The 57,671-nt window shown below is 52.5% G+C and carries 34 protein-coding genes (1 of these 34 running past the window's edge); 11 read left to right on the forward strand and 23 right to left on the reverse strand.

The window, feature by feature from the left end; all coding sequences use genetic code 11:
* Nucleotides 1-186: 186 nt before the first annotated feature.
* Both scpA and mutA read right to left on the reverse strand, forming a co-directional pair.
* Nucleotides 187-2,340 carry a methylmalonyl-CoA mutase gene (gene scpA, locus HQ37_RS08265; RefSeq protein ID WP_036878601.1) on the reverse strand — a complete coding sequence of 718 codons (2,154 nt, stop codon included), beginning with the start codon at nucleotides 2,338-2,340 and terminating at the stop codon, nucleotides 187-189.
* A gap of 15 nt (nucleotides 2,341-2,355) precedes the next feature.
* Nucleotides 2,356-4,215: a methylmalonyl-CoA mutase small subunit gene (gene mutA / locus HQ37_RS08270; RefSeq protein WP_036878604.1), complete on the reverse strand. Its 1,860-nt coding sequence runs from the start codon at nucleotides 4,213-4,215 to the stop codon at nucleotides 2,356-2,358.
* Between the two features lie 1,064 nt (nucleotides 4,216-5,279).
* Between mutA and HQ37_RS00170 the strand changes: the two genes are divergently transcribed.
* From HQ37_RS00170 to HQ37_RS08485, 5 genes are all read left to right on the forward strand, one after another.
* Complete coding sequence (locus tag HQ37_RS00170; protein ID WP_036878610.1) at nucleotides 5,280-7,775, forward strand: hypothetical protein; 2,496 nt, start codon at nucleotides 5,280-5,282, stop codon at nucleotides 7,773-7,775.
* A gap of 363 nt (nucleotides 7,776-8,138) precedes the next feature.
* Nucleotides 8,139-9,080 (forward strand): IS30 family transposase, encoded by a 942-nt coding sequence (locus tag HQ37_RS00175; RefSeq protein ID WP_036878613.1) that lies wholly within the window; start codon nucleotides 8,139-8,141, stop codon nucleotides 9,078-9,080.
* A gap of 214 nt (nucleotides 9,081-9,294) precedes the next feature.
* On the forward strand, nucleotides 9,295-10,611 hold the full coding sequence (locus tag HQ37_RS00180) for a cobyrinate a,c-diamide synthase (RefSeq protein ID WP_036878616.1): 1,317 nt from the start codon (nucleotides 9,295-9,297) through the stop codon (nucleotides 10,609-10,611).
* A 99-nt stretch (nucleotides 10,612-10,710) separates the two neighbouring features.
* A complete protein-coding gene (gene feoB / locus HQ37_RS00185; protein ID WP_036878619.1) occupies nucleotides 10,711-13,266 on the forward strand; it encodes a ferrous iron transport protein B in 2,556 nt (851 codons plus the stop codon).
* 23 nt (nucleotides 13,267-13,289) lie between these two features.
* Entirely contained in the window at nucleotides 13,290-13,460 is a 171-nt protein-coding gene (locus HQ37_RS08485) for a FeoB-associated Cys-rich membrane protein (RefSeq protein WP_152566735.1), read from the forward strand.
* 36 nt (nucleotides 13,461-13,496) lie between these two features.
* Here HQ37_RS08485 and HQ37_RS00190 read toward each other — a convergent pair whose 3' ends face one another.
* From HQ37_RS00190 to HQ37_RS00200, 3 genes are read right to left on the reverse strand one after another with little or no spacing between them, the layout of a single operon-like run.
* Nucleotides 13,497-16,865: an exodeoxyribonuclease V subunit beta gene (locus HQ37_RS00190; RefSeq protein WP_036878621.1), complete on the reverse strand. Its 3,369-nt coding sequence runs from the start codon at nucleotides 16,863-16,865 to the stop codon at nucleotides 13,497-13,499.
* Complete coding sequence (pdxA, locus tag HQ37_RS00195; protein WP_036878624.1) at nucleotides 16,855-17,955, reverse strand: 4-hydroxythreonine-4-phosphate dehydrogenase PdxA; 1,101 nt, start codon at nucleotides 17,953-17,955, stop codon at nucleotides 16,855-16,857. Before pdxA ends, HQ37_RS00190 begins: the two co-directional genes overlap by 11 nt.
* Before the next feature lie 29 nt (nucleotides 17,956-17,984).
* Entirely contained in the window at nucleotides 17,985-19,052 is a 1,068-nt protein-coding gene (locus tag HQ37_RS00200; protein WP_052080637.1) for a DUF4837 family protein, read from the reverse strand.
* 104 nt (nucleotides 19,053-19,156) lie between these two features.
* Between HQ37_RS00200 and HQ37_RS00205 the strand changes: the two genes are divergently transcribed.
* The gene (locus tag HQ37_RS00205; RefSeq protein WP_052080657.1) at nucleotides 19,157-19,945 is read left to right on the forward strand and encodes a shikimate dehydrogenase; all 789 of its coding nucleotides are present in this window, start codon (nucleotides 19,157-19,159) and stop codon (nucleotides 19,943-19,945) included.
* Between the two features lie 126 nt (nucleotides 19,946-20,071).
* Here the strand turns inward: HQ37_RS00205 and gcvT are convergent, their stop codons facing one another.
* From gcvT to HQ37_RS00260, 11 genes are all read right to left on the reverse strand, one after another.
* Nucleotides 20,072-21,163 carry a glycine cleavage system aminomethyltransferase GcvT gene (gene gcvT / locus HQ37_RS00210; RefSeq protein WP_036878626.1) on the reverse strand — a complete coding sequence of 364 codons (1,092 nt, stop codon included), beginning with the start codon at nucleotides 21,161-21,163 and terminating at the stop codon, nucleotides 20,072-20,074.
* A gap of 417 nt (nucleotides 21,164-21,580) precedes the next feature.
* Entirely contained in the window at nucleotides 21,581-23,599 is a 2,019-nt protein-coding gene (locus tag HQ37_RS00215; protein ID WP_081951688.1) for an LTA synthase family protein, read from the reverse strand.
* A 126-nt stretch (nucleotides 23,600-23,725) separates the two neighbouring features.
* Nucleotides 23,726-25,054 (reverse strand): RIP metalloprotease RseP, encoded by a 1,329-nt coding sequence (gene rseP / locus HQ37_RS00220; RefSeq protein WP_036878628.1) that lies wholly within the window; start codon nucleotides 25,052-25,054, stop codon nucleotides 23,726-23,728.
* Nucleotides 25,055-25,065: 11 nt separating this feature from the next.
* Nucleotides 25,066-26,223 carry a 1-deoxy-D-xylulose-5-phosphate reductoisomerase gene (locus HQ37_RS00225; RefSeq protein ID WP_036878631.1) on the reverse strand — a complete coding sequence of 386 codons (1,158 nt, stop codon included), beginning with the start codon at nucleotides 26,221-26,223 and terminating at the stop codon, nucleotides 25,066-25,068.
* A 13-nt stretch (nucleotides 26,224-26,236) separates the two neighbouring features.
* The gene (locus HQ37_RS00230) at nucleotides 26,237-26,782 is read right to left on the reverse strand and encodes a ribosome maturation factor RimM (RefSeq protein WP_036878634.1); all 546 of its coding nucleotides are present in this window, start codon (nucleotides 26,780-26,782) and stop codon (nucleotides 26,237-26,239) included.
* A gap of 80 nt (nucleotides 26,783-26,862) precedes the next feature.
* Nucleotides 26,863-28,170, reverse strand: a complete 1,308-nt coding sequence (gene murA / locus HQ37_RS00235; RefSeq protein WP_036878637.1) for a UDP-N-acetylglucosamine 1-carboxyvinyltransferase — start codon at nucleotides 28,168-28,170, stop codon at nucleotides 26,863-26,865.
* 48 nt (nucleotides 28,171-28,218) lie between these two features.
* Nucleotides 28,219-28,821, reverse strand: coding sequence for a DUF4290 domain-containing protein (locus HQ37_RS00240; protein ID WP_036878640.1), 603 nt, complete (start codon nucleotides 28,819-28,821; stop codon nucleotides 28,219-28,221).
* Nucleotides 28,822-28,838: 17 nt separating this feature from the next.
* The gene (locus HQ37_RS00245) at nucleotides 28,839-30,194 is read right to left on the reverse strand and encodes a glucose-6-phosphate isomerase (RefSeq protein ID WP_036878642.1); all 1,356 of its coding nucleotides are present in this window, start codon (nucleotides 30,192-30,194) and stop codon (nucleotides 28,839-28,841) included.
* A 21-nt stretch (nucleotides 30,195-30,215) separates the two neighbouring features.
* Entirely contained in the window at nucleotides 30,216-31,220 is a 1,005-nt protein-coding gene (locus HQ37_RS00250; protein WP_036878644.1) for an NAD(P)H-dependent glycerol-3-phosphate dehydrogenase, read from the reverse strand.
* Between the two features lie 89 nt (nucleotides 31,221-31,309).
* Nucleotides 31,310-33,031, reverse strand: coding sequence for a lysine--tRNA ligase (gene lysS / locus HQ37_RS00255; protein WP_200879441.1), 1,722 nt, complete (start codon nucleotides 33,029-33,031; stop codon nucleotides 31,310-31,312).
* A 537-nt stretch (nucleotides 33,032-33,568) separates the two neighbouring features.
* A complete protein-coding gene (locus HQ37_RS00260) occupies nucleotides 33,569-35,716 on the reverse strand; it encodes a S46 family peptidase (protein ID WP_081951699.1) in 2,148 nt (715 codons plus the stop codon).
* A gap of 133 nt (nucleotides 35,717-35,849) precedes the next feature.
* Between HQ37_RS00260 and HQ37_RS00265 the strand changes: the two genes are divergently transcribed.
* Nucleotides 35,850-38,537, forward strand: a complete 2,688-nt coding sequence (locus HQ37_RS00265) for a DUF5686 and carboxypeptidase regulatory-like domain-containing protein (protein ID WP_036878647.1) — start codon at nucleotides 35,850-35,852, stop codon at nucleotides 38,535-38,537.
* A gap of 81 nt (nucleotides 38,538-38,618) precedes the next feature.
* Here HQ37_RS00265 and trxA read toward each other — a convergent pair whose 3' ends face one another.
* Both trxA and dnaE read right to left on the reverse strand, forming a co-directional pair.
* A complete protein-coding gene (gene trxA, locus HQ37_RS00270) occupies nucleotides 38,619-38,933 on the reverse strand; it encodes a thioredoxin (protein WP_036878648.1) in 315 nt (104 codons plus the stop codon).
* Nucleotides 38,934-38,975: 42 nt separating this feature from the next.
* A complete protein-coding gene (gene dnaE / locus HQ37_RS00275) occupies nucleotides 38,976-42,665 on the reverse strand; it encodes a DNA polymerase III subunit alpha (RefSeq protein ID WP_036878649.1) in 3,690 nt (1,229 codons plus the stop codon).
* A gap of 313 nt (nucleotides 42,666-42,978) precedes the next feature.
* Here dnaE and HQ37_RS00280 point away from each other — a divergent pair, with 313 nt between their 5' ends.
* The 3 genes from HQ37_RS00280 (at nucleotide 42,979) to HQ37_RS00290 (ending at nucleotide 47,576) form a co-directional block, all read left to right on the forward strand.
* Nucleotides 42,979-43,350, forward strand: a complete 372-nt coding sequence (locus HQ37_RS00280) for a hypothetical protein (protein WP_152566736.1) — start codon at nucleotides 42,979-42,981, stop codon at nucleotides 43,348-43,350.
* Between the two features lie 109 nt (nucleotides 43,351-43,459).
* Nucleotides 43,460-45,784: a TonB-dependent receptor gene (locus HQ37_RS00285; RefSeq protein WP_036878654.1), complete on the forward strand. Its 2,325-nt coding sequence runs from the start codon at nucleotides 43,460-43,462 to the stop codon at nucleotides 45,782-45,784.
* A gap of 49 nt (nucleotides 45,785-45,833) precedes the next feature.
* Nucleotides 45,834-47,576 carry a hypothetical protein gene (locus tag HQ37_RS00290; RefSeq protein WP_036878657.1) on the forward strand — a complete coding sequence of 581 codons (1,743 nt, stop codon included), beginning with the start codon at nucleotides 45,834-45,836 and terminating at the stop codon, nucleotides 47,574-47,576.
* A gap of 173 nt (nucleotides 47,577-47,749) precedes the next feature.
* Here HQ37_RS00290 and priA read toward each other — a convergent pair whose 3' ends face one another.
* From priA to HQ37_RS00315, 5 genes are read right to left on the reverse strand one after another with little or no spacing between them, the layout of a single operon-like run.
* Nucleotides 47,750-50,266, reverse strand: a complete 2,517-nt coding sequence (gene priA, locus HQ37_RS00295) for a primosomal protein N' (RefSeq protein WP_036878916.1) — start codon at nucleotides 50,264-50,266, stop codon at nucleotides 47,750-47,752.
* A 16-nt stretch (nucleotides 50,267-50,282) separates the two neighbouring features.
* Nucleotides 50,283-51,752, reverse strand: a complete 1,470-nt coding sequence (locus HQ37_RS00300) for an FAD-dependent oxidoreductase (RefSeq protein WP_036878659.1) — start codon at nucleotides 51,750-51,752, stop codon at nucleotides 50,283-50,285.
* Nucleotides 51,753-51,811: 59 nt separating this feature from the next.
* Nucleotides 51,812-52,447: a hypothetical protein gene (locus HQ37_RS00305; protein WP_052080640.1), complete on the reverse strand. Its 636-nt coding sequence runs from the start codon at nucleotides 52,445-52,447 to the stop codon at nucleotides 51,812-51,814.
* A 30-nt stretch (nucleotides 52,448-52,477) separates the two neighbouring features.
* Nucleotides 52,478-54,979 carry a DNA translocase FtsK gene (locus tag HQ37_RS00310; protein ID WP_081951689.1) on the reverse strand — a complete coding sequence of 834 codons (2,502 nt, stop codon included), beginning with the start codon at nucleotides 54,977-54,979 and terminating at the stop codon, nucleotides 52,478-52,480.
* A gap of 40 nt (nucleotides 54,980-55,019) precedes the next feature.
* Nucleotides 55,020-56,975 (reverse strand): DNA topoisomerase IV subunit B, encoded by a 1,956-nt coding sequence (locus HQ37_RS00315; protein WP_036878660.1) that lies wholly within the window; start codon nucleotides 56,973-56,975, stop codon nucleotides 55,020-55,022.
* 516 nt (nucleotides 56,976-57,491) lie between these two features.
* Here HQ37_RS00315 and HQ37_RS00320 point away from each other — a divergent pair.
* A protein-coding gene (locus tag HQ37_RS00320) for a hypothetical protein (protein ID WP_036878662.1) crosses the window boundary here: on the forward strand, nucleotides 57,492-57,671 show its start. It continues 294 nt past the right edge of the window; the window shows 180 of its 474 coding nt (coding positions 1-180); the start codon lies at nucleotides 57,492-57,494; its stop codon lies off the right edge, out of view.

Consider the following 57,671-nt stretch of genomic DNA (forward strand, 5'->3'; position numbering starts at 1 on the left):
AGGTTTCCCCCTGCAACCCCCTCTAGGTGTTTAGGGGGTTAAAGCCTGTATCCCACTGCCAAAATTTGCACTTCTAAGTTGAATATAGCGTGTAGGGAGGGGTATTGTGAGCAGGGGGCTAAATAGCAAGGGTGTCGCAACTCTCCTGGTTGCGACACCCTCTCATTCATCTCTCTAGAGGAGCGGTTAAGCCTCTTCGTCGAGAAGGATCTCTAGTACCTTAGCTGCTGAGTAAGCAACAGGGGTTCCAGGACCGAAGATAGCGGCTACGCCTGCATTGTAGAGGAATTCGTAGTCCTGAGCAGGGATTACCCCCCCAGCAGTTACTAGGATGTCGGGTCGACCGAGTTTCTTGAGCTCGGCAATTACCTGTGGGATGAGTGTCTTGTGCCCTGCGGCTAGAGACGAAACTCCCATGACATGTACGTCGTTCTCTACAGCCTGACGAGCAGACTCCTCAGGGGTTTGGAAGAGTGGCCCCATATCCACGTCGAAGCCACAGTCTGCATAACCAGTCGCTACCACCTTGGCCCCACGGTCATGACCATCCTGCCCCATCTTGGCGATCATGATACGAGGCTGACGACCTTCCTTGGCTGCGAACTTCTCAGCCAACTGCTTGGCTCGTGCGAAGTCTTTGTCTTCGCCTGACTCTGATGAATACACGCCCGAAATAGTTCTAATGATTGCTTTGTAACGTCCAACGATTGTCTCGCAGGCATCGGAGATCTCACCGAGTGAGGCGCGCACGGCAGCGGCCTTGACCGCTAGGTCTAGCAGGTTACCCTCCTTCGTCTCTACGCAGTGGGTAATAGCCTTGAGAGCCTTCTGCACCTCCTCTTCGTTGCGCTCTCCACGCAGTTGCGTGAGGCGGTCGATCTGCTGTAGGCGTACAGCCGTATTGTCGATCTCGAGGATGTCGATGGGGTCTTCTTTTTCTAGGCGATACTTGTTGATCCCCACGATCACCTGCTGGCGAGAGTCGATGCGAGCCTGCGTGCGTGCAGCAGCCTCTTCGATACGCATCTTGGGCAGACCAGTCTCGATAGCCTTGGCCATGCCGCCCATCTGCTCTACCTCTTGGATGTGAGACCAGGCTTTGTGCATGAGCTCGTTAGTGAGGCTCTCTACGTAGTAAGAGCCAGCCCAAGGGTCGATCTCCTTACATACCATGGTTTCCTCCTGGATGTAGATCTGTGTATTACGAGCGATACGTGCCGAGAAGTCCGTAGGCAGGGCAATAGCCTCGTCCAGTGCATTGGTATGCAGCGACTGGGTGTGTCCTAGGGCCGCCCCCATGGCCTCGATACAGGTACGACCAACATTGTTGAAGGGGTCTTGCTCCGTGAGCGACCAGCCAGAGGTTTGGCTGTGTGTGCGCAGGGCAAGGGATTTATCGCTTTCAGGGTTGAATTGCTTCACGATCTTGGCCCAAAGACAGCGGGCAGCACGCATCTTGGCGATCTCCATGAAGTGGTTCATCCCGATAGCCCAGAAGAAGGACAGACGAGGGGCGAATTTGTCCACTGGGATACCCGCAGCGATACCGGCCTTGAGGTATTCGAGACCGTCGGCCAAAGTATAAGCCATCTCGATGTCAGCCGTAGCCCCAGCCTCTTGCATGTGGTAGCCAGAGATCGAGATTGAGTTGAACTTGGGCATATTCTGCGACGTGTACTCGAAGATGTCAGCGATGATACGCATTGAGAACTCAGGTGGGTAGATATAGGTATTACGCACCATGAACTCCTTAAGGATATCATTTTGGATAGTACCAGCCATCTCCTCGAGCTTGGCTCCTTGTTCTAGACCAGCGTTGATGTAGAAGGCCATGACTGGGAGCACAGCTCCATTCATCGTCATGGATACGGACATCTTGTTCAGGGGGATACCATCGAAGAGTACCTTCATATCCTCGAGCGAGCAGATAGATACCCCAGCCTTACCAACGTCTCCGACTACACGGTCGTGGTCGGCATCGTAGCCTCGGTGTGTCGCCAAGTCGAAGGCCACGGAGAGCCCCTTCTGACCAGCTGCTAGGTTGCGACGATAGAAGGCATTAGACTCCTCAGCCGTAGAGAAACCGGCGTACTGGCGAATAGTCCAAGGGCGCATGGCATACATCCCGCTATAAGGGCCACGCAAGAAGGGGGGTAGACCTGAGGCATAGTCAAGGTGCTCCATACCCTCCAGGTCAGCAGCCGTATAGACAGGCTTGACGAGGATCTGCTCGGCTGTACGCCAAACAGAGGTGTTGTCTTGCTTGCTTGCCCATGCAGCAGCATCAGTAGCGGCGAAGCCTGCAGACTTAATATCAATATTCTTGAATTGTGGTTTCATTGCTGTTGCTTCCTATTAGTTAATCCCTAGTACCTGGTTAAATCCTCTTAGCGTCTCCAGTACGTTGCTCTTGACGTTGATGAAGTTATTGATGCCGATGGCCTTGAGGTCATCCATACAAGCAGGAGCACCAGCCACGACGAACTGTGTGCGTCCATCGAGGTACTTGAAGGCCTCAGGGGCAAACTCTGCATACTCATCATCGCTAGAGCAGAGGACAATGATGTCTGCATGAGCATCTAGGGCTGCATCGACACCCTCCTGTACTGTCTTGAAGCCAAGGTTGTCAATGACTTTGTACCCTGCGCAGGCAAAGAAGTTACTGGAGAACTGTGAGCGGGCCAGACGCATAGCCAGGTTGCCAATTGTAAGCATGAATACCTTGATCTCCTTACCGCTACGCTCGGTAGACAGGCGCAGAGCTTCGAAGTCTGAAGCCCCACGAGAGAAGTTGAGCTTCTCGATCGTTGCCTCGCCACAGCCACAGGTGTGAGGGCCTTCGTCCTCGACCTTGATCTTCCCTGCAGCGACCTCGGTGAAGTTAGGGAACTGGTTCGTCCCCAGGAATATTTCTTTACGAGCAGCCACTGCAGCATGACGCTTGCTATTGCTCGCATTGATCGCCTGCTGTACCGAGCCAGCCTCTACGGCAGAGGCGAAGCCACCCTCCTCGTCTACAGCGAGGAAGAGCTTCCAGGCTTCAGCGGCAATGGAGTTGGTCAGGTACTCTACGTAGTACGAGCCTGCAGCGGGGTCGATGACCTTGTCGAAGTGACACTCCTCCTTGAGCAGAAGCTGCTGGTTGCGAGCAATGCGCTCTGAGAAGTCATCCGACTCCTGGTAGGTTATGTCAAAGGGTTGTACGGTCAGTGAATCTACGCCCGCAAGAGATGCAGACATCGCTTCGGTCTGTGTCCGAAGCAGGTTTACGTGTGCGTCGAAGATGGTCTTGTTCCAGGTGGAGGTAACGGCCTGCTGGTGGATCTTAGCCACCTGGCCACGATACTGCTCGCCATAAGCCCCTACGATCTCTGCCCACAGCCAGCGGGCAGCACGGAACTTCGCCATCTCCATGAAGTAGTTGGAGCCGATGCCGAAGACGAACTTGATCCGAGAGGTAACCTCCTCAATCGAATAGCCCTCGCCGGTCAACTTGTCAAGCAGCTCTGCTCCCCACGCCAAGGCATAGCCGAGTTCTTGATAGATGTACGCCCCTGCATTACTGAGGTTAAGGGCATTGACTGTGAGGACGCGGAAACCTGGTAGCCCCTTGGAGGCATCAAGTAGAGCCTTGCAGTGAGTTACCCACTGAGGATTGGAGATGCCACGCACGAGTTGTTTTTTGAAAGGGTCGAAGGCAATAGAGCCCTTGCACTGAGCTACGTCTGCTCCCTGCTGAGCGAAGTACTCGGTGAGCACCCCTGCGAGCTTCGCTGCGACAGAGATACAGCAGACGAAGTTCAGCTCGATCGCCTCGGGGAAGATGTCCTTGAGTAGAACAGAGAGAGACTCTACATTGATCTGATCCTTCTTGAGCTTGAAGCCTAGCGAAGTGATCCCCTTGCCAAGAATGTCGAGAGCCTTGGCATTTGCAGCCGATAGATCTACGACGTTGATGTCTTGGCGGATGAGCCAGTCGTTGTCCATGCGGGTAGAGCGGACATACGGATACTCTGCAGGCATCACATGGGGGGTGGTGAGCCCCTCGAGATCCTCGCGGCGATAGAATGGGTTCACGTTAAATCCCTCATTCGTGCGCCATACGAGCTTCTTGGTGAAGTCTGCGCCTTTCAAATCGGCTGTGATTTTGTCCATCCACTCCTGTGTCGAGATGGGTGCGAACTCGGTCAGCAGCCGTTCTTTTTGGTTTGCCATGTTGATATAATTTAGTGTAATTATAAATCCTCCGTTATTTTATCCAACGCCGCAAAGGTACTAAATCCTACTCGTACACCGCAGCTATTGAGACGTCCAATTCGCCTCGTTTGAGCTGCAATATAGGTCTAAAGCCTTGAGGAAGCCATGCGAGATGTGGTTAAATCTTTCAAAATAGTTGTTCAGGAGTCTTAACTCTGTCTTATATATCAGTCTTGTAGGGATTCTAGTTCTTTGTTTGTTTCCTCCCTCTGTGGTGCTCCGAGAGCTCCCCTTTGTATCACAGATGAGTGCCTACTTAGATCTCGATGGAGCTCCTATTTGAGTCTCACTTGTGGTCCTACTTAGACCTCAATTGTAGTTCTACCTGAGTCTCAACAGGGCTCTGATCTACACTTTGGCTTAGACGTCGAGTTTCTTTCCGAAAGGCTTCGCTAGCAGCTCAGAGAGGGGCGAAGTAGGGGGGGGACTTTGGCAGAAATTATCCCGTGGATGGTATTCCTGTGGATAGTTATGATATGGTGCTTTGTTTTTAAGATCTGTCAGGATTCAAATCTCCAGCATAAAGTACTCTTCGCTGCAACCAAAGTAAATTTGCTCCTGATACTTGTACCTGCGGAGAGTGAAATCTTACGACAGCTTCAGTCTTATTTTTTAGGGTTGCACCTTGCTTGTTTTGGGAAAATTATTAAGTTAAAGAGAGATGCTTTGTGTTATGGTTTGGAAATCTGTTCGAAATTTTTCATCAAGTGTTGTGCATTTCTAGTTAATTCTCTACTTTCGTAATAAGCTATCGTGTAACTTCGGGTTAGTGGTGTTTGTAAGATAGGTCTCTCCCTCCCCTATGTATGCAGTAATAGCTCAATATTTTTACGATTTAAATAGCACAAAGAGAAACGTGGTATGCAAAGAGAGTATCATAAACCCTGCATTGAGGTTTTTACATTATCCTCTCCGCAGGATTTGCTTAATTATTTGTCCACTGAGGGTATTGTTGTCTCCGACTGGGAGCAGATGGATGCCATCGATTTGGAGGATGTAGATTAAACCAGGGAGGAAATGTGATGAGGAAAACAATCTACGTACAGTGGGCATGCTACGCTCTAATCGTAATCGCACTTGTCGGTTGTAGAAAAGATCGACCCGATGGTCTGCCTGATTCTGATATCCCCAGTGATGGTAGGGGTGAAGTAGTTACGCTTGATATACAGGGAGGACTAGATCTAGAGATGAAAGATGTTAATGGTACTAGATATACGCTGATTGGTCGGAGTGGGAAAAATAAGGGTCCTCAGATCTCTCTCCTTAAGGAAAAGGATTCTCCCAAGCCCCTAATACTCTTTTTGGCCAGAGAGGATGCTCCTATGGATAGCTATACAATTGTAAAGATTGACCCCAGTAGGGTTAAAATTAACAGGAAGGAAATAGGGGGAGAGAATAAGTACACCATCAGCTACAAAGGAGAGGTGAGGCTCAACACTGGCTACAGCTTCTCCTCTGGTAAATGGTATGTTTCTGGGGTTTATGGACACGATGCAACAAAGGATGGTAAGAAATGGGAGCTTGCCCCCTTTGCGCTGGGGGAATATTCCAAAGATGTAGATCTTCCCCTTCAATTACCTTGGACGAGACTCTCTACAAAGAATGAGCCTCTATCTGGAGAGAATATGCAGGGGGAGGATCCTAAGCTTGCCCGTAATCGTAGTCTATCGTTCAAGCCTGCAGGAGTATTTCTTAGGGTGCGTGTACTCAATAATTTAGTTGAACCCGCTGTCTTTCGTGCTCTGCATATGGTAACTGCTGAGTTTGAGCCCATTGCTACCCATGGCTATTCGCGCATATCTCGCCGATTAACTGTGCAAGAACTAAAGAACGAGGGGTTGCCTATTACCGGAGAGCGAAACACAGCTGCTCTGAATAACTCTCGCTATCTTATTCTTCCTGGTGAGAGTACTACTAGTAGCCGCTTCCTTGGTTCTGGAGTCCCCTACGGCAAAAGTGCAGAGGGGGCCAAAGATATCTATTTTTGGGTGCTCCCCACTCGTGGGGTAGGTATGCCTGAGAAACGAACGAAGTTTTTTCTCTCGTTCGAGGGATATCCCACTCCTCCTACTCCAGCAAGTCATAACCAAAATTATGGTGTCGATACCCAACTTGCATGGAATCTAGAGACTAGACCCTCTATGGTTGTTAATTCGGGAGCTATTGCGCTTGATACGCACAGACCATTTACTAATTCAGACATAAAGAACGAAGGGAGGAGAGAATCTCCAGGCCCTAGGCCCGTCGTCCAAATTACGCTGTCTCGTGATGAAAACTTCCAGGCTATGCCTAAGCGGTCTAGTGGATATTATAAGCAAGGAGTCGTTTATCCTACGAATGTCTTGCTTACCTCCGATCTGATGATTACAGAAGTCTATATTGATAGAGGGGGGGTAGAGCGCATTTCACCTACGCCCTCAGGCAATATCACCCCATGCTACGGTCTCGTGGAGATCTATAATCCCACACTCAGTGATATCCCTCTTGATGAGTATGGTATCACTCGTTTGTACCACCATGACTACACTGTGGGAACCAGTTCAATGTCCACGATAACATCTCGTTTCTGCCCTGTTGGAACGCACACTACGCCCACTTCTGCGGACAACGAGTTGCTGGTCAAAGCTCATGGTCATGCCCTAGTCCTTCCTCTCGGAGGAGGCTGTGGTACATGGCAGACTGCAAATAAGAAGTTTTTTGGATTTAGAACAGCAAATGAGGCTCCAGAAGGTTCTAATAAGATGTATATCGGTCTTGCCGATGGAGTCCCGAGCCTCGATAATTATCCCGAGCACCCTACCCAAAGGCAGTGTTATGATCTCTCCGGAGCTCTTGGATGTGAACCTTACCACGAGAATTTGAGTTCTGGGGCATCTAGACCTATTCTTAAAGCGGGCAAAACTATGATTATCCTTTCGAGCAGTTATCTTCATGCACTTCGTCAGGGAACACTCACTCATAGCCAGGTAGGTAACGAGTTAGATCGTATGTCTGAAGAGATCCCTCTAATCTTTTCTAAGATCAGAGATGCAGTTCGTAAAGGATATTGCCAGTATGTCATTGCTATGAACAACGATATGGATGGCCTTACCTCTGCCGGAAGTAATCCAGGAGGTAATCGTGCAGGAGTGATGACTATGGGGGTAGCGGACAACTTTGCTCTAGTTAGGAAGAGGGCAGCCTCTCCGCACAATCGGATCCTGGTCGATGCTTTTTGGACTTATGATATGTGGCGAAGTCCATCCATCGATGATATCCCTTTTACCAATTCGCTTAGTAGTACAATTTTTTCTAATCATCGAGGGTTTGTGCGTAAGCGTAGAGGGCCTCTAGTTGCAAATACTGGTTTCCTGGTGCACCGAGATATGCTCAATCGAGTCCCCTACACTCCAGGTATGCAAAACCTTGGCTCTAACTTTGGAGTCGTGATCGATGCTGAGTATTCGGGTGGATGGGGTAGTTATTTTGAGAGAGTTGAGCATGGTATCGATGTAAAGAAAAAGTTCCTGCTCAAGTAGCTTCTTTTTCTTCATACTAGATCTCCGATAGGGGTGGAGTGGAGCGATAGTCTCCCTCCACCCTAATTGTATGACATCGTATTCATGCTTCAGTCCTGTGTGATACATAGATCTTTTCGTGAGTCCCAATCATGATACAAAAGGATGGTCTAAGCGAGAAGTCCTGCTATATTCAACTTAGAAGTGCAAATTTTGGCAGTGGGATACAGGCTTTAGCCCCCTAAACACCTAGAGGGGGTTGCAGGGGGAAATCTCCCCCTGCTTGATGTAGGTTCACTCCCCCTGCTTGATGTAGGTTCAAGATAAAAGAAAAGGAGAGACCTTTGAGAGTCTCTCCAATAGTTCAATTATCTTTGAGTTGTCATGTACAAGCAACTGAACCGAGAGCAAAGGTACGCAATATGTGCGTACTTGCGTGCAGGATATAAGCCTGCACAGATCGCACGCGAATTGGGCGTGTCAGCTAGCACCATTACCCGAGAGATTAAGCGTAACAGCACAGTGTCTCGCAAAGTCTATAATCCAAGCTTTGCCCAAGAGCTGGCCAGTGAGCGCAAAGACCGAGTGCGTCGCAATAGACGTATCCCGGAGTATCTGAAGAGGAGAGCCCTCACTCTTCTCAGAGAGAAGCAATGGTCTCCTATGCAAATCTCAGGCTTCTTCAAACTACAGGGTAAAAGGGTCTCTCATGAAACGATATACAAGTGGATTCGTGCAGATAAGGAGAGCAAGGGCAACCTCTATAAGCATTGTCGTCATAAGCTTAAACATCGTTCTCGTCCTGTTAGAGCATCTAACATTCCAGGAAGAGTTAGTATTCACGATAAGCCTGAAGAGGCTAATGGCGAGCGTATTGGAGACCTAGAAATGGATTTGATCGTAGGAGCCCAGGGCAAAGGGGCTATTCTAACGGTTACCGATAGAATGACCAATATGATCTGGGCCTCCAAGCTCCCTAATAGAAGCTCTCAAGAGGTCAATAAGGCTATCTGGAGATTGCTTCTTGGATATAAAAAGAATCTCAAGACAATTGTTACAGATAATGGACGTGAGTTTTCTGGACATGAGGAGATTACAGAAAAACTAGGTGTGCCGGTATTCTTTGCTGACCCTTATGCTGCATGGCAGAAGGGGGCGATTGAGCATGCCAATAAATTACTCAGGCAATATATTCCCAAGAAGACTGACTTCAGGAACATAACGCAAGAGCAAATCGATGGGTATTGTACTTTAATCAACGAGAGGCCTAGAGAAAAGTTGGGTTTCAAATCCCCAGCAAAAGTATTCTTCGCTGCTATAAAGTAAATTTGCACTTGATACTTGAACCTGCANGAGGCCTAGAGAAAAGTTGGGTTTCAAATCCCCAGCAAAAGTATTCTTCGCTGCTATAAAGTAAATTTGCACTTGATACTTGAACCTGCAGCCCCCAATGCTTGTTCCTTAATGAGGGCTGCAAGGCTCTCATTAGCTACCTTTGCCCACGAAAATATTCTTTGACTACCCATTACTTACAATACAAATGACGAAAGCCCAAATGCTGATCGCTGCGACTTCATCTGGCTGCGGCAAAACGACCTTCACTTTGGGACTGCTGCGTGCCCTACGAAATAGAGGCCTCTGTGCCTCTAGCTTCAAATGCGGCCCAGACTACATAGATCCCAAGTATCACAGCCTCGCCTCGGGGCAGAGCTCCATCAACCTAGACCCTTATATGATGTCTCGTGAGCATATCCGTGAGGTCTACCAGCGGTACAGTTCCGAGGCTCAGGCTGTCGTCGTCGAGGGGGTAATGGGCCTCTTCGACGGATACGACCGAATGCAAGGCAGTAGTGCCTCCATAGCCTCGGAGCTACAGATCCCAGTCATCTTGCTTGTCAATGCAGCTTCGTCAGCTTACTCCGTTGGGGCTACGATCTACGGCTTCTCTCACTTTCGACCCGAGGTCAAGATCGCAGGAGTCGTCTTCAACCGAGTAGCCTCCGAGAACCACTACCATTACCTATGCGATGCTGCCGAGGATGCTGGCGTGCCCGTGCTGGGCTATATTCCAAAGTCTTCCTTACTGGAAGTCCCTTCACGCCATCTAGGCCTCTCACTTGAGGAATTGGATGCGCTAGATGCCTTCCCCGCCCAGGTGGCCGAACTCATCGAGGCTCATGTAGACCTAGACCGCTTGCTCGAGCTCTGCCAATGCCCTATCCCCTCCTTCGCCACAGAACTTACTCCGAGACTACAGCCCGAGCAAGGCATGCGCATTGCAGTAGCCCAGGACGAAGCCTTCAACTTCACCTACCCCGAGAACCTTAGACGGCTGGCACAGCTGGGCGAAGTCATTCCCTTCAGCCCTATGCGCTCACTACATCTGCCCCCAGAGACTACGATGATCTATTTGCCTGGGGGCTACCCCGAGTTTTACCTCGAGGCTCTCGAGCGAAACCAAGGCCTTAGGCAGGAGATTGCAGCCTTCGCCAAGGATGGAGGCCGCATCCTGGCCGAATGTGGTGGGATGATGTACCTCTGCCGAGAGATCAAGGACCAAACAGGCAAAGCTTATCAGATGTGCGGCGTGCTCGAAGCCACAGCCACCATGCAGGAGATGAAGCTCGCCCTCGGGTATAGGCACTTCGAGCTCGGGGGCAAGGACTGGCGAGGGCATGAGTTTCACTACTCTCACCTCGAGGGGGAGCAAGGGCTCAAGAGTAGCGTCGTACAGTATAATCTCAGAGGGGCGGCCGTGCCCACGGGCCTATACCGCAACCACAATGTCGTGGCTGGCTACACACACCTATACTGGGCAGAGGCCAATCCATTAGACCTATTCACGCCCTCTTGTTAATCCATTCGCATCCCCATATCTAGGTATTTTCTAACCTCTGAGAGCCAACAAACCTCGATGAGGCAGGTCAGGCCAAGAGTAAAGAGTTATTTTTGCGTCATGAAACTATCAGAGCTTAAAGCTGGTCAAAAGGCCGTTATCCAACGTGTCGATGGTACGGGTCAATTTCGCAAGCGCATCCTCGAGATGGGGTTTGTGCAAGGCAAGGAAGTAACCGTCGTGCAGGGTGCACCACTCAAAGACCCAATCTACTATAGGATATTAGACTACAATGTCTCACTTCGCCTTGAGGATGGAGCGAAGATCGAGGTGCGCTTACTCCCCGAGGAAGGCCTCCAGGCCGCCTCGGCAGATACCTCCGAGGAGTCCATTCTCCAACCTCGAGAGCCTGAGCAAGAGCTGGGCAATATGCTCCCACTACGCTCTCGTCAACATGGCAAGGGCAACAACAAGCATCTACGCATCGCACTCGTCGGCAATCCGAACTGTGGCAAAACATCCCTCTTCAACCAAGCCAGTGGTGCTCACGAGCATGTAGGCAACTACAGCGGTGTAACCATCGAGGCCAAGACGGGGTACATCTATTACCGAGACTACCGCATCGAGATCATCGACCTGCCAGGGGCTTATTCGCTCTCGGCCTATAGCCCCGAGGAGCTGTACATACGAGACTTTTTGCTCGGCGAGAAGCGTCCAGACCTTGTCCTCAATGTACTAGATACCTGCAACCTCGAGCGCAATCTCTACCTGACCCTACAGGTCAAGGAGCTGGGCTTGCCTATAGTAGCAGCCTTGAATATGTTCGATGAGTTTGCTACTCGAGGCGAGAGGCTCAATTATCCCAAGCTCGCCCGCCTGCTCGGTGTACCCATGATCCCGACAGTGTGCCGCACGGGCCTCGGGCTACAGGCCCTCTTCGATGAGATCATAGAGGTCTGGGAGGGGATGCTAGAGGGCAGAGAGGAGGTCATAAGCCCTGAAATCGGGAAGATACGCCCCATACAGGTAAACTATGGTAGCCTCCTAGAACCCGTCATCGAAGAGCTATCGACCAAGATCGATCAGCACCTTCCCTTTGAGGCCGATCGCCCTCCTACCAGGTACATTGCCTCTCGTCTTGTCGAGGGAGACAAGCCCCTAGAAGATCAGCTCATGAATCGCTATCCCAAGGCAGCATTCATCATCTCAGCGAGGGATTATGCCCTCCGAACCATCAAGGACGAGCTCACCTCGCACGACGCTGAGGAGCTCATGACGGATGCTCGCTACGGCTTCATCTCCGGGGCTCTAAGAGAGACTTACCAGGCCAATAGGCAGCATCGAGAGAGCCTCACGGACAAGATAGACCATATCGTAGCGCACAGGCTGTGGGGCTTCCCGATCTTCCTGCTGCTGATGTATGTGATGTTTCAGGCGACCTTTAGCCTCGGGCAGTACCCTATGGACTGGATCGAGGCGGGTGTAGGCATGCTCGGAGACTTTATCGCCTCAAGTATGCAAGAGGGCCCACTACGAGATCTCCTCGTCGATGGGATCATCGCTGGGGTCGGGGGCGTCATTGTCTTCCTGCCCAACATCCTTATCCTCTACTTCTTCATTTCGATCTTTGAGGATACGGGCTATATGGCTCGCTCGGCCTTCATCATGGACAAGATCATGCACCGCATGGGGCTACATGGCAAGTCCTTCATCCCTCTAATCATGGGCTTCGGGTGCAATGTACCTGCTATCATGAGTACCCGAACCATCGAGAGCCGTAAGAGTCGTATGATCACAATGCTCGTCGTCCCCTTCATGAGCTGCTCGGCACGTCTACCTGTTTACCTCCTGCTCGCCGGGGCACTATTCCCCGATCGAGCAGCACTCGTACTATTCGTACTGTATCTCTCGGGGATACTCATTGCTGTGCTCAGCGCTAGGCTACTCAAGAGTACGTACTTCAAGGGGGAGGATGTCCCCTTCGTTATGGAGCTCCCACCCTATCGCCTACCGACGGCCCAATCCGTTGTTCGCCACATGTGGGCTAGAGCTAAGCAGTACCTGCACAAGATGGGGACTGTCATCCTCGTAGCCTCCATCGTCATTTGGTTCTTGGGCTACTTCCCTAGACAAAGCGAGCAGGAGCAGCAACTGGCAGATCAAATTGAGCGTCTAGAGCAAAACCCCAATCTGAACGAGGAAGAACGCAATAGCCAACGCATAGAGCTTGAGCATGCCTTCGCCCAGTACCATCAGGAGAACTCCTGGATCGGACGCATTGGCCACGCCTCAGAGCCTTTAATACGCCCCTTGGGCTTCGACTGGAAGATGGGGGTAAGCCTCATCTCGGGCCTTGCAGCCAAGGAGGTTGTAGTCAGCACCCTCGGAGTGATCTATACGGGTGACCCTGACGATAGTGAGGAGGCTCAGCATCAGCTCAGTGAGCGTATACGCCAAGAGAAGCGTCCCGATGGGTCTCCATCCTTTACCCCTCTCGTTGCGATGGGCTTCATGCTCTTCGTCTTGATCTACTTCCCCTGTGTGGCCACGATCATCGCCATAGCTCGGGAATCTGGCTCGTGGCGTTGGGGGGCATTCTCGGTCATCTATTCGTGTGCTTTGGCCTGGTTCGTAGCCTTTGCCGTACATCAAATAGGCCACCTACTCGTAGTATAAACTAACTGAAAGCGAAATCGGACATGTTGCAGTACCTAATCGTTTGGCTCATTGGTCTAGTAACCTTAGGCGTAGTGTTGTATCAGATTTATAGGCTATTTGTACCCAAGCACAAGGAGGGTGGTGCCTGTGGAGGCTGCACCGCCTGCCCCAGGGGCAGGGAGAGTGGCCGTTCTCACTCTCCTCAGAGATAGAGTTTAAGAGCTTGATTATGTGGATGGGCGATCTTCTTAGACTGAGAGGATCGCCCCTTCGTTTACATACCACAGATAGCCTCTGACTGCTCTGTAGCCCATCTGCTCGAGGAGAGCTACATAGCCCTCTACCTGTCGATGGTGTGCTCTGCGCCTAACCCCGAATTTGTAGTCAATCACCTCCACCGTATTATCAGCGTAGATGACAATGCGATCTGGCCTCCGGCTGCCCTCTATCTCGACAGCAATAATAGGGAGCTCACGCAGTATCTTCTGCTCAGAGGAGAACCAGCGGGCAGTATCCTCTCGATTGACCAATGCTCGGAGCTCCTCATGCATAGGAGGTAGCATCCTCTCACTAATCCACCCCTTGTAGAGGGCGTCTTCGAGGGCAGAGGCAATGTCTTCCTCAGTCTCTATCTCGGAGAGAACTGAGTGCATCACACGACCATGACGACGAGGGCTATCCTCTCGAAAGTAGTCGAGTCCCTCTCGCAGAATAGAGATCCGCCCCTGTACGTCGAAGGAGGAGATCGATCTGAGCTCAAGGAGATGCTCTTGCTCTCGCTCAGGGGCATGACCACATCGAGGAGCTTGATCGTGCTGTATCGGGGAGCTAAGGGGAAGTAAATGATAGCTGTCGGGGATCTGCTCGAGGGCTTCGTTGAGGTAGGACTGGATCGTCTTGCCCGTTCCCCGAGCTCTCCCTCCCTCAGGGCTCACCTCCTCATACCCATGTAGCCTCTGAAGCAGGCGGTTCTTGACCCTAGGGCTTGAGTGCTCCATGTCAATAGCCCAAAGGTGTAGCTCTCGTTTGGCCCTAGTAGTGGCAACGTAGAGCAGATTGAGAGCATCAAGGGCTTGATCTACAGACTCCTCCAAATAATAAGAGGCAAAGTAGGTATTCAACAGCTCCGAATTGTAGGTCATCGGTATCGCCTCTACTCGATTGAAAGGCTCAAGATCAACACTCGTCCAGAGCATCGGCGGATAAGCTCCGAGCAAAGACCAATCGACAAAGGGCAGGAGAACGACCTCGAAACCCAGCCCCTTAGACTTATGGATCGTCATGAGCTGCAGGGCATCTTCATTGGGAGGTAAGACAACCAGTGCCTTGTGCCCCTCTTCTTGCCACATCTCCAGGAAATCTTGCACGTCTGCCACTCGATCTCTCTGCATCTGCTGAGCCATATCGAGCATCTTGATTTGGTAGGGCAATTCGCTCTCGGGCAAGACATCGGAGAAGTAAGCATACAAGCCACTGATCACCTCATAGAGGCTCTGTCGGCCAATATAGAGGATCTCTATAAAGTCCTCTCGCTCCAGCCTCCTCGGTTGCAGGCCAGCCATCTGAGCCATTTGTACATACAGCTCGAGCAAGATGCGCTTCGATCGAGCGGAGAGACTATCTGTAATGTACTCCATAGCCGCGAGGATTAGGCGCACAGAATGGGCATTCTCCAAGCGCAGGGCTTCCGCCGAGACAAATAGGAGTCCCTCCTCAAGCAGCTTCTGTCCGACGAGGTTAGCCTCCCTATGGCCTCGGACGAGGATAGCAATATCCGAGGCTCTATAGCCTCTCTCCTTGAGGTCTACGATGACCCCTGGCAATTGGTCTAGGACTGTAGGCAATGGAGCTATGAGCTCTGCGTCCTCGAGGTTGTCGTCCCATTCTGCGCTCGCCTCCTGCTCCGAGAGGGGGGCATCCTCGTCATCTAGGGGCTCTCCAAGATCTAGGCAACGATGGAGGACAACCTGCCCCTCCTGCTCCCGAGAGGGAGGAATAGACTGTACAACATCAGCATAGTTACGCTCAAACGACTTAGAAAACTCTAGCAGCCGCTCCACAAGCTGCTCTGCACCACTGGACAAGGCTGTACGCATGATGGAGGTATTGCGGGTAATGGCCTCGAAGATTTGGGAGAAACGCCTAGAGAGCAGGGGATAGAGGGCATTGTTGAAGGCTACGATCTGTCTCGCACTTCGCCAATTATCCCCCAAGGTAATGCGGCGAACATAGCTCTCAAAATCCTGATCAATACGATGAGAGAGCAGGCTGCTGTCGGAGTTTCGCCAGCGGTAAATACTCTGCTTGACATCCCCGACCACAAGGCTGCTGTGCCCCGAGGCAAGGCTCTCCTCGAGCAGAGGCTTGAAGTTCTCATACTGCAAGCTACTCGTATCTTGAAACTCATCGATCATGATATGCTCGAGCTTGACACCCAGCTTCTCATAGATGAAGGGGGCATCGCTCCACTGCAAAATGCGATAGATGAACGAGGCCGTATCTGCCAAGAGGATAGCATGCTCGTTGAGGTGGAGCTCTTTGATCTTAGCATCAATATCACTGATGAGGCCATAGGCTCCGAGATGCTTGCGGGCTACCTGAAGGCTTCGGAGCATCGTGCCATAGTCTAGATAATGATCGGCATACTCCTGCATAGCTCCTCGTAGGCTATGGTGATAGAGAGAGAGTACCTCCCCGGCCCGACCAGCCTTCTTACCAGCACCCGAGACGACCTTCGACTCATCCTCAAGCATAGCTCTAAAATAGCTATTGGGCTCGGTAAGCTCTCGGGTCTGTACCCACTTGATGAAGGGGGAGAGCCCCCCTCGTGGCCCCTGGTAGAAGTGTGCAATCTCGAGCCCTGCCTGCTCTACAAGCTCAAGAGTACCCTTACAGAGCAGGTCGATGTGTTCCTCGATCGTCCTCGACCTCTCCTGGAGCTCTTGGTCAAGGTTCTTGAGCTCCTCTCTACTGGGTAGAAGAGACTGACTGCTCAGCCGCTGTACTCCCTCTCGGTGCAACTCCCGACCAAGGGAGAGGATCTTGCGCCTCAGATCGACACTACGGCCCTGCTCAGAGAGCTCACTGGCCAATCGCTTGAGCCACTGCCCTACCTCAGAAGAGCCGACCCCTAGGTCTTGGTCTACCAAGAGAGCCGTAACAGCTTCTGAAAGAGCTTGATCGGCCTCGATATTGAGACGATAAGAGGAGGAGAAGCCCAGCTCACGAGCAAAGCCTCGGAGTACCTCTTGGAAGAAAGCATCTATCGTCCGAACCCTAAAGCTCTTATAGTCGAGAAGGATCGAGCGCAATGTTCGTCGAGCTCTACGGCCCAAGTCCTGTATAGAGAGCTGGGGATAATAATCTAGGAGCATATCGGCAAAGCTGGAGCTCTCAGGGCTATGGGCCAGGAGGGCAAGCTCTCGGATGATACGCTCCTTCATCTCGGTGGTCGCCTTATTGGTAAAGGTAACCGCCTGAATATTCCTAAACTTGAAATTTGCCTCTAGGGCTAGGCGAAGGTATTCGCCCGTCAGGGTATGTGTCTTACCTGCCCCTGCAGAGGCAACGTAGACGCTTAGGTCATTGATGAGGGTTGGCTCGGGTTTAGTACTCATCCTCGGCTCTGAGGTCTATCTTCTCGTCCTCGTGCCCCTTGTTGTGGTAAATACGTCTCAGGGGGTTGCGTGTGGCCTCATCGTACCTGCGGCGAGCCCTATAGCAATCGATCGCTAAATAGATAGCCTCACGCAGAGAGTCTTCTCGGGCAAGCCCCTGCCCTGCGATGTCATAGCCAGTGCCATGATCTGGAGAGGTACGGACAAACTCTAGCCCTAGGGTAATATTGACACCCTCATTCATGTAGAGAGCCTTAAAGGGGGCTAGCCCCTGGTCATGATACATGGCCACCACAGCATCGAAGCTATCCATACGATCGCTGCCCCAAAAGCCATCTGCGGCATAAGGCCCGAAGACGATAAAACCCTTGTCCTGTAGCTCTGCGATGGCAGGGTTAATGATCTCCTCCTCCTCTCGGCCAATAAGCCCTCTGTCGCCTGCATGAGGATTGAGGGCTAGGACGGCAATGCGAGGCTTATTGATCCCGAAGTCTCTCTTGAGAGTAGCCTCCAGGAGGCGCACCTTATCGCAGATCAACTCTATAGATAGACGAGCGGGGACCTCGGACACAGGGATATGCTCGGTAACTAGACCCACACGGCACTCGCGAGCACAGAGCAGCATGATCGAGCGGCCCTCCTCTCGGGCCGCTTTGGCCTGAAGGTACTGCGTATGGCCACTATAGGGGAACTTGTCGGCAGGCATTACAGACTTGTTAATCGGAGCGGTAACGAGTACCTGGCAGAGCCCTGCCTGCACATCGGCGACAGCTCGCTCGAGAGCCATGAAGGCCGCCAGGCCAGCAGCCTCAGTAGCCTCTCCCGGCTCTACCTTGAGATCCTCATGAGTACAGTTGATCAGATTGATCATGCCATCGACTGCATCTCGTGCACTTTGGATCTGATGCCAGGACACGCTCTCGAGCTCGAGCTTGGTACGCCAATAGGCTGCTACCCTACCCGAGCCGTAGATGACTGGAGTGAAGAGCTCTAGGATCTGTTCGTTGGCCAAAGCCTTGAGAATGACCTCATAGCTAATGCCGTTGATGTCGCCGTGGCTGATAGCCACACGAATGCGTTTGGGTTCCATCTATTCTTGTGAGATAGTGTTGAATAGTTCTAAAAAAACTTGGTGTAGGAGGCTGTCAAGATGTCCTGAGGGTCAAATGCCCCCCTCGTCCGAGGTCGGAAGCTATAGAGACTGGCCTCGATCATGCGTACCATAGGGAGCTTCTCCTCATTCGGATGATAGACGAAGCCCTCGATGACGTAGACCTTACGAGCCTCTTTGTCCACGTATGCTTGGCAGACGAAAGGGCCTCCCATCATGCTGCCCCCCTCCATCTTCCATAGACCTCGGAGCTCTCCTCTGAGCCCTCCGGCCTTGGTAGATACCTTGCGATGCAGCAGGCCATAGAATTTCTCTGTAGCTGGATAGCTCCCCTCAAATTCGCCCACGATATTCTCCCTGAGGACGGAGTCTCGACGGGCGACCATCTCATCTAGACCGATGCTCTCCGAGGAGATATAGGGATAGCTGTAGACGAGGATGTCGTGTCGGCGGCGTATGGCGTTGTTCGAGAGCCAAACGAAGTCTTTGCCGACCTTGGAGCTACGAATGTCTCGAGGTACATTGAGCTGATAGGCGAAGGTGCTATCGACCAACTCGAGGGCACGCTGGCTATAGTCCTTGCGAAGGACTTGAGCCAGGCGAAAGAACTCATGTCGGGCAATCATATTGGTCATAGCCTCGCTATTAGCCTTGACATAGGCATTCACCGAGTCGAGCGAGGGGCTCTGTAGGCGCATCACGAGCTGCCCCGAGGCCCACTCATCATAGCCGTACTTGAGGGAATTGATGCTGAAGCGTTCGGCATCAACATCGACGATGAAAATATTGCGGAAGTAACGGACAAAGTCTGTGAATGCCCCAGGGGTTACGTGAGAAACGGAGTACGAGGGCTCGTTCTGAGGCAAAGAGGGGGCAGGAGCCTCAAGCATATTGAGCAGCAGGCTACCCGTGTAGGTGTCGTAGTGCTTATTTTCTATGACAAGCATTACCTCACCTGGTCTACCAGAGGCCTTTACGAAGCCCGATCCTCCTCCCGATGAGCAGGAGCTATATGCTGTGGCGAATGCCAGTGCACCCAGCACAAGAGCAACGCCTCGATACCATTTCTTCTTCATAACCTGTACGCTAGCTTGGAGTAAATGTATTCTATGACTGCGAAGATACAACTTTATCTGCCCACGATCACTACATTTGCAAGGACAACATGATCCCTGCCCCGATGATAGCTAGCACATACCACGTCCCTAAGGACTACGATCTCTATGCCTTAATTGGTTACCCCCTGGGGCATTCCTTCTCGGCGACTTATTTCTCACAATTCTTTGCCGAGCATGGCATTCGAGCACGTTACCAAGCCTTTGAGCTACGAGAAGCCTCCCTCATGCTGGAGCTGATCCAGGCTCACCCGAGACTACGAGGGATCAACGTTACCTCGCCACACAAGCAGGCAGTCCTGCCCCTGCTAGACGAGCTCACCCCACTGGGCCAAAGGGTCGGGGCTGTGAATGCCATACGGGTCGAGCGACGGGTGGGTGGCGAGGCTCGCCTCGTCGGACACAATACCGATGTCGAGGGCTTCGTAGACTCTCTAAAATCTCGACTCTCCACCCTAGCCCCCGAAGCTGAGGCTCTCATCCTCGGCACAGGTGGGGCTGCAAGGGCTGTGGCTCTAGGCCTCGAGATGCTGGGCATACGCTATCGGTATGTCAGTCGAGAGCCGCAGACAGAGGAGGTACTTGCCTACACAGATCTCAAGGGCGAGGATCTTGCCGATCGCTACCACCTCATCATCAACGCCACCCCCGTGGGTATGCCTCCTCGGCAAGAGGAGCTCCCTCCGCTAAGCCTAGAGGGTATCGGTGAGCAACATCTCTGCTATGACCTGATCTATAACCCTAGCCCTACCCGCTGGCTGAGTGCAGTCTCTGAGAGAGGGGCGAGGGCGATGGATGGGCTCGAGATGCTCTACCTACAGGCCGAGGCTGCCTGGCACTTCTGGCAGGGCTAATAGCCGAGGGACAAGGACAAAATAACGAGGGCGGACTACCACAGGTCTCTGAGATCAGTCAGAGCTCTGCGGTGGTCCGCCCTTGCACTATACCCATTGCTCTAATGGGGCAAATATATCGTTAGCCTAGAGGGCTCGCATAGGGGGCTTCACGATCTCGGCCTCGAGCTTGCGTCCTCTGACAACGATGTAGATGGGCGTCCCGATAGCACTATGTGCCTTGGTCACATAACCCATACCGATGCCCTGCTTGAGCGTGGGCGACATAGTCCCAGAGGTAACTACCCCGATCACATTGCCTGCCTCATCTGCGATCTCATAATGGCTACGAGGAATGCCCTTGTCTTTGAGCTTGAAGGCTACGAGCTTGCGCTCGATGCCAGCAGCTTTCTGAGCTTCGAGGGCGGCACGACTGGGGAAGTCCTTCCCGTCTACGAACTTAGTGATCCAGCCAAGACCAGCCTCTAGGGGAGAGGTCTCATCTGTAATATCATTGCCATAGAGGCAGAAGCCCATCTCTAGGCGAAGCGTGTCTCGAGCCCCGAGACCGACAGGCTTGATCCCCTCTGGTGCACCAGCTTCGAAGATAGCATTCCAAATCTTCTCCCCGTCCTCTGGGTAGAAGTAGATCTCGAAGCCACCAGCCCCAGTATAACCAGTATTGGAGATGATCACATGGTCGCAGCCAGCGAAGCGGCCCACCTTGAAGGTGTAGTAAGGGATCTCCGAGAGATTAACATCTGTCAGACGCTGCAGCACCTCGATCGCCTTGGGCCCTTGAACGGCAAGCTGACCGATGTTGTCCGAGCTATTCTCGAGCTCAGCCCCAACTCGATTGTTTTTGTTGCACCACTCCCAGTCCTTGTCGATATTCGCGGCATTGACCACGAGCATATACTTCTCAGGTTCGTAGTGGTAAACCAGCAGGTCATCCACTATCCCTCCCTTGTCATTGGGGAAGTAGGTGTACTGAATATCGCCTACCTTGAGCTTGGAGGCATCGTTGGAGGTAATGTCTTGGATGAATTGCAGGGCGTTAGGGCCTTTGACCCAAAACTCACCCATGTGCGATACATCAAACACCCCTACCCCCTGGACGACAGTCATATGCTCGTCGATAATCCCTGTGCTGTACTCGATAGGCATGTTGTAGCCTGCGAACTCGTGCATCTTGGCTCCGAGAGCCTGATGGATCGCTGTAAACGGAGTTGTCTTCATGATGGAGAATACCTTGTTGTTGTAGCGTTAGAAATGTGAATTGATTTGCGGATAAAGGTAGCAAGTTCCTCCGAATATCAATAGCCCTTGAGTAAGTTTTTATTCTTCGAGGAGATCCTACCCCTACAGCCCACCCCTCTAAGGGTAGATCTGCGAGAGACTCGAGAGCGTAACTGCGACGACGGAGGGAGGTCGGTCGAGGTCTCGAGAGAGGCTCTACAGAGATCCAAATAGGAGCTCGATCGAGATCTAAGTAGGAGCTCAATCGAACTCCTACTTATGTCGCCACTGCGATCCTACTTGGATCATTTCACCCCCCTAATGAGGGCGGAGGTACACTCCTCGAAGAGACAAAAAATAGTCCCAACCCCGCCGACTGGCAGAGTTGGGACAAGAGAGGTATCGAGCCAGGGAGGGCTAATGCTCGGAGCTGACCAATAGCTTATTGTGGATCATGCGACCATGAAACTCCTGGATGTAAGCCTGTAGCTTGGGCAGAAGCTCTGCCACGAGAGCTGGCGAACTGTCCTTGAGGTTGTGCTGCATCCGCACGTCCGTGCTCAGATCATAGAGACCCTTAACCTCTGAACCATCGTACTGGAGGACATGATTGCCTAGCACCATTTGGTAGGTATCATTGAGGCCGAAAACTGCAAAGTGGGCACTAGTAGGGTCGAAGATATTATGGCCAAACGAGATGATCGGACGCTCAAGACCCATCAAGGCCATCAAAGTGGGGAAGAGATCTGCCTGCTGCACGATGGTCTCAGTATCTAAGTGCGCCAATTGCCCCGACGGATCATGCAGGATAATGGGAATGCGAAAGACCCCAACAGAATTCTTGTAATGATCCAGGTCTCCCGAGATCGAATGGTCGGCCACGATGACGAAGAGTGTATTGTCGTACCAGCTCTGTGTCTTAGCCTTTTCGAAGAAGCGGCGCAGGGCTAGATCCGTGTAGGCCATCGAGCGATGCTGAGGGATCTTACCCTGGGGGAGGATCTTGTCGTATCGCTGAGGGGTCTTCCAGGGGGAGTGCGACGAGGTGGTAAATTCGGTTACGAAAAAAGGCTCTTTGAACCCTCCGATCTTATTGACCATGAACTGGAGAAACTCTTCATCCCAAATCCCCCAAGTACCATCCCAATGAGCGTCATTGGCATACTCATCACGCCCCCAATAAGAGTCGAAGCCAAGCTGCTTAGCCATGGCATCGAAGGACATAGATCCGTTCGTCCCATTGTGGAAGAAGGCACTGCTATACCCCTCTCGCTCGAGCTCTAAGACTATCGAATTGATCGCATTGCTGGCATAGGGCGAGGTGGTGAAGGAGACCATGGGCTTAGGCACAGAAGCTAGAATCGCAGGCATTGCATCGATCGACTTTGTCCCTCCAGAGAAGGACTTGAGTGAGCAATAAGAATGGGCTATGAGCGAATCTAGAAAGGGCGTATAACCCTGATAACCGTCGACATCTGGATTGAGACTACCAACCCACTCTCGGCTGAGTCCCTCCCAGATGATAACAACGACATTCTTCCCCTTAAACGAACCGAAATGGGGGGCTTCGGGATTAGCCTTCCGTACAGCACTGAAGAGGCTCTGAGCTTTCTGCTCATCGAAATAAACATGTTCGACGAGACCAGGCTTACCGAGGGTACGAATGATCGTGTAGGGAGTGTTGTGCACCATGGCTGCCTGCTGAGGCTGAGAGATGTAGACATTCGCACGATTGATATTCATCGCCCGATCGACCAATCGGAAGCCTCTAATCCCATAGACCACAAAGGTCATAAAGACGAGCAAGAGAGTCGAGTGCCCGAGGTAGTACCTCCACGAGGTCATACGCTCCTCCGAACGACGTACTCCGTAGCCACTCTTCTTGGGCTCTCTTAGTCCTACCAGCCGATAGAGCAAGATCCACAAGGCGATGAACCCAAGTGTCGAGAGGGTAATAGGCCAATAGTCTACGAGGAAATAAAGGAAGGCAAAGGGGTCTTCATTGGCAAACTCGTCCAATACACTGAGAGTCGTCCTCCTGAGCGTAAAGCGATAGTAGGCCACATCGGCCATATTGACCACGAGCCCCATCAGGTTAAAGGCAAAATAGAACACCGTGATCAGCCTCTGATAGCCCTTGCGCTCCCTCATACGTACAGGCCATAGGCTCAGCAAGATGACCAATAGATTGACATACATCAACCCCGCTACATCGTAGCGCAGCCCACCCCAAAAGAGCCGCCCCAGTGTGCTGGCACTATCAACAGCTAGAAGGTCGTGGTTATAAAGATAGAAGACGGCTCGGCAAAGCGTATAGATGAATAGAGCAATGAAGATCCGCCAAATCAATAGCCCGAAATGGCTAGCGAAGAACTTGGGCATCGAATAGGGGGATCGATGCCCCTTGAAAGCATAGCTAGAGTGAGATGACATCATACTTGTCTATGTCTATGAGGAGAATTAAGCATGAGTAGCACCGAGGTGCATCATTCGAGGACAAAGTTAAATACTTTTAGGAAGTCGAGCATCCAACCTCTACTCACACACATATCTCATCGCTTACTACTTGAGCAGATAGCGATAAATGTCATTAGCATTGGCATAGATCATGAGCAAGAGCATGATCACCAGGCCAACAGTCTGAATGCGCATCATCGTACGATCGCTGAGCTTCTTGCCCCCACGAAGGATCTCGATGAAGATAAATAGGATATGCCCTCCATCAAGAGCGGGAATAGGCAACAAATTCATCACAGCCAGGATGATCGAGAGGAATGCTGTTATGCTCCAAAAGTTAGCCCAATCAAACTGCTGAGGGAAAAGCTTACCCATCGTCCCGAGACCACCGACCTGCTTCACACCCTCTCGAGTGAAGAGCAGCTTGAGGCTGGATACATAATTAGATACCGTAGAGGTAGCTCGAGAGAGCCCCGCGGGGATCGAGCCCAGTAGACTATAGCGTATATCCTGGATTTGGTCTGCATAAACCTCCTGTAGCGGACGGAAACTAATACCCAATAGGCCAGTCGAATCGACAGGGATCTGCATCAGCTTCATCTCTTGAGCCTCCGCATCATAGAGGCCTACTTCGGCCATTCCCCCTCGGCTGTGCTTGAGTTGCTGGTACATATCTTCCAAACGCCCAACGACTACCCCATTGATTTGCTCAATGCGTTGCCCAGACCTTAAACCTGCCTGCAAGGAAGACTTCTTCACCACAGAATCGATGACAAAGGGGAAGCGCAGCGAGAGCAAAGATTCCTCAGAGGCCACAATACGCTCGAGCATATCGCTGGGTAGCTCAATTGTATAGATCTGACCATCTTGACGCAGGACTCGTACCTCACGAGCCATATAAATGTCCTGCACGAAGCGATTACTTAGGGCATTAAGCTCCTCTTTACTGTCAGTAGAGAGGATAATATCTCCATCCTTGAAGCCGACCTGATGCCCTACCTGGCTGAAGCTATACCCCCTCTTCAAAGCGGAAGAGCTCAGATATTTATCCCCCCAAGTGAAGGCAATCGCACTATAAATGAGCCAAGCCAAGAGGAGATTGAAGATCACTCCGCCCGCCATGATCAGCAAACGTTCGTAGGCCTTTTTGCTGCGAAACTCATCAGGTTTAGGGGTACTCTGTAGGCCTTTGGCATCGAGAGTCTCATCGATCATCCCTGCGATCGTACAGTAGCCACCTAGGGGAAGCCACCCCAGACCGTAGACTGTACCTGAACGCTTCGAACGGTACTTGAAAATGGAGAACCAGGGGTGGAAGAACAAGTAAAATCGCTCTACCCTAGCCCCAAACAATCGAGCGAAAGCAAAGTGCCCAAGCTCGTGAATGAAGACGAGTAGAGACAGTGATGCGAGTAGTTGCAGTACAGTATTCATAGAACAAAAATTTAGCGTGAATAATGAGGCAATAGAGCCCTAGCCTCAAGACGGATGCGCCTATCGGTCTCCTCAAGAGCCTCCAGGCTTAGGTCGGCCGTTGGGCGGTAGCTCTCAAGGCATCGACGAATGATCTTACTGATGGCTGGAAAGCTAATCCCTCCCGAGAGAAAGGCTGCGACAGCGATCTCGTTAGCGGCATTGAGTGCACAGGGGGCATTTCCCCCCAGTTGTAGGACCTCATAGGCCATCGTGAGGTTGGGGAAACGATCTACATCTGGCTTCTCGAAAGTAAAGCTGTGGGCAAAGAAGTCTAGACGCTCATAATCATTGGCAATACGCTCTCCTAGCCCAAGGGCATAGCCTATAGGCAAACGCATATCTGGCATTCCAAGCTGAGCCTTGATCGACCCATCCCTCATCTGTACCATCGAGTGGATAATGCTCTGAGGGTGAACTAAGACCTCGATACGCTCGGCAGGGAGGTCAAAGAGCCATCGAGCCTCAATCATCTCGAAGCCCTTATTCATCAGCGAGGCGGAGTCAATAGTAACCTTAGCTCCCATCTCCCAGTTCGGGTGCTTGAGGGCTTGGGCAGGGGTAACGAGCTCGAGTTCACTGGCAGAGAGCTTTCGGAATGGGCCACCTGAGGCCGTCAAGAGGATCTTCTCGGGCTGAGTAGTCTCCCCTACGAGGCATTGGTAGATAGCCGAATGCTCGCTATCAACAGGGATGATCCTCACCCCATGCTTTTGTGCCAGGGGCATAATCAGTTCGCCTGCTACGACGAGGGTCTCTTTATTTGCCAGGGCTATAGTCTTCCCTGCAGCAATAGCCGAGAGCGTGGGGCGAAGGCCAGCATAACCGACCATAGCTGTAAGCACGATCTCGATCTCCTCGTCTTGCATCACCTGCTCGATGGCAGCATTCCCCCCCAAGACCTCTGTAGGCAAGCCCGAGAGGGCCGAGCGCACCTCGGATAGATGTGTCTCATCGGCGATAACAACTCGCTCGGGAGAGAACTCTAGTGCTTGCTCGATGAGCAGACGATAATTCCTCCCTGCCGTGAGGGTATGGGCCCTCAGGCTATCCCTATTGCTGCGGATAATATCCAATGCCTGCGTGCCAATGGAGCCCGTGGCCCCTAGAATGGCAATATTGCGTGTCATAGTGTCTCTATTCTTATTCGAGTAACCCTGAGGGGATGTGCAGATGTAGGAGCTTCTGGTCTGGGGCTATACACTCAATCAGCTCTCGGGCGATGGGGAGGATGAGTTCCCCCCCTTCACCGTCTCTCTCAACAGAGAGCAAAGTATTGAGCGTAGTGTTGTCCACGTCAATAATCGTGCCAATGAAAGTATTTGTCTCGGCATCGATCACCCCATAGCCCACATAGTGGACGAAGTCCAGGAGGTCGACGGCAGCACTGCCATCCTCTAACTCAAAGCACTGTTTCGAGAGCCAAAGAGGTCGCCCGACATAGGCCTCAGCAGCCTCAGGGTTATCAATACCCCAAAACTTAATCAGGTCAATATCGCCTGCCTTGGTACGCCAGCTCTCCAAGCGCATCGGGATCAGCAACCCTTGCTCCTCCATCATGAGGAAGAGGGGTTCATCTCCCTCGACGAGTGGCTCTAGATCGACTGTCAGCTTGGCAGAGAGCTCCCCCTGCAGGCCATGAGCACGGCCAATAGAGCCAATGTATTCGTAGTCTTCCTTTTTGATCATTGGGTCGAGACGTAACGAGGGAGAGGGAAGGCGCACGATAGCAGCACAACCTCTCCTCTCCCTAATGGATCTACAAATTCCTATGCCAAGCGGCTAATCCTAGCACCCAAGGCATTGAGACGAACATCGATATGCTGGTAACCTCGGTCGATCTGCTCTATATTGTGGATCGTACTCGTCCCCTCGGCACTCATGGCCGCTATGAGGAGGGCAATCCCTGCACGAATATCCGGAGAGACCATCGTCGAGGCTCGGAGGCGATGCGCCTGACCCAAGCCAATTACCGTCGCACGATGAGGGTCACAAAGCATGATTTGAGCTCCCATATCAATCAACTTATCGACGAAGAACAGACGGCTCTCGAACATCTTCTGATGGATCAGTACGCACCCCTTAGCTTGAGTAGCCGTTACGAGGAATACGCTCAAAAGGTCTGGCGTAAGCCCTGGCCATGGAGCATCGGCGATCGTGAGAATCGATCCGTCCATAAAGGTTTCGATCTCATAGCTCTCGTGACGAGGGATATAGAGGTCATCACCCTGCTCCTCGATAGTGATCCCAAGACGTCGAAAGGCCTGTGGGATGATCCCCAGGTTGGGGATGCTTACATCCTTGATCCTCAAATCGCTCTGAGTCATGGCTGCCATACCGATGAAGCTACCAATCTCGATCATATCGGGGAGGATGCGATGCTCAGCCCCATGAAGAGCCTTAACTCCCTCGATCACCAAGCGATTAGAGCCAACCCCTTCGATTCGTGCACCCATCGAGATGAGGAGCTTACTGAGCTGCTGCAGATAGGGTTCGCAGGCAGCATTGTAGATCGTGGTTGTCCCCTCGCTGAGCGTCGCAGCCATGAGGATATTCGCCGTACCAGTTACCGAGGCCTCGTCGAGGAGCATGTACTTGCCCTTGAGCTGACGACCCTCCAGGATATAAGCCTGCTTGCCTGCGTCGTAGTCGCAGCTAGCCCCAAGCTCCATGAAACCAATGAGGTGGGTGTCTAGACGACGACGGCCAATCTTGTCGCCACCAGGCTTAGGAAAGATCGCATAGCCACAACGACCTAGGAGAGCCCCGACGGTCAAGATAGAGCCTCGTAGGGCTCGGCTCTTCTGAAGGAACTGCTCGCTGTGCAGATAGTCCATGTCCAGCTCATCAGCCTGGAAGCTATAGCTCCCCTCGGCCAACTTGCTCACCTTGACACCGAGATGCCTGAGCAGGTCGATCAGATTATTTACGTCCAATATATTGGGGATATTGTGGATCGTAACCACCTCGGGGGTGAGTAGGACTGCTGAGATGATCTGCAGAGCTTCGTTTTTGGCTCCCTGGGGAGTGATCTCTCCCTGAAGGCTGTAGCCTCCCTCGATAACGTATGATGCCATAGTGGCGGGTAATGATAGAGTTAGTACAGATTGTTGTTATTCTTTTGCTTAGCGGAGCTTGAGCATCTTCTTGGGGATCTTCTGCTTGCCTCCTCGGTCGATGCTGTTGGGGTTGATGACCAACTTGCAGTTCTCTGGAGTAAGCATAATAGCTCCATCAGAGAGGACGAAGAGATCCTTAAAGATGGTCAGATCCTCGACGGTGTCTCTATTCCAAGTCATATAGGATCGCTTCATCTGCAGGGCGATAAAATACTCCAGCATAGCACGCTGCTTGCCGGGCTCCATCTTACAGACTCGCTCGATCATGCCCTCGATGATATGGCCATAGTAGCGGAAGCGAGCCTTATGAGAGGTATAAGGCAAGCGGTCAATCTTGGCCCTAGCCTTCTCCTCGGTAATAGTCCCCTCTGGGTAATCAATATCTAGCTTAAAGTCAGAGATAATAGCTAGATGATCCCAGTAGATATTCTCCGCGCCCTCGGCCTCTAGATGGCTGGGCGAGAGTGCTCGCATGGCATGGATGATACGCTGAGCAGCACGATTGCGCTGATCACGATCCTCAATAGTCATGCAGTGTCGTACCATATTCTGCACATTGCGCCCGTACTCTGGCAGCGCAATGGGCTCTAACTTACTGTTATATTCCATAAAATAATTGGGTCGAATTAGTCCTGTAGCCTCTTCTTGATCGCCTCGGTAGCGGCTTCATAGCCGGGCTTTTCTAGGAGGGCAAACATATTCCCCTTGTAGGCCTCTACACCTGGCTGATTGAAGGGGTTTACCTCGAGCATATAGCCACTCAGAGCCACAGCCTTCTCGAAGAAATAGAAGAGCTGGCCGATGTTGTAGGCGTCTAGTCGAGGTAGAGAAATACGGATGTTGGGTACACCACCATCAACATGCGCCATACGAGTACCGAGCTCGGCCATCTTGTTCACCTCATCAACCCGCTTGCCAGCCAGGAAGTTCAATCCATCGAGATTGGCCTCATCATGGGGGATGCGCAGCTCATACTCAGACTGCTGTATCGAGATGATGGTCTCGAAGATCGAACGCTCACCCTCTTGAATCCACTGTCCCATAGAGTGTAGGTCGGCAGTCAGATCGACCGAGGCATTGAAGATTCCCTTGTGCTCCTTACCCTCGCTCTCGCCATAGAGTTGCTTCCACCACTCGGCGATATAGTGCATCTTGGGGTGATAGTTGCCCAAGATCTCGATCTTCTTACCCTCTGCATAGAGTGCATTGCGAGCGATAGCATACTGAGCTGCAGGATTGTCCTCTACGGACACAGAGCGATCCACTCGGGCCATCATGTCCCGAGCTCCCTGGACGAGGGCTCGAACATTGACCCCAGCCACAGCTAGAGGGAGTAGGCCCACAGGAGTGAGCACGGAGAAACGTCCACCCACATCGTCTGGGATAATAAAAGTCTTGTACCCCTCTTGATCGGCTAGAGAGCGCAAGGCCCCACGGGAGCGGTCTGTGATGGCAACAATGCGCTCACGAGCAGCCTCGCAGCCGACCTGCTCCTCGAGCAGAGCCTTGATGATGCGGAAGGCAATGGCAGGCTCAGTGGTCGTTCCACTCTTGGAGATATTGATGATCCCGAAACGCTTGCCCTTGAGGAAGCTCAAGAGCTCGCTCAGATAGTCCTCGCCAATGTTGTGGCCAGCGAAGAGAATCTGTGGGTGCTCATGCTTGTCCTTGAGCCACTCGAAGCTATCGCTCAAGGCCTCCTGTACAGCACGTACACCCAGGTAGCTACCACCGATACCGATGCTGACAACATAGTCGCAGAGCCCTCGCATGCGCTGGGCTGTCTGCTCTATATCTTGTAGATGCTCTTCGCTAATCTCAGCAGGCAAATTGAGCCAACCGAGGAAGTCGTGTCCAAGACCCGTACCCTCGTGTAGCTGAGCACTGTAGAGGTCGTACTTGCGAGCAAACTGCTCTAATGAGGAGGGGGAGACACTGGCCTTGATGCCACTAAGGTCTAGGCCTAACTGAGGTTGTATCATAGTGTAATTATTTTCTTTGATTTACTTAAACTGTTTGGAGAGTTGTGCTATGGCCTCATCGGGACGCTTGCCCTCATAGAGAATCTCATAGACCGTCTGACAGATGGGCATAATAGCCCCATAGTGTCGGTTGATCTCGTGGATACATTTAGCTCCAAAGTAGCCTTCTGCGACCATATTCATCTCCATCTGAGCCGCTTTGACGCTGTAGCCCCTACCGATCATATTGCCGAAGGTACGGTTGCGACTGTAGGAGGAGTAGGCTGTTACGAGCAGGTCTCCGAGATACACGCTCTCTGTAGCATCTCTCTGAACCAAATGAACCATATTGACGAAGTTGGTCATCTCCGCCACAGCATTGGAGATCAGCACCGACTGGAAGTTATCCCCATAGTTGAGCCCATTACAGATCCCAGCTGCTGTAGCATAGATATTCTTGAGGACAGCCGCATACTCGATCCCCACGACATCTCGGCTGATAGCACAGTGTACGTAGTCGTTGGTTAGAGCCTGGCTCATCCCCTTGGCCCGAGCAATGTCGAAGCAGCCAACCGTTAGGTAGGAGAGTCGATCCTTGGCGATCTCCTCAGCATGGCAGGGGCCCGAGACGACACCGATATGCTCCTTGGGCAACTCCTTGACTTGATGCAGGTACTCTGAGACGAGCATCACCTCGTCGGGGATCATCCCCTTGATGGCATTGATGACGGTCTTGGGCTTCAAGACTGAGTTGCGGATGCGCTTGAGATAGCCCTTGGCATAGGGCGAGGGCACGGCTATGATGATCGTGTCGCAAGAGCGAGCAAAATCATTGACATCGGACTCGGTGAAGAAGGTGATCCGATTGGTATCGAAGGGCACCGAGGTCAGATAACCAGGGTTATGCCCCAGGCGAATAAAATCCTTGACATGCTTGCTGGTGCGCATACACCAATGCAACCGAGGTTGGGTAGACAAGACAATCTTGGCAAGAGCCGTAGCCCAGCTACCACCTCCGATAATGCCTATCTGTCCAGGAAAACTCATAACTTCAAAAGGTTGTGTCCCCCCCTCTCTGACCCTCGCACGAGAGACACCCCTCGGGCTAGAGAAAGGAGGAGACCAAGTTTGCAAACCTAGGCCAACCAGCCTGCAACCTCGTCAAGGCTTAAGGCGGACAGCTCTAGCTTGTATTTCTTCTTAATGTCCTGTAGGGCCTGTAGCATACGCCCGGGCTTCTCCTCAGCACGCATGGCCTCGACAGTCAGATAGCCTGCCTTGTGCAGGACGGGGACCCACTCGGCAGGCACTCCGTGAGCAGCAAATGCCTCTGCCTTGTCTCGAGGGGCTACCTTCTCGGGACGCATCTGAGGGAAGAGGAGCACCTCCTGGATGCTCTCCTGACCTGTTAGGAGCATCACCAAGCGATCCATGCCGATGCCCATACCACTGGTCGGGGGCATACCATACTCGAGGGCTCGGAGGAAGTCGTAATCGATGTACATGGCCTCATCGTCGCCCTTCTCTGAGAGACGCAGTTGGTCCTCGAAACGCTCGCGCTGATCGATGGGGTCATTGAGTTCGGAGTAGGCATTGGCAATCTCCTTACCATTGACCATCAGCTCAAAACGCTCGGTTAGGCGAGGATTGCTGCGGTGCTCCTTGGTCAAGGGGGACATTTCCTTGGGATAATCAGTGATGAAAGTGGGCTGGATGTAGTGCCCCTCACACTTCTCCCCGAAGATCTCATCAATGATCTTGCCGACACCCATGGTCTCGTCCACCTCGACACCTAGTTGCTTGCAGGTCTTACGTAGCTCCTGCTCATCCATTTGGCTAATATCAACACCCGTGTGCTCGAGGATAGCATCGAACATGCTGATACGCTTGTAGGGAGCCTTGAGGTCGATCTCCCGATCCCCTACACGCACTCGAGTCGTACCCAGCACCTCGAGGCAGATATGCTCGATGAGCTGCTCGGTGAAGTTCATCATCCAGTTGTAGTCCTTGTAGGCTACATAGATCTCCATGGCGGTGAACTCAGGGTTGTGCGTACGATCCATTCCTTCGTTGCGGAAGTTGCGGCTGAACTCGTACACCCCCTCGAAGCCTCCGACGATGAGACGCTTGAGGTAGAGCTCATTGGCAATGCGCAGATAGAGAGGGATGTCCAGGGCATTGTGGTGGGTAACGAAGGGGCGAGCAGCAGCACCTCCGGGGATAGGCTGTAGGACGGGAGTATCGACCTCGATATAGCCTCGATCGTTGAAGAAAGAGCGCATCGAGTTGAATACCTTCGTACGCTTGAGGAAGATCTCCTTGACATGGCTATTGACTGCTAGGTCTACATAGCGCATTCGGTAGCGGGCCTCTGGATCGGTGAAGCCATCGAAGGTAACACCGTCCTTCTCCTTGACTGTAGGTAGCGGACGCAAGCTCTTGGCCAGGAAGGTCAAGCTCTCTGCATGAATCGAGATCTCGCCCATCTGCGTACGGAAGACATAACCCTCGACACCGATGAAGTCCCCTAGATCCATCAGCTTACGCACAAGACTGGTGTATAGGGTCTTGTCCTCGCCAGGGCAGAGGTCGTCTCGGGTAATATAAATCTGGATACGGCCCGTAACATCCTGGAGCTCCAAGAAAGAAGCCTTGCCCATGATACGACGGCTCATCACACGCCCAGCCACACGAACCTGTCTGCGGGGGGCATCGTCAGCGAAAGAAGACAGGATCTCGTCGCTATAGGCCGTAACGGGATATTCATCAGCTGGATAGGGATTGATCCCCAACTGCTTAATTTCCTCAAGGCTTTGTCTACGATAGATTTCCTGTTCGCTTAGTTCTAGTATATTTATATTCTTCATTGTCATTTGCTTGCTCCGATTAGCTAACGAGATCAATCTATATCATGAAACCTCGCAGACAAATCGCTAGCGCAAAGATAATCTTTTATCCCCAAATCCCGCTCTTAAAAAGGCGGTCTGTCTACGCCGCAACGAGATCTTATAGACCTACCTTTTGCCCAAGACATGTCCCCAAGAGAGAGAATGAGGCCCTTGAACGAGGCACCATCGAGAGCCCACATATCCCATGATCTAACCCTAGCTAGAGGCCCTACTAGAGTCGAGATGATATTCCTATCTAGGCCTCGATCGAGACATAAGTAGGAGCTCGAGTGAGAACCTATCTAGCGGCTTAGTCGAGCTGCTATCGAGATCTCAGCCACACAGGGCACAGCACATCAAGCTCTAAGAGCAATGCCCACCAAGAGGCATCAGATACACGACCTCCCCACCCTATCTCTTATCTCGGACGCAGAGGGCTAAATGAGCCAAGGGGGTAGCGAATGTATTCGCTACCCCCTTGGACTCCTAGTCAATATGAAACGAAGCCTATTTCAGCTCCAACTCCTCGATCAGACGAGGACACTTGCCCCAACGCTCGATCACGAAGAGGACATAGCGAATGTCCACCGAGATAGTACGCTGCAGAGCAGGCTCGAACTCAATATCTCCACTCATGGCTTCCCAGTTTCCGTCGAAGGCAAGACCGATCACACGACCATCACGGTCGAAGACTGGACTACCAGAATTCCCCCCCGTAATATCATTGTTCGAGAGGAAGGCAACTTGCAACTTCTTGGTCTGCTTGTCTACCCAACGACCCCAGTCTCCCTTCTTGAGCAACTCAACGAACTCAGGCTTGAGGTCAAACTCTACAGAGCCTGGCTTGTACTTTTCAAGAATGCCTCGAGGCGAAGTGAAGTAGCTGTATCGAACAGCATCCGAGGGGCTATAGCCTTTGATACTACCGTAGCTGAGACGCATGGTGAAGTTAGCATCGCTAGGCATCTGACGCTCGGGATTCATCTGCTGGCGACCAGCGAAGTAGAGGCGATCACCCCAACTAAGATCCTCATCATACTTCCTCAAACGGCTGCGCACCTCGTGAGAGAGATCGGAGGCAGAGGCTGAGAGCTTCATAGCAGGGTCTGAGTTCAGCTGCTCGATTGTAAGTGAACCGCTCTTGAGCCCCTCTATAACCTTATTTTCGTAGGGGACGATACTATTCTTGAAGACATACTCGGCATAGGCCTCAGTATTGCCAGCAAATTCGCTATCAATCTGAGCGAAGATCACCTTAGCTTCCTCAGCAGTCAGATACTTGCGCAGGACGTCGAGCATCGCAGGCAGCACCTTCCTATCCAGTGAGGGGAGGTAGTCCTTATAGGTCTTTTGTAGAGCTTCTATGGCCGAGGATAGCTGCTCACCCTTCAAGCCAATAGCATACCTCACTCGGGCAGCTAGAGGGGCTACCTCTGTGCCACCACGCATCAGAGTCTCGTTGAGAGCCATCAGCTTGCGTCTGTCAGCACCACGGCCCTTGTAGGCCTGCTCTAGACGGGGGAGCACCTCAGCATAGGCACTGCCAGCGGCTGTCTTCGTCCAGGCAGCGAATTCGGCCTCCTCGGCACGCTTGCGGTCGAGGACACGCAGCCTCTCGAGGCCACGGTTCATCCCGATGGAGTTCTTCCAGTAGTTGGAGCTGCGGGCATACTTGTCCGAGTACTTGATGCGGGTTGCCTGATCTGCATCCATGGCCTTACGCCAAATGGCCTGCTTAACGCCTCGGGCATCGATCATCACAGCATTCTCATTCTCCATACGGTTCTCGATACCCCATGAGGGGATGTATCGCTCTGTAGATCCTGGGAAGCCAATAGTCATGGCATAGTCGCCTGCATGGTATCCCTCGGCCGAGACAGTTGCACTATAGAGAGGACGGTAGGGGACGTTGTCCTTGTGGTAGAGCGAGGGCTTATTGTCCTTGCTAGCGTAGACACGGAAGACTGAGAAGTCGCCCGTATGACGAGGCCACATCCAATTGTCCGTATCACCGCCGAACTTACCAATGGAGCTGGGAGGGGCAAAGACCATGCGAACATCCTTAAACACATCGTAGGTAATCATGTAATATTTGTTCCCCGCATAGTAGGGCACAATAATTACCTCCTTATGTTCGTTCTTAAGACGCTTGTTCTCCTTCTTGATCATCTGATCCATGATCTTGGAGATTTGGCTCAGACGCTCCATTTCACTCTTAGGCTTGCGGAGCTTGGCCTCGATAGCAGCCGTTACGTCCTGCGTAGCACTGAGGTACTTGACTGTAAGCCCTTCGATAGGGAGCTCCTCACGAAACGAGTGGGAGACAAAGCCGTCCCGGAGGTAGTCATGATCGACAGAGGATTGGCTTTGGATAGCACTATAGCCACAGTGGTGATTGGTCATGATCAGCCCTTGTTTAGAGACCGTTACCCCTGTACAGCCACGACCAAAGATCACGACTGAGTTGGCTACACTTGGTTTGTCCAGGCTGTAGAGCGAGTCGGGAGCAAGGCGGAAGCCCAGCTCTTTCATCTGCTCTAGGTTGGCTTTGTTGAGCTCATTGAGTAGCCACATCCCCTTGTCGGCATGGGCTGTAAGTCCTCCGAAGGCAAGCACTGCGCCGAGCATGAGGGACTTTTTGATAGAAAAGGCCATAAGCATTGGTTTATTGAATATTCACTAATTTTGGATACGGCCTCACACGTAATAGAGGCACAGATCCGAGGACAAAGATAAAAAAATCACACCACAAGCATTTCATTCTGTTTCATTAGATCTCAACCTCAATATGAACACAGCGAACACAAACTTCCCCCGTCGACGTAGGCTTGGCCTCGTTTGGCTTCTATTACTCTACCTTCCTCTACTGACCATAGAGGCGCAGACTCGTATCTCGGGCAGGGTTACCAGTAGCGAGGATGGCTCTCCCATCCCCCATGCAGGCATATACTTAACCCGCCTCAAGTCAGGTAGTGTATGCAGCGATACGGGGGACTTCTCCATCCTCATTCCCCCAGGCAGGCATGAGATCGAGATCAGATCGGTAGGCTACCACACCCAACGCTTCACCCTAGAGGTTGCAGACCAGGAGCTCTCTGGGCTCAGCTACCAGCTTCGCCCACAGGTCTACCAGCTCAACGAACTCAAAGTTGAGGGTGTACGAGGTAAGGAAGATCCTGCCTACCCCATTATGCGTCGGGTGATGTACCGAGTTCCTCTCTACAGACGGATGATCAAGAGCTACGAACTAGAGGCCTTCCTCCGAGGGACAACATGGGTAGACAAGGTGGCTTCGTTTGCCAAGGGCATTCGCATCGGCGAGGGAGAGGTTCGGCTGAAAGACCTCGTCGGGAAAACCTTCGTCGATGAAATGCACATGCGTCTAAACTATGAAGCTCCCCAAAGCTACAAGCAGCATATCTTCGCCAGGAGATCCTCTAGCCCCAAGGAGTTTGGGATGGATTTGGGTGGGGAGGGCGGACTAGCCCATCTCATCAGACAAAGTCCCTACGAGGGTCTAGCCACAGAGAGGATGGCAAACATCCTCAGCCCCATCACCCCAGAGGCCTACAACATATACCGCTATCGCCTCAGAGGACGTACCCTCGAGCAGGAACAGGTTGTTTACCACATCGACTTCGAGATCCGGGACTCGAGTAAGGACGAGGTGAGCGGTTCGCTCGAGATCATAGGCGACAGCTGGGCACTACGCAGAATATCGCTTAGACACAAGCAGCCTCTAGGCATCTACCAAGAGATTCAGTACAATCTCTCCGAAATCGAGCCTGGGATCATGATGCCGACGACCTATTCGCAGTACATCACAGCGAACCTATTGGGTTTCAAAGCAGGAGGAAAGTTCTTCGGCTCGGTCAAGTACTCCAAGATCGTCTTGAGTGAGGAGGGCAAGCGGGTACAAGAGCTCCTCAAAGGAGGAGCGCCCAAGATCAAGGAGCTCACGAGTAAGCGTTTGAGGCAGCACGAGAGAGAGGTTGCCTCGCGACATAGCCCCGCCCTAGAACAAGGGGTGAAACGCTTCGAGATCAAGCCCGAGGAGGACTCAGTGGTCAAGATCAGTCGAGATAGTCTAGCCACACAGCGGGATAGCCTCTATTGGCAGCGTATCAGCCCCATCCCGATGCAGCGGGCAGAGCTACAGAGCTTCGCCCAGAGAGACTCTATCGATGAAGCCATTCGCCGTAGGCCAGGGCATAGGAGTGTCAGCCAAGACGATAGCACTGCCTCTAGAGAGCTAAGGCTCCTCTACCCCAGCATCATGGGCGGCACAATATACGGAGGCCCTCAGTATAGACTATCCATGAGGGAGGGCCTCGCCAATCATCTCCTATCCCACTACAATTCGGTCAATGCCCTAACACTAGGCGGCACGCTCGAGCTGAGCCGATCTCGACACAAGAGCACCCTTTGGCAACTACAGACAGGCTTAGGCTATTCGCTGAGCAAATATACCTGGGACTGGCACACACGCCTCATCCTCTATCCTGACAATAAACACAATGCTTGGCTTTCCCTCTCCACAGGCGATCAGATCGTCGAGCTTGGACTACGGCGCAAGGGATACAGCAGCCTCCTCAACGCTAGTTACACCGCTATAGATGGCCGAAGTGTAGCAGAGCTTTACAGGGAGAGACACCTCATGCTCGAGGGTGGATGGCTACCATCCAAGTACCTCAAGGTGGCTATGGGCATCGGCCTCGAAGAGGCCCATCGGGCAGAAATGCGACACCTCAAGGGCATCACAAGCAGCTTCGTGGGCAACTTCGGCTCTTGGGATGGAGCGCAAGGGCTTGCCCCCTCGGGATCTCACTACGCTCCCATCACTCCGGGCTCTGTGGCCCACCTCTACCTCTCTGCCGAGTGGAATCCGACTCCTTACCATAGGGTGCATAGCAATGGGGTTACGAGCTACGTCTCGGCGGGGACGCATAGCCCACTGATAGCTGCCAGTCTCGAGGGGGCACGCAGCACCTCGGGTGAGGTAAGCGACTACCTCTTGCTTCGCCTGAGGATCAAGCAACGCCTACAGCTGGCTCGACACACGAGCAAGTACCTGAACTACTACGCACAGCTCAACACCTATCTATGGCGAGAACGCCTAGCCCGACAGCATCAGATCTACCTGCATGGCAGCGGAGGGCTCGTCCAAAGCAATGCCCATCAAAGCACTTTCTACACGCTCGCCCCATACAGCACAGCCACAGAGGATCTCTTCGCCCAAGCAGGGCTATCGTATGAGGCTAGTCGCATCCTGATCAACTACCTCAAGCTCCCTCTGCTCAGACTCTCTCGAGAGGAGCTATCACTCAAGGCCTACTATGGTCTAGGGGGGCGGCCCTACCTAGAGGCTGGCTACTCGATCACCTTTGGCCCCTTGGCTCGCCTAGGCTTCTATTATGGGCGCAGCCTAGTGGGAGAGGGGCAGGGGGCTAGCCTAGTGCTCAACTTCGACCTCTAGACCCTAGGGGATAATGCTTCGAGGGCGGTGAAGTTGAGACTTCACCGCCCTCGATCTTTTCGGATCAATCTCGTCCGAGGACTAAAGATGCTTGTCCAGTGTAGCCTGGTAAGTCTGCTTGCTCTGTGCTCCCACAAGCTTATCTACTACCTGGCCACCCTTGATGAAGAGAACTGTAGGGATGTTACGGATGCCGAAGCGTCCTGGCAGATCGCTATTGGCGTCTACATCGCACTTACCTACGATGGCTCGGCCTTCGTTTTCCTTAGCCAACTCTTCGATGATAGGGCCTACCATCATGCAAGGGCCACACCAGGTAGCCCAAAAGTCTACTACGATCAGCTTGCCCTCGGAAGCGAGGGACTCAAAGTTCTGGTCTGTGATTGTCAGTGCCATTGTTAAACTGTTTAAGATGTTATTATTTAGTTGATAATTACTCTACTTCGCATCGAACTCGATCCCCCTCTGCTGACAAAAGCTTAGGAGCTCTGCTGTGGGGGAGACACAAGCCTCGTCGTAGGCAAACGAGAGAGCTCTATGCTGTGGCTTGTCTACGACTTGTATAGATAACATTGCACTACCTCTATTGTTCGACAAGACCTCCTCTAGCTCCTCAACGAGCTCATGGGATAGGCTCTCGAGGGGGATGGAGAGATCGACCTTGCTGATCAAGGTGTCCTTGACCTCGGGCAGCAACTCAATCTGATGCACAGCAAGCTCTAGATCTCCTGGAGAATAGGGGCGAGAGACGATCGCCCCTCGTATGAGAACGAAGAGACCCTCCTTGAAGTAAGGGGCAAGGCGTAGATAGTTGTCGCTAAAGAGGGAGAATTCAAATACCCCCGTCATGTCCTCGACACTTAGGCGGCCAAAGGGTTGCCCCTTCTTCGTCAGCCCCTGGTAGGCCTTGGCAACGACGCCACCAGCGATCACCGACTTGCCCTCGCCAAGCGCATATATATTGCTCAGATCGGTGGCATTGGCCGTACAATAATGGCTCAGGATAACCGAATATGGAGCTAGAGGACTAGAGGAGAGGTAAAGCCCGACAAGCTCTCGCTCTCGGTTCAATAGCTCGATCTCTGACAGTGGTTCTTTGACCAGTGGAGGGAGGGGGCGAGGGAGCTGTAGGGCTTCCTCCTCTTGGCCGAAGAGCGAGGACTCCTGAACTTCTCTCTCGCGCCTCAGGGTATCTCCATAACGGATCAACGCCCCGAGGAAGGTCTCCTCTCGTCCGTCTGACATGGGTTGAAAATATACCTCTCGGGCAATGCCCAGGCTGTCGAAGCCCCCTGCGTAGATGAGGGCCTCAAGAGTCTTCTTATTGCATAGGGAAAGGTTTACTCGCTCAAAAAAGTTGTAGATATCGGTATACACCCCTCCCTCATCTCGGCAACGGATAATCTCCTCGATGCCCGAAGATCCGGTTCCTTTGACTCCATTCAAACCGAAGCGAATATCCCCCGAGGCATTGACGGAGAACTTCTCTCGAGACTCGTTCACGTCAGGCACTAGTACTCGAATATTGAGAGCCTTGCACTCGTCCATCAGCTTCGTGATCTCGACGATATTGCTGAGGTTTCGACTCAGAGCACCAGCCATGTACTCCGAGGGGTAATTGGCCTTGAGGTAAGCTGTCTGATAGGCCACCCAGCTGTAGCAGGTAGCATGGCTCTTGTTGAAGGCGTAGCTGGCGAACTTCGCCCAGTCGGCCCAGATCTTCTCCAGTGTAGCGACAGGATGACCATTGGCCTTTCCCCCCTCGACGAACTTAGTCCTCAGAGCAGCCATCTTGTCCTCGAGCTTCTTACCCATCGCCTTACGCAAGTTATCGGACTCGCCACGGGTGAAGCCAGCGATCTCACGAGAGAGGAGCATGACCTGCTCTTGGTACACCGTAATCCCATAGGTATCGTGAAGATAACGCTCCATACAGGGCAGGTCGTAGGTAATCGGAGATCGGCCATGCTTGCGGGCTACGAACTCAGGGATATAGTCTAGTGGGCCAGGGCGATAGAGCGCACTCATGGCGATGAGGTCAGCGAAAGTTGTGGGCTGAAGCTCACGTAGGTAGCGTTGCATCCCGACCGACTCGAACTGGAAAGTGCCCACTGTACGTCCCTGGCTATAGAGCTCGTAGGTCTTGGGGTCATCCAGCGGGATATGGTCAATATCCAGGTCGATGCCATGACGTTGCTTGATGTTGGCCAGGGTCTCCTTGAGGATGGATAGGGTCTTGAGACCGAGGAAGTCCATCTTGATCAACCCAGTCTCCTCGATCACAGAACCTTCGTACTGGGTTACGAGCAGATCCTCTCCTCCGTCCTTATCCTTGGCTGTACTGATGGGGACGATGTCGCTGATGGGTGTCTTGCCGATGATGATCCCGCAGGCATGCACTCCTGTATTGCGGACATTGCCCTCAAGGGCCTGAGCATACTTGAGGGTTTCACTCAGCAGGGGGTTCGAGCTCAGAGAGGCTTGCTTGAGCTCGGGAACGTACTCGATAGCCTCTTTGAGGGTAACCTTCTTCACTTCGGGGATCTTGTCTGGGATAAGCTTAGCCAGGCGATCGCTCTCTCGGAGCTCGAGCCCCTGCACTCGGGCCACGTCTCGTATCGAGCTCTTGGTGGCCATCGTACCATAAGTAATGATGTGTGCCACACGCTCCTTGCCATACTTCTCCGTTACCCAACGAAGGATATCGGCCCGTCCGTCATCGTCGAAGTCAATATCAATATCAGGCATCGAGATACGGTCAGGGTTGAGGAAACGCTCAAAGAGCAAGTCATACTTGATCGGGTCAATATCCGTAATATTGAGGCAATAGGCTACGGCCGAGCCTGCGGCCGAGCCTCGCCCAGGGCCTACGAAGACTCCCATGGCTCGAGCCGCTGCAATGAAGTCCTGTACGATGAGAAAGTAACCAGGGAAGCCCATCTTGCGGATCGTCTCAAGCTCGAAGTCTATACGCTCGCAAAGCTCAGGCGTCATACCCTGCTCGGTATATTTGCGCTTAGCCCCCTCGTAGGTCAGGTGGCGCAGGTAGGCATCCGCATCCTCGAAGCCATCGGGTATGGGGAAGTCGGGCATTAGAGCCTCATGGTCGATGCTATAGAGCTCGACCTTGTCAAGGATCTCTAGCGTATTGGTCAAGACCTCGGGGATGTCGGAGAAGATAGCATTCATCTCCGCTGTCGTCTTGAGCCACTCCTGCTTGGAGTAAACCATGCGGTTACGGTCATTGACATCCTTGCCCGTACTGAGGCAGATGAGTCGGTCGTGCGCCTCTGCATCCTCTTCATTGACGAAGTGGCAGTCATTGGTAGCAATGACCTTGACCCCGAGTCGCTCTCCTAGCTCGAGGATGACACGATTGACGCGAACCTGCTCCTCATACACGGTCATATTCCCCCGAGGATTGTTCGTTTGATGACGCTGTACCTCCAGGTAAAAGTCGTCCCCGAAGAGGTCCTTAAACCATAAGATACTCTCCTCGGCTGCGGCAATATTGCCAGCCATGATGTGCTGTGGGATCTCTCCTCCAAGGCAAGCCGTCGAGACAATAATGCCTTCATGATAACGCTCTAGAAGCTCCTTGTCAATGCGTGGACGCTGGTAATAGCCCTCAGTCCAGGAGATCGAGACCATCTTGATCAGGTTGCGATATCCGACCTCATTCTTTGCCAAGAGGACGATGTGCCAGCCACTATAGTCCACTGGACGATTCGGTTTATAAGGATCGGGGACTTTGGCATCCTTGTCATGGCGAGTGCGACGAGCGCAATAAGCCTCACAGCCCAGGATCGGTTTGAAGGGGTATCGACCCTCGAGGGCCTCGAGCTTGGGGCGCAGATCGACAAGGAGAGCCGCAGCCTTCGGATTGGCTTCGGCGGCCTCAAGCTCTTGAATCTTGGAACGCAAGGTCTTGATCTCAGAGGCTAGAGCTTTATTCTTACCATTGACATAGTTATAAAATTCTTTGATGCCGTACATAGCTCCGTGATCAGTCAGAGCTATGCCACGCATCCCGTCGCCCATAGCTTTATCCACCAATTTGGGGATAGAGGCTTGGCCGTCGAGCAAGGAATATTGGGAGTGAACGTGTAGATGTACAAAGGGTTGCATAAGTATATCCAAAGAGATGTAGGCACAAAGATAATCATTCACACTCAACCTCCGTCCACCCGCGATCAATATAGGTAGCACCTCGACTGAGCTCTCGGAGGCATTGAGAGTGAGCTCTCAGGGAGTCCTCCGCAGAGGTCTAAGTAGGATCTCCATGGAGATCTAGATAGGATCTCACTCGAGGCCTAAATAGGATCGAAGGAGAGATCCTATCTAGGTCGCATGAGTGGTAGATAGGATCTCGAAGGGGCTCTAGGGGACTAAATCTCGGGACGAAACAGTTGGAGAAGTAAAGAGAGTTCTATATATTTGCATGGCAAAACCAATAACTGACGGTCGCTACCACACGGCACTCATGCAATATATTCGTCCACGATACAAAGCTCTCGCTCGCATCATGCTTGGGGTACTGCTGCTCTTGCACTGCTCCTACCTGGTGCACTATGCCTCGCACCATAGCTGTGCTCAGGCAGAGGTTGCGACGGACGAGGCAGCAGCGGAGGACTATACTCACTGCGTACTGTGCGATTTAGGGATCCTCAACATAGTTTCTACACCTGCCCGAGCGGTCTTCGTCTCAACTTTCTATGCGCTGTTGCTCTCTATCCTGCTTCCCATAGTTGCGAGAGAGCGATCAGCTGTGCCCAACACACACCCAGCCCTTAGGGCTCCCCCAAGCCTATAAGCTCGCTCTAACAGTATCACACTACGTCCCTCGTTGTAGGTTGGCGTAGAGTACTTTAGTGTGCATCCTTGATCAAAAACACTATTTCATACTCATATACATTAAACTAATGTCTTACTCTTCGTTTAGACATTGGCTATTGGTAATCGCCCTACTATGCGGCTACCCTCTTCGTGCACAGAGCTCTGCTCCAGAGCCCCGTCTCCTGCTCATAGAGGATGCTGAGAGCGGTGAAGCCATAGTCGGTGTACGCATCTTAGTGGGCAAGATCTCGTACTTGACAGGTCTTGAAGGGACTATCGACCTCAATCGAATCAAAGGCCTAAGCCCCAGCACCAGGCTAGAGATTAGCTCCATTGGCTATCGTAGTCTGATCATCAGGCATAGTGAGCTTAAGCGCACAGGCAAAATCTATCGAGTACGCCTACATCCCGATGTCCGAGAGCTCTCGACACTAACAGTTAATGCCGATCGCAAGTCGGTCAGTGTAAACGCTGTGAGCCGTCAAGTCGGCGCAAACGAGATTGCTCGATCCATGGGTAGCTCCCTAGCTGCTATCCTCCAAGAAGTAAGCGGTGTAAGTATGCTTCAAAATGGGACTACAGTCGCCAAACCTATCATCCAAGGAATGTATGGCAACCGCATCCTGATCGTTAATAATGGCGTGAGACAGTCGGGACAACAGTGGGGCGACGATCATGCCCCCGAACTCGACATGAGTAGCAGCCACTCAATCCAAGTGGTCAAGGGGGCAGATGCTGTACGCTACGGGGCAGAAGCCCTCGGGGGAATCATCCTCATGGAGCAGAAGCGTCTACCCTACGGAGTTAAGAGTGTTCGAGGGAGTCTCGGGACACTCTATGCGACTAATGGACGCCGCAGCAGTAGTATGGCCTCGGTAGAGGGCTCTCTATTAGGAGGAGAATGGGCTTATCGCCTGCAAGGATCATACACCAATGCTGGAGACCGCTCTACCGCTCGCTACATCCTCAACAATACGGGGGTAAGGGAGCAGAACTTCTCCACCCTACTCGGCTGGAAGCGCAAGGCTTGGGAGGTAGAGCTCCTCTATAGCCGTTACGATAGCCGGGGCGGCATCTTGCGTTCGGCCCAGCTACGCAATAGGGATCAGATGGCCGAGTTGCTAAGCATTGGACAGCCACTGACTTTCACTCCCTTCTCTCGAAAGATTGACTATCCCTACCATCATGTCATACATCACACTGCCACACTTAAGGCGAACCATAAGGCTTCTTGGGGTAAGCTATACGCTCAGAGCTCTTGGCAGCGAGACGAACGTAAGGAGTATGCCATAAGACGCAACAACAATTCGCACTTCCCTACTCTCGCACTAAATCTCACCTCACTACAGCAGCTCTTGCGTTGGGAACATAGCTATGCTACCTCATGGCAGACAGAGGCTGGTGGACACTACACCTACACGAACAACTACAACACGCCTGGCACAGGGGTTGTACCTGTAATCCCCAATTATGTAGATTACACGCTTGGTTTCTTCGGCGTACAGAAGTACCAACGTCGCCTTTGGGGAGCAGAATTGGGTTTGCGTGTAGACCATCAGCGTATGAAAGCTTTGGGCTACGACATCTTCGGAGATTTGTATGGTGGGCCACACCAGTTCACAAATATCACCTATAGCCTTGGGGGACATTATCGTTTGGGTGAGTACTGGCGACTCACGACTAATCTAGGTCTAGCCTGGCGAGCCCCACATGTGCACGAACTCTACAGCCAAGGGCAGCAGCACGGCTCTGCCACATACGTCATCGGCAAGCCCGACCTCAAGAGTGAATTAAGCCACAAATGGATCACCTCTCTGAGCTACCAAAGCCATAGAGTACGTCTGCAACTCGACGCTTATCTACAGTGGATAGATGGGTATATCTACGATGAACCAACGAAAGAGATCCGTACTACAATATCGGGCGACTATCCTGTGTTCTTGTTCCAGCAACGAGATGCATTCTTTCGAGGGGTCGATCTAGACCTCTCGCTCGATCTCATCGCAGATCTATCGTATCGTATTGTCGGATCGATGGTGTGGGCTAATGAGCGTAATACAGGGCGTTACTTCCCTTATATCCCTGCACTCAGGGTCGATCAAGAGGTGGGGTGGCGGCCGAGCTTAGGCTCCTCAACCTCCTCCTTTGAGCTATCGGTGAAGCATCGCTTCGTAGACAAACAAAGACGCTTCGACCCCGAGACAGACCTCACGAATAGCCCCCCAGCCTACCATCTAGTAGGCCTCGAAGCCAGCTACAGCTGGCTGATAGGCAAGAGGCAAGAGCTAGAGCTTGCCTTATCAAGCGACAACCTCCTAAACAAACAATATAAGGACTACACCAACAGAGCAAGATACTACTCGCACGATGCAGGTAGAGACGTTCGCTTGTCTCTGCGGTGGACTTTCTAATCACGTTCATTATAATAATCGATAACTAACTCTAAAAAACTAAAAACAGATGAAGAGAACCAATCTTCTCCTCCCACTAGCCACGCTCGGCATCATGGGAATGCTTCTCGGGTTATCATCATGTAACCCTGAGAAACCTGTAGATCAGCGCAAAGACAAGAAGCACGAGAACCCTCAACAGGCAGTCTACACACTCATCGAGGGAGAGCTAAGTGCAGAGGCCTTTGCAGGTAATCCAGCAATCAAGGATGTGAAGCTCAAAGAGGAAACGAAGCAGATCATTCGCTTCTCCGACAGCAAGACCAAGGGCTGGGCAGTCGAAGACAACAGTCCCAACAAACAGTTCAAGGTCAAGAGCAGCCTCAGCTCTCCCAACACAGTATATGTGCTACTCGTAGACTACTATAGCCCTTCGGGAGCGCACATGAATAATCAGTTCATTGACAACGGCCAAGACCGAATCCATCAGCACTTCTTCTCTATGTACAACAAGAGCAAGCTCCTAGTGCGCAACCCCAAGTCATTACCCTATGGATACCGCTATGCCGATACCACTCCATGGAACGAGGCTAATGGCCGTCTTACAGGTAAGGAGAATCCTATTGGCTTCAAGGGGATCATCAACTTCACTAAGGACAACGTGCGCTTCAATCTCAATATAGATCTGCTGCATGGCTTCGTTCCCAAAGACAAGTTTGGGCTTGCCCCCTTTTGGGCTCCAAGCGGAGAGCTACGTACCAACAGTGATATGGATGTAGCAGTCAAACTACCTATCTACGTGGGAGAGGCAAGCGAAAACCTCAATATGGATGCCAATGCACCCTCCCCCAATCCAGAAAATCCTTCTAAACCTGATAATCCCAGCACACCAGGAGAGGCTACCAAGGCCTTGAACAAGCTCAATGTAAAGCGTATCCACATGAATTTCTTCATGGGGCACCTACACTCCATGACTTCCTTCCACTATGTTCCAGGGCCAACAAACATCAAAAGTCCCTACTTAAAACTGGAACAGGAGATAGACCTAGAATACCAGGACGGCAAATGGGTAACGACAGCCAAGAGCAAAGGCAACAAGATCCTAGCCATCGAGTCTGTACTCGAAGCCTCTCCATACAATAAAGAAACGAAGCTGCCAGCACCGGTCTATGGATGCTGGATACGCTACTACAACGAAGCAGACCAAGAGATTACCGATCAGATTGCCTCTGGAAATAACTATCAGCATTTCTTCATCGCCAGCAATGTTAAGGGGATTTTGGACGATCCACTGACAGGGGAGACGGAGAATACCCAAGACCTCATCAAGTACATCTACAGAGACACTACACCTTGGGACAAGAGTGGAGATAAGGATAGGAATACTAAGTTCAACGATGCTGCGAACCCCATAGGCCATAAGGGTTTCTTCCACTTTCCCAAAAGCAAGAGATCTTTCGATATGGTGATCGAGCTTTGGGATGTGAAGAATGCCAAGGTAGACCCCAACACAGGCAAAGCATCACCATATTACCAGCCAAGTGAACATCTTCGTAAGCATGGTGAGGCAGTACTTCGCTTCTCTATCCCCATTTATGTACCAACATCTAGAAAAGTTATAGAAAAGATCCCTGCCGATGTGGATGAAGAGGATCTACCCAACTTCAAGATAGAGGAGCTCGGAGCTCTTGAGCAGAAGGCTCTCAAGTACATCATGGAACTCCTCGGACTCTCTTGGGAGGAGATCAAAAATGATCTTTATAACCGTAGCTGGGGTGAGCGCGGAGATGAAGGTGCTGGGGCTTGGTTCTAAGCCTCTCGAGGCCTAGAGACTGATTACTCTCAGAGATCTTTAGGCTCAGACCTCGATCGAGAAAGAATGAGCGGCAATGTCGGATTGTTCCGTCATTGCCGCTCATCATTTCTCCTACAGCTGCCCCATGCCTGTAGGCGAGGAATGATATTACCTAGAGAGAGATTAGAGTCTTAGAGTGGATCGACATCGTAGTCGATGCGCACACGAGAGAGCTCAGGATACTGGCGACGAAGCATAGCCTCTGCTTCCAGCATAGCCTCCCGCTCCTGTCGATACGATACCTGGTAGGGACGTCTGAGCATAATCCGCCGGAGGTATTGCCCATCAATTCGCCCCACATATGGTCTCTGAGCCTCGAAGACCTCGGTATGCTCCAATAGCCTCCTCAAGAGGCAAACTAGAGTAATCCCCGCCGCCTCGACGAGTGTCTCGTCGAAGCTATGCAGATGAATGTACGTTAGTCTAGTAAAAGGGGGAAAGCCCAAAAGCTGACGCTCCGAGAGGATACTCTTGATAAAATCATCATAGGCCTCATGTCTCAGGCTCTCGATGAAGGGATTGAGCGGATTGGTCGTTTGGATGAGCATACGCATCGGCTCATCCATCCCTGAGCGGGCCGATACAGCCCTCATACGCAACTGGTAAAGAAGCTGAAAGGCTCTCTCATCAGCCCTGAAGTCAGGGAAGCCCAAGATCGTCTCGAGCTGTACGATCGCGATGAGACCGAGATTGTCCCAAATGGGTTGGCCCTTGATGAGCTGTGTCCCGATCACTATATCCACCTCTCCTGAAGCTATTTGGTCGCTGATCTCTCGGATGCGCTTGGCACTCTGTAGGCTTACACTATCTATCCTAAGGATATGCTCTCGTCCCCAAAGTGTGCAGGCCTCCTCCTCTACCCGCTCACTACCATACCCCACGAGACGTAATGCGGGCTGAGAACCATACGATGTCTCTACTGTGGTAGCCGAGCAGCTAGGGCAGCTCGTGGGCAAGACACGGCTATAACCGCAGTAGGAGCAGCTCAGTCGCCCCAGGGATTGATAGTAGTGCATACTGACATCGCACGAGTGGCAACGGATGCGCTCTCCACACTGGGCACAGACGATATGTGGGGCATAGCCTTTTCGGTTCTGCAGGAGCAGGGAGCGTTGCCCTTTGGACAACTGTTCATTGACCTCACACTGCATCCTTCGGGAGATAATCTGCCCGTAACGCATGCTCCTCTTATCTCGTTCGGCCGAGAGATCGATGACCTCTATAGAGCATCTACTCTGCCCATCATCAAGACTAGAGCGTGGGGTGTGGATGAGCCCATACTTGCCTCGTAGCGTATTAAAGAGCACCTCTGCAGAGGGTGTCTCAGAAGTCAAGACGACAGGGCAAGCCCGACGTACACCCAACCACACCGCAACATCACGGGCATGGAAACGAGGGGCTACATGCTGCTGTTTGTACAGATATTCATGTTCCTCGTCTACAATGATCAAGCCAAGGCGAGATAGGGGGAGAAAGAGTGCGCTGCGATTGCCCACAACCAAGGAGGGCTCTGTCTCTCGGGCTAGGCGCAAATACACCTCGACTCGTACCTCTTCACTGACCATGGTGTGGTAATGGTAAACCCTATGCAGGCTACAAGCTGCCTCGAGTCGAGAAATGAATCGAGCAGCACTTGGCCCTCCATAGGCAGAGGGCGAGAGCAGGAGTGCCTGCTCACCTCGCTCGAGGCATTGGACAACGAGCGAGGCAATGAGCTGCTCTTTGTATTCGACCTCGTGTGCATAGATGAGGGTTACCGCTTTATCGAGCTTCGGTGGGGGCAGTAACTCCTCGTTCGGACGGATTGCGAGGGCTGTAGAGGCTGCATCCAGTCGACTGATCTCCTCCTCCTCGGTGATGAGGCAGCCTCGCTTGATCAAAGCCGTGATCAGAGCTCCTCGAGAAGGCTCTGACGCCTGAACTTCTCTGCGAGGCAGAGGGGATGTCCATCCTCTCTCAGCAAATAGATCCAATAGCTCTGCCATGAGGGCTTGTTGCTTGGGGGCACGACTGAGGGTAGAGAGGAGTGCATCATGCTTCTCTTCGTCCATCCACTCCTCAGGCAGGCGTAGCACCCTTTGTCTGCGAACCTTATAGCTCGAACGTACAACCTCCTCCGTGTAGATAGCCCCGATCTCGGTGAGTAGGGTACACAGACGGCTTAGATCTGCCCTACCGAGGCGTTGCTGTAAAGCCTTGAGGCTTAGTGATCGCTTAGGCTCTTGATGCAGCTGATCTAGGAAGAGGTACTCCTGCTCGCTCAGAGGTGTTTGCGCCTCGAAGTCTTCGCAGGCATATACCACCGTTGAGCTCTCTGGTAGCAGTGCTCGGGGCATAGCTGTACGCAGCACCGAACCGAGGCTACAGCAATAGTACTCGGCGACCCAAGCCCACTGCTCGATCATCTGCTCCGAAACGATGGGCTCTTCGTCGAGGATCTCATCAATGCTTTTGAGCTTATTCTCAGCCAATCCCAGTGGTAGAGAGGCCTCTACAGAGCGGATAATCCCCGTATAAAAACGCTTCGAACCAAACGAGACTACCGCCCGACAACCAACGAGCCCTCGACCTCGCAGTCGAAGGCTCGCCGAGAGACGATAGTGATACCGCTCACGAAGGTCCAGAGGAAGAATTACCTCGACATACATACTACGATCGAGACCTCTAAACAAGACGCTGGTGAAGGGCTAGAGCTGCCCGACGGCCATCTCCCATAGCCTCTACAACGGTTGCCCCACCACGGGCGACATCTCCTCCTGCGAAGACGAAGTCTAGGTTTGTCGCCCCGTCGGCATCTACAATATAGCTTCCCCACTTATTTGTCGCTACACCATCGAGGCTATGGGCCAGCGTCGGATCAACAGACGAACCGATACTTACGATCGAATAGTCGATCGGTATGCTGATAATATCTCCAGGGATAGGGACTGGCTTGCGACGCCCCTGTTCATCTTCTTCACCCAGGCACATCCTCTGGATCTCCACTGAGGCGAGGCGACCATCCGAGCCTGCATGGTAAGCGATCGGCACATGAAGCATCCGAAAGTCTGCCCCCTCCTCTAGAGCCTGCTCTACCTCTTCTCGACAGGCGGGCATCTCCACCTCGGTTCGTCGATAAAGCAGTATCGCTCGCTCTGCACCGAGGCGAATAGCTACCCGCAGCACATCCATCGCTGTATTACCGCCACCGACTACAGCGACCGTCTTACCCGTGAGATTGAGGAGTTCATGGCGACGAGGCTCACCCTCGGGATGTAGGTTCGCTAAGCGCAGGAAGTAGGTCGAGTCCGTTACCTCGGCCAATTCCTCCCCTGGGATGCCCATATAGCCCGCCTCTGTCGCCCCAATGCCGACGAAACAAGCAACAAAGCCCTCGGCTTTGAGGTCAGCAAAAGATAGGTCTCTACCGACAAAGGTGTTTGTTCTAAACTCTACGCCCAACCTCCTCAGAGCATCAATCTCCCGATCGATCACCTCGCTAGGGAGACGAAACTCAGGTATTCCATAGCGCATGACACCACCCAAGACCGAGAGAGCTTCGAAGACTGTTACTGAATAACCCCATAAGGCCATATCCCTTGCGAAGGCTAGTCCCGCAGGACCACTCCCCACGACGGCAATGCGTAGGCCATTGCTCGAAGCCTGCTCGTGCCTAGACTCGTAGCCTGTGCGAGCAGCCCAATCGGCCACATACCGCTCGAGTGCACCGATCTTGACAGGGGGTTTACCCAGCGAGGCAGGATAAATGCACCCCCCCTCGCATTGATTCTCATGCGGACACACACGGCTACAGATCCCAGAGAGAACGGAAGTCTCAGTGATGATGTCTCGAGCCGAGGCCAAGTCCCCTCGCTCAATATACTTGACAAAGGTCGGGATGTGAATGCCCACAGGGCAGCCCTGCATACAACCAGGCTTAGGACAATCGAGGCAACGACGAGACTCCTCTATGGCCATAGCCTCTGTAAAACCCAGATTGACTTCGTTATAAAAGGCTTTTAATCGCTCATCGCCCTGGAGATGAGGCATCTTATGGTTCGGTAAGCTCATTCGCTCCTTCGTGGCAATAGCTTTACGCAGATCGGCCCGCCAGGGTTCTTGTCTGCGTGCTTGGATCAGTTCCTCTCGGTTCATCGTCTTGTTGGTTCTTCTGCTCTATAACTGATGGGTCTACGATAGACCTCATAATTGCCCTAACGTAGGTCTACAACTTCGCAGCCTGGGGCAAACATTCCCTTGTTGAGGCGGAAGTATTCTGCGGCTTGCTTAGCCACTGCATCAATCTTTTTGATCTTAACCTCTAGGCGAGAGACATTCTCCCCTGAGAGAATAATCACCTCTGCTGGCAGCCCTGTGATCCTAGAGAAGCCCACCTGGATGTCCTTGATTTGGCTACCAGATGACCTCGGGGTAAAGAGTAGGACATGATTAAGTTTCGTTTGAGGCAGCTCAGAGATCTTATAATGCTTATGCCCTGAGCTCAAGAAGAGCAGAGGGTTCAGCTGTAGGAGCTCCTCCTCCGTTGGTTCACTGATGTAGAGCGTATTACTCGAGGCATCGTGGTAGGTTAATACCCCACGAGAGAAGACGGCCGTAATCACGCCATAGGTCAAGCGAAACTGGCCCTCCTGTAGATGGAGAGTTGCCTCTGTGCGCTCACCTTGCTCTGCTTTGCCCTCGAAGTAAGTACTTTGTAGCTCGACCCGAGTAGCAGCATGAAAGGAGAGCTCCGTGCGCGCTCGATCAAGAATATTATTTGATTGAGCTCTCAGGAGGCAGGGAGCAGCAACTGTTAGTAAAAGGGTTAGGTTATAAATAATCTTGTTCATTTCATGAAATCAATTGAAACATTCGGTTCTCTAACGGAGTGTCTCGAAGAGGCGCTCCAGCGACATCATATCCTTGATCAAGACCTCTCGAGGCTTGCTCCCCCCCTGAGGCCCAACCACTCCCGAACCCTCAAGCTGATCCATGAGGCGTCCTGCCCTGTTGTAGCCGATGTTGAACTTGCGCTGAATATTGCTTGTCGAGCCAATCTGACTATTGACGACCATGCGGGCGACCTCCTCAAAGAGTGGGTCTTTCTCACTCGGGTTGAAGGTCTTTGCCCCTCCCTCCTCATCCTCGGGGATGTATTCGGGGAGCATATAGGCTGAGCCCGTGCTCTCCTGCTGCTGGATGTGGCTAACAATAGCCTCGCTCTCAGGAGTATCGAGGAAGGCACACTGCAGGCGGATCATCTCCTTACCCTGATAGAAGAGCATATCCCCACGCCCGATGAGCTGGTTTGCCCCAGGGGAGTCGAGGATGGTGCGAGAGTCGATCATAGAGAAAACCTTAAAGGCAATACGAGCTGGGAAATTCGCCTTGATCAAGCCAGTGATCACATCTGTTGAGGGCCTCTGCGTGGCGATGATCATGTGGATACCAGCTGCTCGAGCCTTCTGTGCTAGACGAGTAATGGGCTGCTCAACCTCCTTGCCAGAGGTCATGATGAGGTCAGCAAATTCGTCTACGACAAGGACAATATAGGGCATTAGCTGACCGCCATTGATGGCGACATTCTCTCGGTTGCGCACCTGTTGGTTATACTCCTTGATCCCACGTACTCTAGCCTGTGTGAGCTGATGGTAACGGTTATCCATCTCGATACAGAGGGAGTTGAGCGTAGGGACGACCTTCGTCATGTCTGTGATGATCGCCTTGTCTACGTCGGGCAACTTGGCTAGGAAGTGGTTCTCTAACTCTTCATAGACCGAGAACTCCAGCATCTTGGGGTCTACCATGACGAACTTGAGCTCCTCTGGTCGCTTGCTGTAGAGGAGTGAGGTGATGATGGCATTGAGCCCGACACTCTTGCCCTGCCCCGTAGCCCCTGCGATCAGGAGGTGAGGGATGCGGCTGAGGTCGAATACAAAGGGCTCATTCGTGATCGTCTTCCCCATCCCGATGGGTAGCTCCATGCTATCACGCAGTTCGTTGTAGCGGCGAGAGGCTAAGATCGAACGCATGGAGACAATCTGAGGTGTAGAGTTTGGGACCTCGATCCCGATTGTCCCCTTACCTGGCATAGGGGCAATGATGCGAATACCTTCGCTCTTGAGGCTTAGGGCGATGTCTTCCTCCATCGTTTTGATGCGAGAGACCTTGATCCCCTGATCAGGGATGACCTCGTATAGGGTAACGGCTGGCCCAATGGTAATGCGACTGGGGGTTACCCGCATCTTGAAGCTCGCAAGCGTGTCGATGATACGCTGCTTATTGCGCTCGATCTCAGCCATGTTTTGCACTGGGGCATTCAGCTCGTAGTCCTTCAATAACTCGATAGAGGGGATCTGATAGTGCTCCAGCATTACCCCTGGGGCTAACCCCGGATTACGGTGGCGCACCTCGACGAGATCATCCTCTGGGGCTTGCTCAATGATGAGCCCATCGATCGAATGGATTGTACTGGAGAGAGGCTGCTGTGAGGACTCAGAGGTGGGCAGCTCGCCCTCCTCCTCGCTCTCGGGCTCTTCGTCCTCGAGAGGCTCATCCTCGGCCATGAGGGCATCCCCCTCGTTAGTCTCTTCGTCTAGATCCTCTTCGGAGGGCTCTTGCTCCTGAGCCTCTACTTCTCCTGCTCCAAAGCCTCTGATGCGCCCCCATAGGCCGAGGCGGGGTATATGGGCCTGCCGAGGTAGCCTTGGGTGCTGTACTAGATCAAGAGCTCTATCGTTGGTCAGCACCAGACCGATCACAAGGCTAGCGAGTAGGATGAGTAGCAACCCCCACCCCTTGACCTGCATCATGAGATAGTTATACAATCGTATGCCATGTGCCCCCCCCCACTCTAGGTGAGAGTCTACGGAGAAGAGGCTCTGTAGGGCGGCCATGGCCAGCGACACCCATATCATGAAGAAGGCATACTTGACGAAGCGCAGGAGGGCTGGGATATAGCCCGAACGCTCCCCACGCACCATCAGGATGCCGATCCAAAAGAGGAAGACCAGCATGCACATGCTCCCCCAGCCGAACATCCCATTGAAGATGAAGTTCGCCCACCTAGCCCCTAGAGCACCGAAGTGGTTGAGGAATTTCTCCTGCCCCTCTAAGGGCACTCCCGAGTCGAGCTTGAGCAGTAGGCTCTGATCCTGCGCCCCTGTGGGCAAGAAGGAGAGTACGCTCACCGTTGAGAGCAGGGCAAAGAGCAATAGGAGCAAGCCCACAACCGTCTGTATTCGATTGAGGGAGAAGGTCGAGAAGAAGCTCGAGGCAAAGCCCTGTGCACCGCTCTCTCCGAAGAGGCGGCTCTCTAGGCTAACCTTCTTTTTGCTCTTGCGTTTGGGGGCAGCAGTGCGAGACTGTATCTTTTTGGCCATAAACTAAACAAAGTAAATCGTTGAATAACCGCTTCGTTGATCACTCATCGACGATGAGGTTGTCGATGATGAAGCTCTGACGCTCGGGCGTATTCTTGCCCATATAAAAGGTGAGTAGATGCTGTAGATTATCCTCCTTCTTGATCCGAATAGGATCTAGCTTGATATTCTCCTCTGCGATCCAGTCCTTGAACTGCTCGGGGGAGATCTCCCCTAGGCCCTTGAAGCGCGTTACGAGGGCTCGCTTGCCGAGCTTGGCCAGGGCCTCCTGCTTCTGTGCCTCGTTGTAGCAGTAGATATTGGTCTCTTGGGCTGGAGCTTCGGTGTCGGGAGTGGCCTTCTTGCGGCTGCGCCCCTTCTTCGAGGCACTAGAGCTCTGGGCACTCATGTAGCTCTCGCCCTTGTGCCCATCGTTGGGCAAGAAGACTCGGAAGAGCGGGGTCTCTAGGATGAATAGATGCCCTCGACGCACCAACTCGGGGAAGAACTGCAAGAAGAAGGTGATGATAAGCAGGCGAATATGCATCCCATCGTCGTCGGCATCGGTGGCGATGATGATGCGGTTGTAGCGCAAGCCATCCAATCCATCCTCGATATTGAGGGCAGCCTGTAGGAGGTTAAACTCTTCGTTCTCATAGACCACCTTCTTGCTCTGACCATAGCAGTTCAAGGGCTTACCTCTGAGGCTGAAGACGGCTTGATAGCTCGGGTTGCGACAGGTCGTGATCGAACCACTGGCCGAGTTCCCCTCGGTAATGAAGAGGCTGGTCAGCTCGGGATTCTTCGCCTTGGGGTCGTTGAAGTGTACGGTGCAGTCTCGGAGCTTTTTGTTGTGCAGGCTAGCCTTCTTAGCCCGCTCTCGAGCGAGCTTGGTGATCCCGCTCATGCTCTTGCGCTCCCGCTCATTCTCCTGGATCTTTTGCAGTAGCGTTGCGGCGTCCTCCGTGTGGATGTGCAGGTAGTTGTCCAGCTCTTTGCTGAGGTAGTCGCTGAGGAACTTCTGAATGCTCCTCCCACCAGGCTCCATATCCTTAGAGCCGAGCTTGGTCTTGGTTTGGCTCTCGAAGACTGGCTCCTCGACCTTGATGCTGATGGCGGCGACGATACCATTGCGAATATCGCTGTACTCGAAGTTCTTGCCGTAGAACTCCTTGATCACACGTGCCACAACCTCTCTGAAGGCCGAGAGATGCGTCCCGCCCTGCGTGGTATTCTGCCCATTGACGAAGCTGTAGAACTCCTCCCCATACTGATTGGCATGGGTCAGTACGATCTCGATGTCGTCGTCCTTGAAGTGGATAATCGGATAGAGGGGCTCGCCAGACATATTCTCCTCGAGTAGATCTGCTAGACCGCCCTTGGAGAGGTAACGCTTGCCATTGTAGACCAGGGTTAGCCCGGCATTGAGGAAGGCATAGTTCTTGACCATAGCCTCGACGAAGTCGTCTCGATACTGGTAGCCCTTGAAGAGCTCAGGGTCAGGGCGGAAGACAACCTCCGTCCCCGCTGCCCCATCGCTGGCGACGACCTCGCCCTCCTCGAGCAGCTGTGCATGGCTGTAGCGCACACTCTTGGTCATGCCCTCTCGCCAGACGGTGATCTGACAATGGATCGACAGCGCATTGACAGCCTTGATCCCTACACCGTTGAGGCCGACGGACTTCTTGAAGGCCTTAGAGTCGATCTTCCCCCCAGTATTCATCTTGCTGGTAGCATCGATGAGCTTCCCCAGGGGAATGCCTCGGCCATAGTCTCGTACCCGCACCTCTCCTTGGGAGATGCTGATCTCGATCCTCTTGCCAGCCCCCATGACGTACTCGTCTATAGAGTTGTCAATAACCTCCTTGAGTAGGACGTAGATCCCATCGTCGGCGTGCGAGCCATCGCCTAGCTTACCGATGTACATACCGGGTCGCCGACGAATGTGCTCGTCCCACTCTAGGGTCTTAATATCGCTATCGTTGTAGTCTGTATGCTGTTGCGTACTCATTGCCATTTTGTGATTTGCCATGCAAGGCTACCAAAGGTACAAAAATCTCCCAACATCCATCTCGCCACATTTCCGAAGTGCTCCGGGCTGCCTATCGATCGGGCTTGTAGGCAAGAGGACAGACGATCCGAGGAAAAAAATCGCCTCAAACTTGCAACAATCAATAAAAAGGTGTAAACTTGTGAGCAGATTGAGGTTGGGCAAGAACATTAAGTAGCGGAGAGCGGGCGAGCAAACAGCTTTTTTAACAACATGATTAACTTAACTCTAACGGAAATGGCAAAGACAAAATTCTTAGNCATTAAGTAGCGGAGAGCGGGCGAGCAAACAGCTTTTTTAACAACATGATTAACTTAACTCTAACGGAAATGGCAAAGACAAAATTCTTAGCGAGCATAGCAGGCAAGACGCTTGCACTCGCTGCAGCAGTAATGGCGGTGGGCCTGGTGCTCTCGGCGTGCTCGAAAGACAAAGATACGCCCCAGCCCNGCAGGCAAGACGCTTGCACTCGCTGCAGCAGTAATGGCGGTGGGCCTGGTGCTCTCGGCGTGCTCGAAAGACAAAGATACGCCCCAGCCCCCCAAAGAAAACTTCGTGATGATTGATGGACAGAGGCTAGAGATTAAGAGTGTGCGAGCACTGCATAATAAATCAAGAGGTCGGATCATGGTCAATTTACAGCTCTCAAGGCAAAACAGGAGT

The organism is Porphyromonas sp. COT-239 OH1446 (assembly GCF_000768875.1).
In the GTDB taxonomy this organism is placed as follows: domain Bacteria; phylum Bacteroidota; class Bacteroidia; order Bacteroidales; family Porphyromonadaceae; genus Porphyromonas.

Excerpts from the sequence above, each read along its gene's own strand:
- scpA (WP_036878601.1), bottom strand. The coding sequence starts at position 2,340 with ATGAAACCACAATTCAAGAATATTGATATTAAGTCTGCAGGCTTCGCC.
- mutA (WP_036878604.1), bottom strand. The coding sequence starts at position 4,215 with ATGGCAAACCAAAAAGAACGGCTGCTGACCGAGTTCGCACCCATCTCG.
- HQ37_RS00170 (WP_036878610.1), top strand. The coding sequence starts at position 5,280 with ATGAGGAAAACAATCTACGTACAGTGGGCATGCTACGCTCTAATCGTA.
- HQ37_RS00175 (WP_036878613.1), top strand. The coding sequence starts at position 8,139 with ATGTACAAGCAACTGAACCGAGAGCAAAGGTACGCAATATGTGCGTAC.
- HQ37_RS00180 (WP_036878616.1), top strand. The coding sequence starts at position 9,295 with ATGACGAAAGCCCAAATGCTGATCGCTGCGACTTCATCTGGCTGCGGC.
- feoB (WP_036878619.1), top strand. The coding sequence starts at position 10,711 with ATGAAACTATCAGAGCTTAAAGCTGGTCAAAAGGCCGTTATCCAACGT.
- HQ37_RS08485 (WP_152566735.1), top strand. The coding sequence starts at position 13,290 with ATGTTGCAGTACCTAATCGTTTGGCTCATTGGTCTAGTAACCTTAGGC.
- HQ37_RS00190 (WP_036878621.1), bottom strand. The coding sequence starts at position 16,865 with ATGAGTACTAAACCCGAGCCAACCCTCATCAATGACCTAAGCGTCTAC.
- pdxA (WP_036878624.1), bottom strand. The coding sequence starts at position 17,955 with ATGGAACCCAAACGCATTCGTGTGGCTATCAGCCACGGCGACATCAAC.
- HQ37_RS00200 (WP_052080637.1), bottom strand. The coding sequence starts at position 19,052 with ATGAAGAAGAAATGGTATCGAGGCGTTGCTCTTGTGCTGGGTGCACTG.
- HQ37_RS00205 (WP_052080657.1), top strand. The coding sequence starts at position 19,157 with ATGATAGCTAGCACATACCACGTCCCTAAGGACTACGATCTCTATGCC.
- gcvT (WP_036878626.1), bottom strand. The coding sequence starts at position 21,163 with ATGAAGACAACTCCGTTTACAGCGATCCATCAGGCTCTCGGAGCCAAG.
- HQ37_RS00215 (WP_081951688.1), bottom strand. The coding sequence starts at position 23,599 with ATGATGTCATCTCACTCTAGCTATGCTTTCAAGGGGCATCGATCCCCC.
- rseP (WP_036878628.1), bottom strand. The coding sequence starts at position 25,054 with ATGAATACTGTACTGCAACTACTCGCATCACTGTCTCTACTCGTCTTC.
- HQ37_RS00225 (WP_036878631.1), bottom strand. The coding sequence starts at position 26,223 with ATGACACGCAATATTGCCATTCTAGGGGCCACGGGCTCCATTGGCACG.
- HQ37_RS00230 (WP_036878634.1), bottom strand. The coding sequence starts at position 26,782 with ATGATCAAAAAGGAAGACTACGAATACATTGGCTCTATTGGCCGTGCT.
- murA (WP_036878637.1), bottom strand. The coding sequence starts at position 28,170 with ATGGCATCATACGTTATCGAGGGAGGCTACAGCCTTCAGGGAGAGATC.
- HQ37_RS00240 (WP_036878640.1), bottom strand. The coding sequence starts at position 28,821 with ATGGAATATAACAGTAAGTTAGAGCCCATTGCGCTGCCAGAGTACGGG.
- HQ37_RS00245 (WP_036878642.1), bottom strand. The coding sequence starts at position 30,194 with ATGATACAACCTCAGTTAGGCCTAGACCTTAGTGGCATCAAGGCCAGT.
- HQ37_RS00250 (WP_036878644.1), bottom strand. The coding sequence starts at position 31,220 with ATGAGTTTTCCTGGACAGATAGGCATTATCGGAGGTGGTAGCTGGGCT.
- HQ37_RS00260 (WP_081951699.1), bottom strand. The coding sequence starts at position 35,716 with ATGGCCTTTTCTATCAAAAAGTCCCTCATGCTCGGCGCAGTGCTTGCC.
- HQ37_RS00265 (WP_036878647.1), top strand. The coding sequence starts at position 35,850 with ATGAACACAGCGAACACAAACTTCCCCCGTCGACGTAGGCTTGGCCTC.
- trxA (WP_036878648.1), bottom strand. The coding sequence starts at position 38,933 with ATGGCACTGACAATCACAGACCAGAACTTTGAGTCCCTCGCTTCCGAG.
- dnaE (WP_036878649.1), bottom strand. The coding sequence starts at position 42,665 with ATGCAACCCTTTGTACATCTACACGTTCACTCCCAATATTCCTTGCTC.
- HQ37_RS00280 (WP_152566736.1), top strand. The coding sequence starts at position 42,979 with ATGGCAAAACCAATAACTGACGGTCGCTACCACACGGCACTCATGCAA.
- HQ37_RS00285 (WP_036878654.1), top strand. The coding sequence starts at position 43,460 with ATGTCTTACTCTTCGTTTAGACATTGGCTATTGGTAATCGCCCTACTA.
- HQ37_RS00290 (WP_036878657.1), top strand. The coding sequence starts at position 45,834 with ATGAAGAGAACCAATCTTCTCCTCCCACTAGCCACGCTCGGCATCATG.
- priA (WP_036878916.1), bottom strand. The coding sequence starts at position 50,266 with ATGTATGTCGAGGTAATTCTTCCTCTGGACCTTCGTGAGCGGTATCAC.
- HQ37_RS00300 (WP_036878659.1), bottom strand. The coding sequence starts at position 51,752 with ATGAACCGAGAGGAACTGATCCAAGCACGCAGACAAGAACCCTGGCGG.
- HQ37_RS00305 (WP_052080640.1), bottom strand. The coding sequence starts at position 52,447 with ATGAACAAGATTATTTATAACCTAACCCTTTTACTAACAGTTGCTGCT.
- HQ37_RS00310 (WP_081951689.1), bottom strand. The coding sequence starts at position 54,979 with ATGGCCAAAAAGATACAGTCTCGCACTGCTGCCCCCAAACGCAAGAGC.
- HQ37_RS00315 (WP_036878660.1), bottom strand. The coding sequence starts at position 56,975 with ATGGCAATGAGTACGCAACAGCATACAGACTACAACGATAGCGATATT.